Here is a 43,705-nt window from a genome sequence, read left to right as displayed (position 1 = left end):
GCACCAACTGCAGGCCGCTTAACCTTTAATGTCGATGAGCCAGAACCTCCGTTCCGAATAACCTGAAACTGTCTCAAATCATCTGACGACGGACAATCAGCGGGTCCACAGTTCGAGCCTGTGTGCGCCCACCATCAAAATCAACGAGTTAGATATCTTTATTAATTTACATTCGAGTACAGAATCGACCTCGGATAGCTGTGAGCGGCAGCATCTTTTCGCCCTTCATCTTTGGCCTTCACAACTGAATGGCTTTTCAGAATGAATCGGACGCCGTGCGGCGCCCTTAATCCATTACGCGCCTACCGACAACCTTAGAGCGCTTTCCGATCGCATGAAGTCATGCGATCAATCAGAAATCGCTCCAGAGAGTCAAAAACTTGAGCATAGTCTTCTCGATTGGATTGATTCAATCCGATCGGAATATGCTCTTAAGCGCCTCGACGTGGCGCTGATCGATTCCGCGCGCCGCAAGATCGGCATGGATCGAGCGTTCCATCCTCACGCCATCCCGCCGACGAATCCCTCTGTATGGTCATCAAAGGTCAGCGCGACGCGCACCGCTCCTTGGCAGAAACGGTTCGAACATCGTAGCGCGCCCTCCACCTCGTCGAGATAGGCTTGCTCCAGTTCCGGGCGCTGCATCAACGCTGCCTGTTGCTTGTAGCGAGAGAGCCCGCAGCGTTTACAGGTCACCTCGATCAGCGTCGCCGCGTCCAGATCAGCGAGTTTCAGGTCGGATTTCCAGCTCATGGGCTCACCAAAAATCCTCGGCGCGCGGAATGCGCGTGTAACTGATTTTTCCCCCCGGCATAACCTCCCGGCGGCGGCGTCCATGGGCCGATGCTGACCAGCGTGCGGCCATATTTGCGATTGAGCGCGTCGATAGCTTCTGTCGCGCGTTCCCAGCGGCGGCGAGTTGCGTCATCGTCGAGCAATATGTCGAGTTGGCGCTCACTGGCGCGAGTCAGATCGAACAACGTGACGCCAAGACGCATGACGCGCGCGCGAGGCGGCAGGCTGTCGCCGACTTCATCCCACAAGGATTGGAGCGCAGAAAGAATGGCCTGGTCATCGTGGACGGCAGGCAACCCGCGTGAGCGGCTGCATGACCCATCGCGCATCAGGTCGAGCCACAACGCCAGCCGTCCCGCGTTCCAGCCGTCGCGCCGCATGCGCCGCCCCGCCTTGGTCGCAAGCAATCTGGACGCGGAGCGGGCGTGCTCCGGCCTGCGGTTCTCGGGAGGCAGCACCCGGCCATGTCCGTACATGCCGCGACCAGAGGGAGGAGTCTGAATATCGTAGCCGTGCAGAGCGTACCAAAGCCGCCCGCCCGTCACGTTGCCCCAAAGCTTGCGCATATGTTTGGGTTGCGTCGCCAGCAGGTCGGCCATCGAATGAATTTTTGCGCGGAATAATTTACTTTCCATGCGCGAGCCGACGCCCGGAATGTCCTTGAGTTCAAGCCGCAAGAGCGGCGCCGGCATATCGCGGGGAAACCAGATGGCGCAGCCGTCGCCATAGCTGCGCTCATCGAGCTTCTTGCCCGCCTTGCACGCCATCTTCGCCAGTTGCCGGTTCGCCGCGAAGCCGACAGAGCAGGTGAGATAGGGGCCAATATTCTCGGCGATTCTCGCCTTGATCCGCTTGGCGAGAGTGAGCGGTTCGTCCCGATCAGCAGGCGCGACGCGACAAGTCAATTCGTCGATGGATTTAACCGCATCGACCGGGATGACGGCGGAGATTTCAGAAAGCAGCGCATTATGCGCGCGACGGTAGAGATCGGGCGTCTGTGGCACGAGGATAATATCGGGGCACCGCTCACGCGCCTCGGCGATCGGCATGACGTTTTTGACGCCGCGCAGCTTGGCCTCGCGGGAGCAGGCGATGACGCAGGTGTGTTCAGCCCCCGCGAACGGCGTTACGCCGACAGGGCACCCCCGCAAATGCGGCCTCGCCTGCTGTTCAACGCTGGCGAAAAAGCCGTCGAAATCGAGGTACAACCGTTCGATTTGTATCGGAAGGCGCATGCGGCGGCTCTGGTAAAAGGGAGCCGAAAGAGAACATATAGAGAACACATGAGTCAAAGGCCCGATATAGCCCGGATACGCTGAGGCAGCGGGGTTTCAAGTCCAGACGAGTCTAAAGGCGATCCGGCTCTTCAAATCGATCACGGCGAACCTCCAACAGGGGTTGCAGAATTCGAGGATTCAGAGCGCGAGAAGATCGCGATAATCGAAGTCGCGATCTTGACATTGGCGGCATCGCTCCTCGGCCAAGGTCAAATCGGCATTTTCTTCGGAAGCGCTTTATTCTGTGTCAGAATTTCTGATGGCGCTGGTTTTCTCAGCTGTCTTTTCAACCGGAGTAGAGGGAATGCAGACACGGTTTCCATCGAGATTGAGACTTCCGGCGATCAGCTACATATGCGCCGTCTTGTTTGGGTCGCTTTACTGCGTTGAAGCGCGCACCGCGCAGGGACTGCAATGTCCCGAAGCATACGAGAAAGAGGTGCTGGCGACGACGACCGCCGCTGATGCGGAGATCCTGAAAAGCGACGATCCTGTCGATCTGACGATGGAGATCTATGAGATCATAAACCGGCTGCGCGTGCGTCAGCCGGGCCTCTCGTATCCGCAGGTCGTCAATGCGCTTATCTCCGCCTATTGCCCGATCGTCACGAAGCTTCCGGATCTGACGGACGCCCAGAAACTCAGCCGCCTGATGCGGTTCGCCGCGCTGGTTCAAGAAAAAGCGCCCGCCAATTCCCTCGCGCAGGGCGCATTGATTCTCGCCACAACGCCGCTGGCCCCGGACGTTTATCGCCGGCTAAGCGCACAGGCGGCCTCCGTGAACCAGACGGCCACGAAATTCATGGCGAAAATCCTGACCGATGCAGCGGGCCAATAATTGAATTCGCGGTCTTCCATTCAACGCAGACTTCGACGCGTCGAACGCGGAACTACGCCCGCCCTCAAACCAAAAGAACCGTGTGCTACGCCGTGACGAAAGCCATACGCGGGGAGCCAAAAATCATTTATGGTTCCGGAGTGAATATTCCTGATCCGGCTTGATCCTTATCTGGCTTGATCTTTACGATTGGACGGTCAAAAATGCTCTCTCTCCTCATCGGCATCCTGATTATTGTCGTCATCGCCGCGCTCCTGTTCTGGGTCATCGACAGATTCTGTCCGGACGCCAAATTGTCCCAGATTCTCAAGTTGCTTGTTGTTCTGATCTGTCTGGGCTCGATCGTGAACAGGCTTTCCGGGATGCTCCTCTAATCACAACATGATTGAACGCCAGCGTAGAATCGGCTCCCGTCGGCTGTTGCGCAGATGGGTTAAAAACATCAATCTGCGCGGCGCCGACATCAATACGCGCACAAATTTTCGCAAGGGGAACAGATGCAAAAGCAATTTGACGTTTTTATCGCCGAGGCGCCCGGAAGCCTCCCGGCCCATTGGGGCTGGCTCGTCGCGCTCGGCGTCGGCATAGCGATTCTGGGAGCGCTGGCGATCTGGCGGGCCAGAACCGCGACTTTAGTCTACGTTGTCTTCCTCGGAGCCGTGCTGCTGATTGCGGGTTTCGCCGTGTTTTTCACGGCCTTCTCGCTGACCGGCTACTGGACCGCGTTTTTCATCCATGTCCTGTGGGCGATTTTCCTCGCCATTACCGGTTTCATCTTCGTCACCCGTCCAACCATCAGCGGCGAGGCGATCACGCTCATCATGGCGTTTTATTTTCTCGCCGCCGGAGTGGTCACAATTGGCTTCGCCTTGTTTTCACATATGCATAATGGAGCGTTGTCGATCCTCGACGGCGTGGTCAGCCTGGCGCTCGGCGCGCTTCTAATCTCGCGCTGGCCGTTCACCGGCTTGTGGGCGATCGGACTGTTTATCGGCGTCGATCTCATCTTGCGCGGCGCGGCGATCGCCGGTCTCGGCTTGAGCCTCAGGCATCTACCGCGCTAAACCTGTCTCAAAGCTGCGAGGCGGCCTCGCGGAACGAAGCCGCCTCGAACCTTCGACTTCAACTCTTTCAAGGATTGGTCGCGATCGGAAACTGCACGCGTCTGACCTTGGCGAAAATGGCGTTGAGGTCCGACTGCAAACCCCAGTTCCAGGCGTGCAGCGTGGAATTCAAAGCGGCGCCTTTGGGATTGACACAGAGCGTAACGCCGCCTCCGCCGCGATCGATGATAATGAAACCGAAGCGTCGCGCCGCGTTCGCAATCGCTACGCCTTCGGGCGTCGACAGACGCAACGAGGCGTTGGTGACAGATGGAGGCAGCGCGAGCCGGCTTCCCATGGGGAGCACGCCGGAGTAAGGCGGGTTCGACCTCATCGCATCGCGGTCGAAAGCGTAGGCTGGGTAAGCGATTTGCGCGGCCAGAAATTTGGGCGGCACGCTGATCGAAATGGCGTGGTTGATGCCTGTCTTGATCTCATCGTCGTAGATCCGCCCCGCGTAATGCGGCAACATCGATGCGCTCTGCCCATTCTGCCAGCCGTCGCCCCGGCTTGAAGGGTCGGTGACGGCATAGGACAGCGCGACCACCTGACCGCTGCTCAGGACGATGGTGGAGTAGGTCTCGAGAACGAGGTTGTTGGGCTGAAGGACCGCGCGGTCGCCGTCGGGTCCGGGAGCCGGAATCATGTCCGCGCTGAAACAAAACCTCGCCGGCGACGAAACAGGATTCATCGTCTTGTTGTAGGAAGGCGGCAGAACCCATGACGTCGTCGCGATCGAGGAAAATACATTCCCGGTGTAGGGGAATTCCGCGCTTGACGACGCAAGAATCGCCTGCTCGACGGCGCTGGAATTACCCCACCTGAGCCATTCTCCGGTATAAACCTTGTACCAGGCGTTCGAATTGTACAGGAGCGGCTGAAGGCAGGGAGTCGTATTCGACGCTACGTAGAAGGGATTCGTCCAGGTGTTGCCGCTGTCCCAGGTGTCGAGCCCGGCGACGACGTTTGGCGTGGCCTGAGAACTGCTCCAGGTCGCACCGGACGAGGGGATCGAAACATTCCACGCCGAAGTGGCGGAAAACAGTTTTGGCGCCGCCGCGGCCTCGCTGCACAACGCAAGCGCCGCAAAGGCTGCAACGCACTGCTGAATCGCAAAAATCCTTATAAGTGACATGGCGCTTACGCCTAATTTTTAAAAAACAAAATTTAGTTATGATAAACGATAACAATGTATCCGAAATCAGGGATGTCGCCCAGTCTTTTTTTAGGCGGCGGCGCGACGCATTCCCGAAGGTGAGAACTCCTTCTTTCTACGGCTGGGACCGTCTTTTATTTGTTTTTCCTCTGCGCTTCGAAGCCCAAGCCAACGAGACCAGCTAAAATCTTTTACCGCAAAGCAACAAAACCAAAGATAATCACACTGAAACGATTTTTTCCCTCTGGACGAAAGTCTTGTCAGTTTCGCTTTAGCTGATTAAGACCTCAATTTGCCGAAATACTTCGGCCGATTATCGCAAGAGGGTGGTATAATGAAAAAACTTAAGGGATTGCGCTCGAGGTTTTTAGCATTTTCGGCGTTAACTTTGGCGGCGATGACCAGTAACGCTCAAGCATGGGATGATCGCGGGGGCGGTTTTTCTTGTCCCGTCACCTACGACAAGCTTAAATCTGCTCTTGTCAAAGCCGACAACGACGACACGACAGGCTTCAACAATCATTTCTGGGGCGTTGTAGTCAATCGTGGAGGCGTTGTTTGCGCCGTCGCCTTTTCCGGCGCGAATACGGGCTCGCAATGGCTTTCGAGCCGGCAGATCGCCGCGGCGAAGGCGTTCACTGCGAATGGCCTCAGTCTCGACATCGGTTCGGCGGGAACGAGCGCGCTGTCCACGGCCCAGCTCTACCGGTTCGTTCAGCCCGGCAACGCCAATGTCTTCAACCCGCTGCTGGGGCTCGAGGGCGGAAACGTCCTGAATTCGGAACTTGCCTACCGCGGCGACTATTCGTCGTTCGGGACGCCCTATGATCCGATGGTCGGCCAACGGATTGGCGGCACAATCACCTTTGGCGGCGGTCTGGCGCTCTACAGCGGCAAGACGGTCGTCGGCGGCCTCGGTCTCTCCGGCGACACCGCCTGCGCCGATCATTCTGTTGCGTGGCGCGCCCGCGCGCTTCTGCTTTTGCAGCAGGCGACTCCCGGCGATCAATTGCCCTTCGCGAAGAACGCGGACAACACGGATGGTCATCCGCATTGCCCCAACGACGCGAATACGCAAGGCGCAAATTAGAGCGCTTTCCGATCGAAGGGACATATTCGTCGATCGGACATCGAAGATCGATCAGACATCGCTTCGAAGTTAAAGCCTGTTCTGATCGATCAGAGGAGCCGCCTGATCGGAATATCCTTTATCGTCATTTCATGGTTTTTAGGGGCCAGACAACGACGACAGAGGCAGGCGCGGGCTGGCGAGCCTCAATTCTCGCCAGCCTTCCAAGCGTTGAAACGCCAAAGCTTTCGACCGCGGATCGCTTCAATTACCAACACTTTCTACACTTCTTCAGCTAAAGCGTTTTTGCGATCAAGGTCTTGAGCGGAACAGTCTCGTCGGCGAGTTGATCCGGAGCAACGTGGCTTTTGTCCCCGACGAGCCGTTTCGCGGCCATGAAGTCGCCTAGGCGGTTGACCGAATCGGCCGCGATGACCTGCCCCCCCTTGAGATAAAAAGCGATGAAGGAGCGGCTTTCCGGCGAACCGCGCAAGACGAGCGTGTCGTAGCCGTCCGACAGTCCGACCATTTGCAGCTTGAGATCGTATTGATCGGACCAGAACCATGGCGCCGCCGCGGTCGGGATATCCCGGCCGGTGATCGACGCCGCCACGGCGCGGGCCTGTTCGAGAGCGTTGGGAACTGATTCGAGGCGGATCTTGCGTTCCAGAAACCCATGATGCGCGTGAGTGGAGCAATCCCCTATGGCGTAGATGTCCGGGTCATTGGTCCGGCTGTGATCGTCGACGACGACGCCCCCGTCGACGACGAGGCCGGCTCGCTCGGCGAGATCCGTATTCGGGGAAAGCCCGATGCCGATCAGGACAAAATCTGCGGCGACGGGTTCGCCGTCCGCGCATAAGACGGCGCCGACGGAGCCTTCATCCGGGCCAGCTGCAAAGCCGCTGACAGAGACCCCCGTACGAATATCGACCCCCGCCTCGCGGTGAACGCGCTCATAAAACTGGGAGAGTTCGGGCGCCGTGACGCGGGCGAGCACGCGCGGAGCGCCTTCGAGAACAGTGACGTGAACGCCCTGCTTGGCGGCGACGGCCGCAACTTCAAGCCCGACATAGCCGCCGCCGACGACGACAAGGCGGCGTCCCGGTTTCAGATGCGGGCGCAACGCGTCTACGTCCGAAATCTTTCGAAGGTAGAAAATATTGGACAATTTGGAGCCGGGGACCGGCAGCTGGCGGGCGCCGCCTCCCGTCGCAATCACCAGCTTGTCGTAGGACAGCGCCTCGCCATCGTTCAGCTTGAGGCGCTTGGCGCCGCGATCGATATCGTCGACGCGAACGCCGAGCTTCAACACCACATTGGCCCGCTCATAGGCGGGCGCTCCTTTGTAGATCAGGGCGTCGGCGTCGATTTCGCCAGCGAGAAATGCCTTGGACAAAGGCGGCCGCAGATATGGCAGGTGATCCTCGTCTCCGATCAGCACGATCTCGCCTTCGTACCGGTTTTGCCGGAGAAGCGTCGCAACTTCGCTTCCGGCCTGGCCGCCGCCGATGATTGCGACCGTGGAGGAGGCGCCAGGTAGAGTTTCGGGCGGCATTCGAATGTCCTGATTGAGAATGAACGGGATTTGGTCCGGCTATGAAGCCGCTGGAATATTCCGATTGGAGTGAATCAATCCAATCGGCAAAACTATGCTCAAGTTTTTGAATCCGAAGTGATTTCTGATCAATCGAATGATCTCATTCGGCCGGAAAGCGCGCCAGGAGAACCGTCCTGAGGGTGAGGTGTGGCAGAGCGGCCACGTCAACCCGCAATCCGGGGCGTTTTAGGCGGCAGGATCGCTCGGACAGGAAAAGATCTTATCGCAGCCGTAATTTCGCCTCCTGCCTTGAGCAAGTTCGCTGAATTAAGTCTGAGTTTGGAACCAAAACGAAACGATGCTCGTTTTGACGTCGACAGAGTCTCGAAAGCTTTTTTTGCATTAGTAAAAACGGACAAGTTGTGGCGGCTTCGACAAAAACTGGTTCCGCTCCGTAGTTCAATACGAGTTCCGTGCCCCCAATTTGAGTTCCATGCCCCAATTTGAGTTCAACGCAAGGCCAAAAGAACCCCGATGAACCAGATGCTTAAGCACAGCGGCGAGCTCGGCGTCCAGCTTTTTTCGAGCAAATTCGAGAGATCCGAATTTGGATTTCAGAGCAAGTCGCGCGGAGCTAAGACGATGTCGTCTCATCTTGGCCGTAAGCTGCGGTCTGTTTACGACGTGCCGGACGCGCAGACCGAGCCGCCACAGCTTCGCGCGCTTTTGGGCCGGCTCGAAACCGTACTCGGCTGAAAAACGCACCCGGACGAGTTGTTTCCCGGGGCATGCCGACCACCGCGATGTTCTGGTCGGCGACCTTACCGCTTCATCTCTTCTGTTAAGAGATTCATTCCCGCTTCAAGAGATTCATTCCTGGCAAAAGCGCGGGCGATTCGTGCGGGCTTCGGCGCAGGTCGCAGGCGAAAGGATCAACCCGAGGCTCATCCTTGTCGATCCCGTGATGCCGCGATCTCTTAATCCTTGGCCCGCTCGACGTAGGAGCCGTCCTCGGTCTGGACAATGATCCGCGTGCCGGGCGAAATATGCGGCGGAACCATCGCCCTAGCGCCGTTGGAGAGCTTGGCGGGCTTGTAGGACGACGACGCCGTCTGCCCTTTCATCGCGGGCTCCGTCTCGACGACTTCGAGCGTCACTCTCGCCGGGAGCTGAATCCCGACTGCGACCCCGTTAAAAATGGACAAAACGCAGGTCATGCCCTCCTGCAGATAGATCGACAGATCGCCGATCACGTCGGGCGGAACGATGACCTGATCGTAATTTTCCGCATTCATGAACGTATAGCCATCGGCATCCTTGTACAGATAGCTGAAGTTCGAGTCCTCGACATAGGCGCGTTCGACCTGTTCCGTGGTCTTATAGCGATCCGTCGTTTTCACGCCGTCCGACAGGCGGCGCATGTCGATTTGCGTCGTCGGAGTGCCCTTCCCCGGATGGAAGCTTTCCGCAGTCAGAACAACATAGAGCTGGCCATCCTCCCTCTCGATGATGTTGCCTTTACGGATGGAACTGGCGATGACTTTCACGGGCTTTCCTTTATACGGGCTTTCATACGGGGCTTTGTTCCCGGGGCGCTTCGGTGGTGAAGGGCGACCTGCGCCGGGCGCAAATGTTCCCGCGCATCGCCGCCGCTGGTCGGCGATTTGAACCGGACTCAGAGAGGAGCAGCAATTCCTTGGTGAAAAATGATTGATGTTTCCGGGGCCTGCTCTAGCCGTCTTTGGGGTCTCCTTTCAAGCGAAATAGCGCCATGAGCAAACCGTCGAGCGATTCCCTGGACAAACCTTCGCCCTGGTGGTCGCCCCAAATTCACAGCGGCAGAAGGCGTTTTCTGGAAGCCCGAACGAAGCTGACGGCGGCCGCGCGGGAGTTCTTCGCCGCGGAATCGTTTGTCGAGGTCGATTGCGCGATACTTCAGGCTTCGCCCGGCAACGAGGCCCATATCAGCGCCTTCGCGACTGAAATCGTGGACCCGTCCGGCGCGAGGCTCCCGCTTTATCTGCCCGCGTCGCCGGAGTTCGCGTGCAAGAAATTACTTTCCGCCGGAGAAAAGCGAATCTTCACCTTGGCCCATGCGTTCCGCAACCGGGAGCGCGGAAAACTGCACCATCCGGAATTCACCATGCTCGAATGGTATCGCGCCAACGAGCCGTATCAGAGGCTGGTCGAGGATTGCGCCGGTCTGCTCGCCGCGTGCGCCACGGCCGTCGGATGCGGCGATTTCAGCTTCGCGGGGTCTTTCGCCGATCCTTTCGCGGAGCCCGAGGTGCTGAGTGTCGCGGAGGCCTTTGACCGGTTCGCGGGCATAGACCTTTGCGCGGTTCTCGGCGGAACCGGGCCTGACCGGGAGAGGTTTGCGGCTTGCGCCTGCAAGATCGGCATCAGAATCGTCGAGGACGACACCTGGTCGGACGTTTTCTCCAAGATCCTCTGCGAAACAATCGAACCGCATCTGGGCCAGGGTCAGGCGACGATCCTGATCGACTATCCGGCGGGAGAAGCGGCGCTCGCCAGACTTGGACCGGACAAGCGTTTTGCGGAACGGTTCGAGCTTTTCGTCTGCGGCGTCGAACTCGCGAACGGGTTTGGCGAACTGACCGATCCCGCCGAGCAGCGGCGCCGGTTCGAGGCCGAAATGACTGAACGGCGGCGCATTTACGGTGAATCCTATCCTCTTGACGAGGATTTCCTCGAGGCCCTCGCGATCATGCCGGAAGCCAGTGGCATCGCGCTCGGCTTCGACCGGCTCGTGATGCTGGCGACCGGCGCGCAGCATATCGAGCAGGTGATCTGGACCCCGGTGGTCCGGAACGCCGACGCGACATGAGGAAGACTGCGACGCTGCGGACCGCCGGCGATCTGATCGGCGCCGGTCTCGCGCCGGAGGAAAGACGGGAAGCGCTCGATCTCGTCGCGCGGACCTACGCCATCGGGGTGACGGAAACCATCGCCGGCCTCATCGACCCCAAAGACCCGCGCGATCCGATCGCGCGCCAGTTCATTCCGGATGCGGCCGAACTCGTTTCAAGAGCCGACGAACTGGTCGATCCGATCGGCGACCACCCGTTCAGCCCCGTCGAGGGCGTCGTCCACCGCTATCCCGACCGCGCGCTGCTCAAATTGCTCCATGTCTGTCCGGTCTATTGCCGGTTCTGCTTTCGTCGCGAAACCGTCGGGCCGCGCGGCGGCGCGACCCGTTTGGGCGCGAGAGCGCTTGGCGCGGCCCTGTCCTATATCGCGGCCCATTCGGAGATCTGGGAGGTGATCCTGACCGGCGGCGATCCGCTGACGCTTTCGCCGCGCAGGCTCTCCAACGTGATGGCGCGCCTCGAGGCGATCGATCACGTGAAGATCGTCAGGCTTCATACGCGCGTTCCCGTCGCCGACCCGGAAGCCATCAAAGAGAGCCTTGTCGATTGCCTGCGGACGTCCGGCAAGACGGTTTACGTCGCGCTCCATGCGAACCATCCGCGCGAATTGACGGCGCAGGCGCGCGCGGCCTGCGCCCGCCTGATCGACGCCGGAATTCCAATGCTGAGCCAAAGCGTCCTTCTCGCGGGCGTCAACGACGACATCGAGACGCTCGCCGCCCTGATGCGCGCCTTCGTCGAGGCGCGGATCAAGCCTTATTACCTGCATCAGCTCGATTTCGCGCCGGGAACCGCGCGTTTCCGGGTGCCGATCTCGAGGGGCCGCGCGCTGATGGCCGAGTTACGCGGCAAAACGTCCGGTCTGTGTCAGCCCGCCTATATGCTCGATATTCCCGGAGGCCACGGCAAGTCACCGATTGGCCCGAATTACATCACAGAATCATCGCAGCCGGATACATACGGCGTTACGAACCACCGGGGGGAGACCCACCAATGCCGTGGATAGATTGCCTCGGTTAGACCGCTTGAAATAAGCCCGGCGCGCGGCCGGATAAGCCGCCATGGCACTCCGATCATGTCCCGGCAATAAACGGAGCTCTCGAATTTGAAACGGATCGCCCGCGCCCTGGTTTGTTTCGCAGCGCTTTGGGGCGCGCCCGCCATCGGCAAATCTCCGGACCCGGCAAAACCGCCCGCGGCGGCGGCGAATTCCGCATCCGCGCCGAAGGCAACTCCGGCCCCTGCGTCAAACGCAAGCGGGAATGCGGCCCCGAAACCCGCCGCTCCCGCCGCGCCGCCCGAAGCGCCGATTGGTCCCGATCTCGACAAGAGCAGCGCCGCGCTCAAGGATATCGGGGCGAGCCTCGAAAAGAGCGAACTCACCGACGCCGATCTCCAGGCCCTGCGCCAGCGGCTTGACCCGATCGCCGCTTCCGCCGCCGCCGCGATCGACAAGCTGACCCCGCGCCTCGCGGCCATCCAATCTGGTCTCGATCAACTCGGGCCGAAGCCGGCCGACGACGCCGCGCCGGAAAGCCCGGCCGTCACCGCGGATCGCGACGATCAGCAAAAGACCTTCAACGAGACCCAGGAGCTGTTGAAAAGAGCCCGCCTCATCGCCGTCCAGACCGAACAGACGAGCGCGATCATCACCGCGAAGCGGCGCGCCTTGTTCACCCGCTCGCTGTTCGAGCGCGCCCAAAGCATAACGAGCCCTTCCCTTTGGCAGGCGGTCTGGAACGAAGCCCCGGATTATTTTCGGGCCGCCCGGCAGGAATTTCTCAACTGGATCGGCAACATCAACAGCCAGCTCGACGGCCAGCGCAAACAGATGTTCTGGGGCAGCCTGGCGCTCATCGTCGCGTTTTACGCGCCGCTCGCGGCGCTGGCGCGGCGATTTTATACGCGCAGCAAGTCGGTCGCCGATCCGAGCCGGTTCCTCAAAATTCTCGGGGTCTGGTGGATTTTCCTCAAAATCGCCCTGCCCTCCGTGGCGGCCATCTACGTTGTCCGGCTTCTGTTCGACACCTTCGATTTGACCAACGACCGTCTCCAGCCCTTTTTTACGGCGGTCACAGGCGGCGTGCTTCGAGTGGCGTTCATGGCCGGATTGGCGAGGGGCATTTTCGCGCCGACGCGTCCCAAGTGGCGCCTGCCGAATTTCGGAAACGTGCTGAGCGACAAGATCGTCCGCCTCGCGATCGCGGTGGCGGTCATCGTTTCTCTGACTCGCATTCTGGAAGCCCTGAACGATCTCATTGGCGCGTCACTCGCATTTTCCGTCGCGCTTCGTAGCCTCGGCGTTCTGCTCGCGGCCATTACGCTCGCCATCGGCCTATGGGGGATCGGGAGCGAGGCCGAACAGGACGAGTGCCTTGGGCCCCAGGTCAACGAGCATCGCGATTGGTTTAGTCTCGCGCGCGTCCTCTGTTGGGCGGTGGCGATCACCGATTTCGCCGCCGTCCTGAGCGGCTACGCGTCGTTCGGCAGTTTTGTCGTCGATCAGCTCGTCTGGGTCGCCGGCATCGGCTGCATTCTGTTCATGTCGACCATGCTGATCGACGAACTGACGGCGACGAGCTTTCAGCCGAACACCCGTATCGGGCTTCGCCTCACGATCAGCTTCGGTTTTCATCCCAATTCCATCGAGCTGATCGGCGCGCTGATCGCGGGGGCGATGCGGCTCGCGCTGTTCACCTTCGCCGCGTTTCTGATTCTCGCCCCCTGGGGGCTGCAATCTTCGGATGTCCCCCTTGATTTCCGCGCGGCGTTCTTTGGCTTCAAGATCGGCGACGTCACGGTCTCGTTGTCGAGCGTCGCCATTGCGGCGGGCGTTTTCAGCCTGGCCTATGCGATCATTCATTCCGTGCAGCGCTGGATCGAATCGAGCCTGCTGCCGCGCACGACCCTCGACGACGGCCTCCGCAACTCGATCACGACCAGTCTCGGCTATCTCGGATTTCTCGTCGCGCTCAGCCTGTCGCTGAGCTACCTTGGCCTCAGTCTTGAGAAACTCGCGATTCTCGCCGGCGCATTGTCGGTCGGCATCGGCTTTGGCCTCCAGTCGATCGTTAATAATTTCGTTTCGGGACTCATCATCCTTTGGGAGCGGGCGGTCCGCGTCGGCGATTGGATCGTCGTCGGATCAGACCAGGGCTATGTCCGCCGCATCAACATCCGTTCGACCGAGATCGAAACCTTCGATCGCGCGCAAGTGATCATCCCGAACTCGAACCTCGTCTCCGGGATCGTCAAGAATCTGGTGCGCAACGATCGCACGGGACGGCTGGTCATCCCGTTGACGGTCTCCGGCGGCGCAGATCCCGGCAAAGTCCGCGAGGTCCTCATCGCAGTCGCCAAATCGCACGATCTCGTGCTGAAAATTCCCGCGCCGCAGATCCTGTTCACATCGATGTCCGCGAGCGCGCTGAGCTTCGATCTTGCGGTTTTTGTCGCCGACGTCGAGAATCTGACCCGGGTCAGAAGCGATCTCCATTTCGAAATCTTCAAGCGATTCCAGGAAGAAAAATTCTTCGCGTCCGCGCCCGCCGCACCGCAAAAGGTTCTGATCACGGGCGTGCAGATCGAACCCTCGCCGCAGGCGGACGAGGCGGGGCCAGGGCCGCGCAACGCCGCAAATGGTTAGCGTCGCCCGGCCCTGCTTTAGAATTCCGTGACGATGTCGCCTAGCGCGGGGCGCGGACGATCCTCGCGCGCCGCCTCAACCCGGCCGATGTGGATGAAGCCCGCGATGCGCTCGGCGTCGGCGAGGCCGATCCGGCCCAGAAACGTCCGGTCATATGCGCACCATTCGGTAAGCCACACGGAGGAGAATCCGAGCGCGTTCGCCGCGACGATGATATTCATGCAGACGGCGCCGGCCGACAGCATCTGCTCCCACTCGGGAATTTTTTCATGCGCGCTCGCCGTCGATACGACGCCGATGACGAGCGGAGCCAGGGAGAAGCGCTTGCTTTCAGCCTCGAGCCGCCGGGCGTCGGCGTCGGGATTGCCCTCGAGATAGGCGTCGGCGGCAATTTTTCCGGCGCGGTCGCGGCCCTCCCCCTGGAAGACAATAAACCGCCACGGCGCGAGCTTGCCGTGATCTGGCACCCGCGAGGCGATTTCCAGCAGGGTCTGGAGTTCGCGGGCGTCGGGGCCGGGATGGCGCAAATTCGCCGCGGGAGCCGACCGGCGGACTTTAAGAAGCTTGATTGTCTCGTTCATGACGGGTTCATGCTTTGCGCGCTACTAGTTGACAAACATAGTTGATTTTACGAAATGCGGAGGAAAGCGCCAGCACGTCACCAAAACGTCCATATAAGCAGCAATGAACGCGTCCTCTCGCGCGGCTTTGTTTAACGATCAGACGGTTCAACGATCAGACGCCAGCTGCAGAAATGATTCATCGTTCAGGTTCGCCCTGTTGGTTTTGCGCCGTCCCGAGAATCAGCGCCCATTCGCTGACGAGATCGCCCGAGATTTTACCTCCCTTCCCGATACGTTTTCCCGATTTTTTTTCAAGTAACCCTCCGGACTGAAACAATGTCGATTTCGGATACCGCCGTCCTCCCGGCCTCAAGCAGAACCGCAGGTCTCAGGGGTCAGGAAAAATATACACCTGACCCTGTCGAACGCGTGGGCGCCCCGGCCTGGTCGCCGAAAGCCACCTGGCTCGCGCTCGCCGCTCTCGTAAGTTTCTCGGCGCTGGCCCTCGCCTGCTGGCTGGTCAATGGCGCCGTGGTGCCCTGGGATTCGAAAAACCATTTCTATCCGATGTTCCGATTTCTCGCCGATGCGCTTCATCATGGCGAGATCCCTCTCTGGAATCCCTATCATTTTGGCGGTCATCCCTCGATCGCGGACCCGCAATCGCTGATCTTTACCCCCAGCATGGTGCTTTTCGCGCTGGCCGCCCCGAACGCGTCCATGCAGCTCTTCGACGTTATCATCTTCGCTCATCTCGCCTTTGGCGGGGTTTGCATCCTTGGACTACTGCGCCGCTGGCGCTGGCATCCGACCGCCGCGGTTCTTGCGGCGATCATCTTCATGCTCGGGGGCGCGGCCTCCTCGCGGCTGCAGCATACCGGGATGATCATTTCCTACTCTTTTTTTCCCGCGGCATTGTGGTTCCTCGATATCGCCCTTGAGCGACGCTCTTATCGGTTCGCCTTTCTTTTCGGACTGTTCGCGTCTCTGATGGCCCTTGGTCGGGATCAAGTCGCTTTTCTCCTCTGCGCGGTTCTGATCGGACGCCTCGCTTTCCTCGCGCTGCAATCGGAGCGGCCACTCAAATATCTTGGCGAGCGGACCGGCGTTCTGGCGCTGGGCGGCGCCGTCGGCGCGGCGATCCTCATTGTGCCGGCGCTGCTCACAATGCAATTCCTGGGCGAATCGAATCGTCCGGGAATCGCTTTCGGGGTGGCGGCTGCCGGGTCGCTTGCGCCGGTCAACCTGATCACGCTGTTTGCGCCCAATTTTTTTGGCTCGCTTGACAGCCTTTACGATTATTGGGGGCCTCCCAACGACGCGACGCCTCGCGCCGACTGGACCGACAGAGCCGTCAATTACGTATTCGTCGGCACCCTTCCGATCCTCATGATCGTGTGGCACGGCATCGGCGCCGGGCGGCTTTTCGAACGGCGCGCCCGATTCGTGATGCTTCTCCTCTCCATATCGCTCATCTACGCGCTCGGACATTACACGCCGATCTTTGCGCTGGCGTTCGACAAGATTCCGGGCGTCTCGCTCTACCGGCGCCCGGCGGATGCGACGTTCATCTTGAATATCGCGCTGGCTTTCAGCGCCGGTTTCCTTCTCCATCGCTATATAGAAGAGGGATTGCCTGGCCCAATTGCGCGGCTTCCGAAATGGGCGGCGCTCGCGCTTTCCTCGACGACGACGCTCGCGATCGCAATCCTGGTCGGCGCGGGTCTGGCGTTGTCACTGCGCGAATCCCGATTGCCGGCCTCGCTGATCCAGATCGGAATCGGCGCTGGCCTTGCGCTCGCCGGCGCTGCGATGATGATCGCGCTTCGCGCGCCGCGATGGCGCGGAACCGCGGCGTGCCTGATTGTTCTGGCGAGCGGCGGCGAAATGCTCTGGCGCAACGCAGCCTCTTCGCTCAACGCGGAACCCGCCCAAACGTACAGCGTTTTCTCCGCCATGAAGCCCTCGGAAGCCGCGGGAGTGGAGCTGTTACGGCGCGAAATCGCCGCCAAACTGCTTGAGGGCGATCGCCCACGCATCGAAATTCTCGGTCTCAAAGGACCTTGGCAAAATGCCTCGATGGTGCTGAAGCTGGAAAATACGATCGGCTACAATCCGTTGCGGATCGACGATTATCAACGCGCCGTCGGGCCGGGAGAGAACTCCGAGGCGCCAGGCATGCGCCATTATCCGGGGACGTTTCGCGGCTACAAATGCCACCTCGCGTCTTTGCTCGGACTCGAATATCTTGTGCTGGACCGCCCCTTGGCTCGTCTACCGCGCCACGTCCCACGCCCTCAGGTGAGCCCGATCTACGCCAGCGACTCGATGTACATCTACAAGCTTGGGAAAGCCGCTCCCCGCGCCTATTTCGCCTCGGGGATCAAACCTGTGGACAGCGAACAGGTCCTCGACGATCAGGCGCTGCCGGACTTTGACCTGACCAGGGAGGCTCTGATTGATCAATCGAGCCTTCGTGATCTTCGCGCCGACCTGCCCGGGAAATCGCAAGAGGCGGTTCTGTCGCTCGCCGCCCATGAGACGGCCGAGGCTTCCGCCCCGCACGTTGCGATCACCCAATATGCCGACAGCCTGGTCCGGATCGACGTCGCTTCCGACAAGGCCGGCGTCGTGGTCCTGCACGATCTCTTTTACCCGGGTTGGGAAGTTCGCGTCGACGGGCGGCCGCAACCCGTGCTTCACGCGAATCTTCTCTTTCGCGGCGTGGAAGTGACGGCGGGACGCCATCTCGTCGAATTTTCCTTCCATCCCTTGTCCATCGCCAATCTGACGGCCGCGGCGTCGGCGGTTCTCCACAAAAATGACCAGTGACCGCATCCCGCCCCGGCCCGTGGCTTCGGTCGAGACGGCGGCGAACCTGAAACCAACACGGACCTCGCCGCTTTAAATGCCGATCCGCCAGCGTCATAAGATCCGATTGATTGCGGCGGCGCTGGTCTGGTCTTGTGCCGGCCTGGCCCTTTCGCAGCCGGCGCCAGATCCCGCCGCTTCCGGGCCGCAGCTGCCGGGGCCTCTCCCGCCTGTTCAGGAGTCCGCGCCGGCCGAGCCCTCGCAAAGCGTGCTGCGCCTCTCCGCGATGCTTGCGGCGTCGGATGCGCAACCTTTGCGGGGAGGCGTCCAATGGCGCGTGTTCGACGAACGCGCCGAACCGGACGGAACCCACAAGCTGGTCGCCCAATCCTCCGACGCGACCCCTTCGCTCACCTTGCCTGAGGGAAACTACATCGTTCACGCCGGGTTTGGCCTCGCCGGCGCGACGAAATTCATCAAGGCGAGCGGCAAGTCGGTCAATGAAAGGATCGTGCTCAACGCCGGATCGCTGCGGGTCGTCGGCATGCTCGGCGAATCCCCGATCAATCCATTGAAATCCTCGATTTCGATCTATGTTCCGGAGCGCGGCAATTCGGAAGCGAAGCTGATCGTTCCCAAAGTCAAGACCGGCGTCACCATCGGACTGCCCGAAGGCAATTATCATATCGTCTCGACCCTGCTCGATTCGGTGAGCAACGGTTCAGTCAGCGCCACCAATTCCGTCGTCAGCGCAGACCTGCGCGTTCAGGCGGGAAAACTGACGGACGCGACCCTTCGCCACCGGGCCGCGCTGATGACGCTGAAGCTCGTCAGCGGACCAGGAGGCGAGGCGCTGGCCAACACCGCCTTCACGATCCTGACCCCGGGGGGAGACGTCATCCGCGAAATGATCGGCGCCTTTCCATCGCTCGTCCTCGCCGAGGGCGAATATGTCGTCATCGCCCGCCACGACAACAAAGCCTATCAGACCAATTTCAAGGTGGTCTCCACGCTCGACCGGGATGTCGAAGTCCTCGCGCAATAGAGCGCTTTCCGATCGCATGAAGTCATGCGATCGATCAGAAATCGCTCCAGAATCAAAAGCTTGAGCATATTTTTATCGATTGGATTGATTCAATCCGATCGAAATATGCTCCAGGCTACGGCGGCTTGGATCTGGACACAAACGCGGCGAACGCGGCCCGGGCTTCCCTCGATTGAAGCGCGAGCCCGAAGAGACGGCCTTCCTCGTCGATCCTCTCGAGAATCTCGCGCCGGTCGCCCCGCATCAACCGGCGGCTGGCGACCAAAGCGGCGCGCGGCTTGTGGGCGAGGCACCGGGCGCGTTCGAGCGCGAAGTCTTTCAGATCCTTCGGGGCGATCATCTCGTTGACGAGCCCGAGCCGGAGAGCCTCCTGCGCATCGAAGGGCTCGCCGAGCAACAGGAATTCCGCCGCCTTCGCCATGCCGACGCGACGCGGCAACAGGAGGGTGGCGGCGGCCTCGGGGACAAGCCCCAGATCGATAAAAGGCATCCGGAACGCCGCCGAAGGCGCGGCATAGACGAGATCGCAATGTAAAATCAGAGTCGCGCCGATCCCGATCGCCACGCCTTCGATCGCCGCGACGAGCGGGGTCTCGCAGGCGGCGAGCGCCCGGATAAAGGCGAACGCGGGAAAATCATCTGGCTCCCCTTTCGCCTCAGCTAGAAGAAAATCGCCTATGTCGTTGCCCGCAGTGAAAAATCCGCCGGCTCCGCTGAAGAGGACAGCGCCGATGTCCTCGTCCTGATCTGCCTGCGCCAAGGCGCGCGTGGCCGCCATATACATCGCACGGGTCAGCGCGTTCTTCTTTTCAGGTCGATCAAAGATAATAGATAAAACAGATCCTTCCCTCTCGATCTTCATATTTGACATAAGCTCAGCCGCTTTCCTTGGCGTCAGCCGGCCAAAGCGAAATCAGCGGAATTGACCGACGCCGCGCCTCGCGTCACGCTCAGTTCAAGACCAGCCGATCCTGGCGCGATGTGTTCGGCGAAGAACCGCGCCGTCGCAATCCGGGCGGGCAAAGCCGGATCGTTGTCGCCCGCGCCGATCAATCGATGCGCCGCCAGTGCGCCCCTCGCGAGGGCGATTCCGCCAAGCGCCAGGGCGAACAGGCGCAGATAGGGCGCCGCCCCGGCAAGAACGTCATCGGGCGATGATTTTGCGTTTTCGAGAAGGAAAGCGGTGGCGCGTTCGAGCGAGTCCACGGCGTCATCAAGCCGGGGCGCGAGATCGCCAAACGCGCCGGCGTCAGTTTCCCGGATCGCGCCAAGGACCGCCTTCATCTCGCGAATTTCCCGATAAGCCGCGTCGCCTTTGTCGTGCGCCACTTTCCGCATGACAAGGTCGATCGCCTGAATTCCGTTGGTTCCCTCATAGATCGGCGCGATCCGGGAATCCCGGAGCAATTGCGCCGCTCCGGTCTCCTCGATAAAGCCCATACCGCCGTGAATCTGAATTCCGAGCGAGGCGGCCTCAACGCCGATATCAGTCGAAAAGGCCTTTGCTATCGGCGTCAGAAGCGAGGCCCGCGTCGCGGCCCGCAGACGCCGGTCCGCATCCTCGTCCCGGCGCGAGACGTCGATCGCATGAGCCGTCATCAGGCAGATCGCGCGCGCCGCCGCGGTCAGGGCCTTCATGGTCATGAGCATCCGGCGCACATCGGGATGCTGGACGATCGGACTCATCGCCTCGCCCGGGGCGTTGAAGGCCCGTCCTTGACGGCGCTCCCTGGCGTAGGCCAGAGCCTGTTGAAACGCCCTGTCCGCGATGGCGACTCCCTGAACGCCGACATTGAGCCTCGCGTTGTTCATCATGATGAACATGCCGACGAGACCCTTGTTGGGCTCGCCGATAAGCCAGCCCAGCGCGCCGCCGTGTTCTCCGTAGGCCATCGTGCAGGTCGGAGACGCGTGAATGCCGAGTTTGTGTTCGAGCGAGACGCAATAGACGTCGTTGCGGGGCCCAAGCGATCCGTCGGCGTTGACGAGGAACTTAGGGACAAGAAAGAGCGAAATTCCTCGCGTTCCCGGCGGGGCGTCCGGCAGACGCGCAAGCACGAAATGGATGATGTTTCCGGTCAGGTCGTGATCGCCGTAGGTGATAAAGATCTTCGACCCGAACAATTTGAACGACCCGTCAGGCTGCGGCTCCGCTCTTGTGCGAATTGCGCTGAGGTCGGAACCCGCCTGCGGCTCGGTCAGATTCATGGTGCCGGTCCATTCCCCGGAGACCAGCCTTCCGAGGTAAAGATCCTTCAGCGCCGCCGTCGCATGGGTCTGAAGCGCCTCGATGGCGCCCAGCGTCAGCAGAGGACAGAGGCTGAACGCCATGTTCGCGGCGTTCCAGATTTCATTGCAGGCGGTGTTGAGCAGCGCCGGCAAGCCAAGGCCGCCGTAATGGGTCGGGCCTGTGATCGCATTCCATCCACCGTCCGCCCATTGCTTGTAGGCCTGCGGCCAGCCGGGCGTGGTCACAACGCCTTCATTCGTGAGTTTCGCGCCTTGCCTGTCGCCAATCCGGTTCAGGGGCGCCAGCACATTCTCGGCGATTTTCGCGGCCTCAAGGAGGGTCGCTTCGGCGATTCCGTCCGCCAGATCCGCATAAACCCCTCCCTCGAGTCCCTGAGCGAGGCCCAATTCGTGCGACATGGAAAAAAGAAGATCGGCGACGGGCGCGCGGTAGGTCAAATCACGATGTCCTCCAACGGCGCCGGATCATCGCGCCCCTCGTGATACTATCAAACCTTCCCCGGTTCGTCGCGCCCTCCGCCTACGCCGCCTTCAGATTGGCGATTTTGTCCACGGCCGCCCTGATCGCCTCAGCCTTGGACTCTGGTCCGTAGTTGAGGCCTTCAGCCCGAACGATCTCGACATCTGGAATTCCTAAAAAGCCGAAGACAGAGCGCAAATAAGTCTCCTGATGGTCCAGCGCCGCGGCGGGAGCCCCTTCGGAAAAGACGCCGCCGCGCGTCGAGACGACAATCACGCGTTTTCCGCCCGCAAGGCCTTCCGGCCCATTTTCCGTATAGCGGAAGGTCTTTTCCGCGACGGCAAGCCGATCAATCCAGGCCTTGAGCTGGCTCGATATCCCAAAATTGTACATCGGCGCGCCGAGCACCACGATATCGGCTCCAAGGAATTGCTCCAGAACGTCGACTCCAAGGGCAAGTTCCTCCTGAATCCGCGGACTTGCTGACGGCGCGCCCGTCTGCCGCGCGGCGACGTGATCAGCTGACAGATGGGACAAGGGCTCGGCGGCCAGATCGCGGTAGGAGACATCGAGCCCGGGCGTTAATTCACGAAGCCTGGCGACAATGTCCGAGGTGAGTTTGCGGCTTACCGAATAGGGGCCGAGAATGCTGGAATCGACGTGCAAAAGTTTCATGGACCGATGCCTCTTTACGGTATAAGTTTGTAACCAAGGCACTATGCGTTCCTAAAAAAGAAGCGCAAGGAGGCACATTTTTGGAACCGAATTACAGTCATGTGCCCGGCGAATGCTCCCGCGTCGCGCCGATCCTCTCAAGAATCGGGGACAAGTGGAGCATTCTTGTCGTCATGCTTTTGGGCGATGGCCCGGTGCGCTTTAACGAATTGCGCAGGCGCGTCGGCGGCATCTCTCAACGAATGCTGACGCTGACCGTCCGAGGGCTGGAGCGCGACGGTTATCTGACCCGGACCGTTTTTCCGACCATTCCCCCGCGGGTCGAATATGAATTGACGCCTCTTGGGCGTTCACTGCTGATACCGATGCGCGGCCTTGGCGGCTGGGTCATGGAGAATTTGTCCTTGATCGAAGACTCTCAAAAGCGGTTTGACCAAACCACCCGAAAAGTCCGCGCGGAAAGGCCCTTGACGCCTGCTGCGGGGATGACTTTCAACAAATGAGCGCAGATTGCGCCGCGCGCCCTCCCATCCTTTCGGTGCGACAGCAGGCGCCCGATCGCGCCGCGATAGCCGAGGCCGCGCGGATTCTGCGCGCCGGCGCCCTGGCGGCTTTCCCGACCGAAACCGTGTATGGCCTTGGCGCCGACGCGACGTCGGCGGCGGCGGTCGCGCGGGTCTACAAGGTCAAGGGGCGCCCTTCGTTCAATCCGCTCATCGCCCACGTCTCGGGACTCGAAGCCGCTTTCGAACAGGGCGTATTCTCTCCCGAAGCCGAAATTCTTGCGCGACGATTCTGGCCGGGCGCGCTAACCTTGGTCCTTCCCCTGGCGCGGGGCGCAACGGTCTGCGCGCTCGCCCGCGCCGGTCTCGACACGATCGCCCTGCGGGTTCCGTCCCATCCGGCGGCGCTCGACCTTCTCAAGGCGGCGGCGCTTCCGCTGGCGGCGCCTTCGGCCAATCGCTCGGGACGGGTCAGCCCGGTCACCGCCGCCCATGTCGCGGACGATCTTGGCGGCGACGTCGACATCATTCTCGATGGCGGACGCTGCCCCCTCGGCGTCGAATCAACGATCATCGCCTGCCTTGACGGGCGGCCACGGCTGCTGCGGCCGGGCGGACTTCCGCGCGAGGCCATCGAAAGCGCGCTTGGCTCCCGCCTCGCCGCGCCCGCCGAGTCTGCGGACATTCGCTCGCCCGGAAGCCTCGCTTCGCATTACGCCCCGACAGCGGCGATGCGCCTTGAAGCTCGCGAACTTGGCGAAGCGGAGGCCGGGCTCGATTTCGGCGCGACGTTTCCGCGAGGCGCCATGGTCCGGGACCTTTCGCCGACCCGCGATCTCGAGGAGGCGGCGGCGAACCTGTTTTCGTATCTGCGCGAACTCGACGCGCTCGGTCCGACCTGCATCGCCGTGGCGCCGGTTCCCGCCCAGGGCCTCGGCGAGGCCATCAATGACCGCTTGCGCCGCGCCGCTGCGCCGCGCAAGCCTGAGATGCCTCGGCCTCACATGCCCCGATAGTTCGGCCCCCCACCGCCTTCGGGGGGAACCCAATCGATATTCTGGGCGGGATCCTTGATGTCGCAGGTTTTGCAGTGCACGCAATTTTGCGCATTGATGACAAAGCGCGGATCGGTCTTGTTCGCCTCGTCGCCGTAGGCCACCTCATAGACGCCGGCCGGACAATAGAGGCGGGCCGGTTCGCCGTATTCCGGCAAGTTCCTTTCGATCGGGATCGAAGGATCCTTCAGCCGCAGATGGACCGGCTGATCCTCCTCGTGATTGGTGTTCGAAACGAAGACCGACGAAAGCCGGTCGAACGTCAGTTTGCCGTCGGGTCTTGGATAGGAGATGGGTTCGACCTCCGCGATCGGCTTGAGCGCGGCGTAGTCGGGCTTCCCATGCGGAAGCGTTCCAAACAGCGAGCGGCCGAAAATCTGCTGCATCCACATGTCGAACCCGCCGAGCGCGATCCCGGCGAGGGTTCCATATTTCGACCAGAGCGGTTTCACGTTGCGGACCTTGAAAAGATCCTGTCCGATCCCCGACTCGCGCCAGGCGTCGTCATAGGCCGAGAGTTCGTCGTTGGAGCGCCCTGCCTTGAGCGCGGCGGCGACATGCTCCGCCGCCAGCATTCCGGACGACATCGCGTTGTGCGCGCCCTTGATGCGGGGCACGTTGACGAATCCCGCGGCGCAGCCGACCAGCGCACCGCCCGGAAAGGCGAGCTTCGGCGCCGACTGCCAGCCGCCCTCCGTCAGGGCCCGCGCGCCAAAGGACAATCGCTCGCCACCAGTGAAAATCGGCGCGATGGCGGGATGGGTCTTGAAACGCTGAAACTCGTCGAACGGCGAAAGCGTCGGATTGCTGTAGTTCAGATGGACGACATATCCGACTGAGACGAGGCCGTCGCCGAAATGATACAGGAACGAGCCGCCGCCGGTCCTGTTGTCGAGCGGCCAGCCGAACGAATGCTGGATGAGGCCGGGGCGCCGGCGCTCCGGCGCGATCCGCCACAGCTCCTTGAGGCCGATCCCGTATTTTTGCGGCTCCGCATCCCTGGCGAGGGCGTAGTTTGCGATCAATTCTTTGGCGAGGGAGCCGCGGGCGCCTTCGGCGATGAGAGTGTATTTGGCGCGCAGTTCGACGCCCCGCGCAAAGCTTTCCTTGGGGCGCCCGTTTCGACCTACGCCCATATCCCCTGTCGCAACCCCGAGAACCCCGCCAGAACCGCCATAAAGCACCTCGGCTCCGGAGAAACCCGCGAAGACCTCGACGCCGAGGGCTTCCGCACGCGCGCCCATCCAGCGGACGAGATCGCCCAGCGAACCGATGAAATTGCCGTGATTGTCCATGAGCTTCGGCATCAGGACATTGGGAATCCTGAACGCTCGGTTCGCGGTCATCCAGTAAAACTCGTCGGCCGCGACGCCGGTTTTCAAAGGACAGTCCTGATCCGAGCGCCAGTCGGGGCAGAGCCGGTCAAGAGCAGCGGGGTCGATCACCGCGCCGGACAGAATATGCGCCCCGAGTTCCGAGCCTTTTTCAATGACGACAACAGATATTTCCGGATCGATCTGCTTGAGCCGGATCGCGGCCGAAAGCCCGGCGGGACCCGCGCCGACGACAAGAACGTCGAAGTCCATCGTCTCCCGCGGCGGAAACGGGGCGATGGGATCTGGAGATTGCGCTTCGGCCATTTCGCTTCCGGTCATCCTTGCGCGTAAGCTATCAATCGAACAAAGCTTGCGCCATCGCCTATATGATGCAGGACGATCGATCAATTCTCGGGGCGGCCGTGAGTTTCAGCAGATTTTCCCGTTGCGACCAGGAAATCCGGCGCCTTCTCGCCCGCGGGCGGCTTCGACCATGAACGTCATCGACCTTTTGCGCTGGTACAGGGACATGGGCGTCGACATCGCCGTCGACCACGACCCGCATGATCGGCTGGCGGAATGCCGCACGTTCATCGCCAACCCGCCGCCGCCCGCGCCCGTAGCGCCGCTACAGAGGATTTCCTCGCCTGAACGCCAAGCCGCCCCTGCCCTCGCCCGTCCGCTTGAACCGGAGGTCGGCGAACAAAGCGCGCAGCTCAGCGCGGCCGGTGCGCTGACCCTTGATGAACTGCGCGGCCGTCTTGCGGCCTTCGAAGGTTGCGGCCTCAAGGCGACGGCGACGCAGCTCGTTTTCGGCGACGGGGATCCGCACGCGGAAGTCATGTTCGTCGGCGAGGCTCCGGGCGCCGACGAGGACCGTCAGGGCTCGCCCTTCGTGGGCCGGGCGGGGAAACTGCTGGATCAGATGCTCGCCTCCATCGGACTTGAACGGAGCAAGGCGTATATCGCCAATGTCGTGCCCTGGCGCCCGCCAGGAAACCGCGCGCCGACGCCGCTCGAGACGGCGGCCTGCCTGCCTTTCATCCGGCGCCAGATCGAACTCGTCCATCCCCGAGTGCTCGTTTGCCTTGGCGCGTCGTCGGCGCAGACGCTTCTCGGCGCGAAGGAGGGCATCATGCGCTTGCGCGGCCGATGGTTCGATTATACAGCCAATGCAACGACGATCCGGGCGATCGCGATGCTGCATCCGGCCTATCTGCTGCGCCAGCCGGCGCAAAAGAAGCTGGCGTGGCAGGATATGCGCTTGCTGGCCAGGGAAATTGCGCAACATCGCTTGCAGGCGCAGGCGCCAGACTGAACGCCGAAATGGTCGGAAAGTACGATGGCGGCGGCGCTGGCGGCTACGCCATAGAACAGACAGCCGGGAGCAGCTCATGAGGTGGGAAGATTATCGCCGTTCCGACAATGTCGAGGACCGGCGCGCCGACGGCGGCGGCGGCGGATCGATGTTCGGCGGCTCCGGCAATCTCGGCTTCGGCGCTGTCGTCGTGCTGGGACTAATCGGATGGGCGCTCGGGATCGATCCAAGGATCTTGATCAGCGGCGGCGCCATGCTCGCCAATCATGCGTCGAAAGCGACCCAAAGCGAGCCTGCCCGGCAGGGGCCGACAGCCGCGCCCACGGATCAGATGGGACAATTCGTGGCCGCGGTCCTGGCCGAGAACGAAGACGTCTGGTCGGAAATTCTGCCCGAGCAAAAAGGCGTCGCCTATGTCAAGCCGAAGCTCGTTCTCTATAGCGGCGGAACCCGCTCGGCGTGCGGAGGCGCGAGCGCCGCAATGGGGCCGTTCTATTGCCCGAACGACCAGAAGGTCTATCTCGACACGGCGTTCTTCCGCGAGATGAAGCAGCGGCTCGGCGGCGGCGGCGATTTCGCCTACGCCTATGTCATCTCACATGAAATCGGTCACCATATCCAGAATCTGCTGGGGATCTTGCCGAAGGTGCAGCGCGCCCAGGCGAGGGCGTCGAGCAAGGGACAGGCGAACGCGCTTTCCGTGCGGGTCGAATTGATGGCGGATTGCCTCGCCGGAGTCTGGGCCGCCCACGCCCAGCAAAAATATCAAATCCTTCAGCCGGGGGATATCGAGAAGGCGGTCGCGACGGCGCAGGCGATCGGCGATGATCAGCTGCAAAAGGCGGCCCAGGGCTATATCGTGCCGGATTCCTTCACTCACGGCTCATCGGCGCAGCGCCAGCAATGGCTGAACGCCGGGTTGAAGTCCGGCGATGTCGATTCCTGCAACACGTTCGCGCAATAGCGTTCTGACAGAACTTGGAGCATAGTCCGATTGGATGGAAATCAATCCAATCGGACTATGCTCCAGGCCAGTGCTTATTTTTTGTCGACCTGCGTCTCCAGCGCCGACTCGAAGACCCCTATCGTATTTTGATTGGCCCCGAAATCGTAACGGTCAAAGCGCGACACCGAACGCACGTCCACCCGCGTCTGCCCGGCGAGCGGCCTGATTCTCAAAGTCACATCGATCGGAAATCCCAGCATGAAGCTGCGGGCGATGGCGTCGACATGGCCGATTCCGGAGCGGCCTCCCGGAGGCGTCTGCTCCACAATGCGCCAGCCCACGGCGGCGATCGCCTTCAAGATCGCGGCATAGGCCTCATGAACGTCAAGATCGAGCAGGATAGGCTGGATTTGCGGATAGAGATGAGCCTGGCCGGCTCGAACCGATGCGGCGATATCTCGGGGGGTGGCGTCTCCCCGCGCGGCCTGGGCCGGGCGAGATAATGAAAAAGCCGGTGGATCCACAAGATCGGTGGTGAGATCCGCGACGGCGGCCCTGCGCGGCGTCATCAGAAGATAGACCGGATAGGCCAGAAGCAGCACGGCGAGGCCAAGTCCTGCGAAAGCGGCCCCCGCGCCCTTCGCGCCGCTCCTCCAGATCACGACGAAAGCCAGACACGCGCACAGAACCGAGGCAATGGCGGCGCCGGCGGCCCCGCCCAATATCGCGAACGCGGCGGCAGGATCGAGGCCGCTGCGGGCGGCGCCAATTCCAATGATTGCGACGACCAGAGCAAACAACGCCAGGCGGCGGCTGATCACCGCCGACTTCGCATAGGGTTCTTCGATGATCAGGCGGCGCAATCGCCGCTCCTTCCGAAAGCGCCGCCCCGCCTCGTTCCGATAGGAGACAGACCGTCAGCGCCGGGGCGAGCCGGCTTTTTCGTAAATCCGGTCACGTTAATTTGTCCCAACCGCTTTTCTCCGAATTGTTCAGAATCCTTTCAGATTCCGCAGGCGTAAATAGCTCTAGTCCGAGCGCCCCGAACCGGCCAGCGCTGCGAAGATGCGGATCGTGATGAAGCGGATCTTAGCTCCGCGCAAGCGAGATCGAGATAATGGGTGATTTCACACAGCCAGGCGAGGACACATGTTTCTTAATGCGTTCACGGCTTTCAATCGGCCGGAAGGTTAGAGGGCATTAACTTCCCGGCCGCATGATGATCTGATCCGCAACACGCGTTCCATTCACACTTGTAAAAGAAGAGCACGCCGATGACCGAGCAAACGACAGCCTCAGAAACCAAAACCTCCAGGAATGGCCCCCGCGACCTTCTCTCCCGTCTTTACCGCGAGATTGGTATCTCGGCGGTGGCAGCGGCTCTGGAATCATCGGCGCGCGAGCCGAAAAAGACCGCGCCGGTCGCTCCCGCTGAATTTCCCGCGTTCTTGCGCGACGACCGCGCTGCCTAGAGCATATTCCGATCGGATTGAATCAATCCAATCGATAAGAATATGCTCAAGTCTTTGACTCCGGAGCGATTTTTGATCGATCGCATGACTTCATGCGATCGGAAAGCGCTCTAAGGCCGGCCTACCGCCGCGAACGCCGGGGCAAGACAAGAGCCAGCCAAGTTTTCGGTTGGCTCTTTTCTGCTTTTAGGTTAAACAATTCTTATGTCTATTGTCAGCCGCCGGGCTTTTATACAAGGGGCTGGCGCTTTCGCCTTGGCGACGGGCGGCTTGGGATCTTACGCGTTCGCGCTGGAGCCCGGCTTTCGCCTGATCGTAAAACCTTATGACATTGCGCCGCCGCATTGGCCGAGACGCTTCGCGCTCAAGGCTGCGGTTTTGGCCGACATCCACGCCTGCGTCCCATGGATGCCGGCGTCGCGGGTTCGCGCCATCGCGGAGCGAACCAACGCGCTCGCGCCCGACATTATTTTCCTTCTCGGCGATTTCAGCGGAGGGCATTCGCGCTTCACGGAACCGGTCATGCCGGAGGAATGGGGAGAGGCGCTTTCCATTCTGAGAGCCCCGCTCGGCGTCTATTCGATCCTCGGCAATCATGACTGGCGGCACGGGGTCTTGCCCCATGTTCCGAGCGATGACGCCCAGGGCGTGCGCCGCGCCCTGGTGAATGCGGGAATCACCGTTCTGGAAAACGACGCGGTGCGCCTGCAAAAGGAAGGGCAGCCGTTTTGGGTGGCGGGGCTCGGCGACCAATTGTCGGGACCGCGCGCCTCGGGCCTTTACCGGGGCTGCGACGATCTGCCCGGAACCTTGGCCCGCATCACGGATCGCGCCCCGGTGATTTTGCTGGCGCATGAACCGCAAATCTTCAGGCGCGTGCCAGACCGCGTCTCGCTGACGCTCGCCGGGCATATGCATGGCGGCCAGGTGGTTCTTCCCCTAATCGGCTCGCCCTTGTCGCACCCGCGTTTCGGTCTTGGCTACACTGATCTTCTTTACGGCCATATCGTGGAAAACGAACGTCACCTCATTATCTCGGGCGGGCTGGGAACGTCGCATGTGCCGATTCGATTTCTGCAGCCGCCGGAAATCGTCGAGGTGAACATCGGACCCGCGACAAGCCGGCCTCTGGCTTAGCGGCGCCGGGGTCGTTGAGATATTTATCTTTATAGTTCAGTATTATGCGCGCCTTATTTAAGGCTCTTAATCCGCGCTGGAGCGCCTATTTTACAATGACTTTCGTGCCGACCTTGACGCGATTGTATAGATCGATCGCATCGATATTGGTCATGCGGATGCATCCGGACGAAACTCCCGTACCGATCTTGCCAGGCTCGTTGGTGCCGTGAATGCGATAAAGCGTGTCGACATTGTCATGGTAAAGATACATCGCTCGGGCCCCCAACGGATTTCCCGGGCCGCCCGGCAGGCCGCCCGCCTCAGCGGTCGGGCGAAGATGCGGCCAACGTTCGAGCATCTCGGCTGGCGGCATCCAGCGCGGCCATTCGGACATGCGCCCGATCACCGCCGTCCCCGTCCAGCCGAACGCCTCCGACCCGACGGCGACCCCATAGCGAATGGCCTTTTTGTCCGGTTCGACGAAATAAAGATGCCTGGCTTTGGTGTCGACGACGATCGTTCCGGGAGGCTCGCCGGTAGGATCGTCCACTTTGTAGCGCTTGTAATCGGCGTCCAGTTCAAAGTCGGGCGCCGAAGCCAGCAATTGGGCGTCCTTGTCCGACAATGACGGGTCAGGGACCGAGGAAAAAGTGCATGCCGACACGGAAAGCGCCGCCATGACCAGGGCGGCCGCCAAAATCGGCCACCGGACCCGGACAAGCGCAGTCATCGGACAACCCGTCATGGCGCTCACTCCAAAGGAGGCACTCCCTGTCTCGATACTTGAACGAAACGATCCTGGCCACGAGAACCTCTCGAACCAAGACATAAAGTAATATATTATATAGTGTTATTAACTTATTGTAATTACATAATATTATAGCCTATGAATATACTAAGCCCGGTCGGCGTTCGCAGCAGGAACATTCTGCCTGTGGCTCAAATGGAACATGCCGCCGACGACAAGGATGTGTGCTAGATCGATAGTCGACTTCGCCGGCCCCTGTCATCGGCGGAGGAGATCAAGCAAGGAAAGCCCTCTTGACGACGCTCTTTTTCAGCCATCCTTCGAGTCTGGAGCACGATACGGGACCAGGTCATCCCGAACGCTCCGATCGCATCCGCGCGATCGAGCGCGCCATCGAAGCCGAGCGTTTCAACAAGCTGCTTCGCCGACTTTCGCCCGGACACAACCGCGAAGCCATTCTGCGGGTCCATCCCCAGCCATATGTCGAGGCGATCGAGACCGCCGCGCCGAAAGAGGGACGTATTCATCTCGATCCGGACACCGTCATGAGTCCTGGCACGATGGAGGCGATCGCGTTTGGCGTCGGCGCGGTCGTCGCCGCGGTGGATGCTGTGATTGCAGGCGAGGCGACCAATGCTTTCGTCGCGACTCGGCCGCCGGGGCACCACGCGGAGCGCAGCCAGGCGATGGGATTCTGCTTTTTCAACAATGCCGCGATAGCGGCGCGCCATGCCCAGGCCGCGCACGACCTCGAACGAATCGCCATCGTTGATTTCGACGTTCATCACGGCAACGGAACGCAGGACATTTTCTGGTCGGACGCATCGGTGCTGTACGCCTCGACCCATCAGATGCCGCTGTTTCCGGGCTCCGGCGCCGCGAGCCAGTGCGGCGACCACGACAATATCGTCAATGCGCCGTTGCGGGCGGGCGATGGCGGCGACGCTTTCCGATCGGCGATGGAGTCCGTGATCCTTCCGCGAATTGACGCGTTCGCTCCCGATCTCATCGTCATTTCGGCCGGATTCGACGCCCACCGCCACGACCCGCTGGCTCAGCTCAAATTGGTGGAGGAAGACTTCGTTTGGGTGACGGAGCGGTTGATGGACGTCGCGCAGCGCCGGGCCAGAAGCCGCGTCGTCTCCGTTCTCGAGGGCGGGTATAATCTGGACGCCCTCGCCCCTTCCGCAGCGGCGCACATCGGCGCGCTGATGGAGGCGTGAGTCGCCGCTATTCCAGGCCTTCGCTCGACGTAATCTCGATGCCGAATCCCGACAGGCCGACATAAGTCAGGGTCGTCGAGGTGCGAAGCCGGATCGACGAGATCCCGAGATCGCGCAGGATCTGAGCGCCAAGGCCGACCTCCCGCCAGGCCTTGGTTCTCTGGGCCTCGGACTCCGTGTCGGCCGCGCCGGCGACGTTGAGGGGAACGCCGGCCGTTCCGTCCCGCAAGAAGATAAAGACGCCGCGTCCATGCTCCTTGAACGCGGCGAATGTCTTGCGGATGTTTTCCGGGCCCGCGCTTGCGATCAGGTCCGCGATAATGTCGACGCGGTGCAACCGTGTCGGAATATCCCGCCCGTCGTCGATATCGCCCTGAACGAAGGCGAAATGCTGCACCTGATCGAACGGCGTCATATAGGCGTAACCCATGAGCGGCCCGCACGGCCCTTCGACCGGAAAGCTGCCGACGCGCTGGACGATTTTCTCACGGGCCTGGCGGTAGGCGATCAGTTCGGCGACCGATATTCGCTTCAAATTATGATTTTTCGCGAACGCCTCGATTTGCGCGCCGGCCATCACGCTGCCGTCGTCATTGGCGAGTTCGCAGATGACGCCGACCGGCGGAAGCCCAGCAAGGCGGCAGAGATCGACCGCGGCCTCGGTATGGCCGCTGCGCATCAGGACGCCGCCCTCTTTCGCGATCAGGGGAAAAACATGCCCAGGCCGGACAAAATCGCTCGCGCCCATGTTGCCATTGGCCAAGGCGCGAACCGTATTGCTGCGCTGTTCGGCGGAAATGCCGGTCGTCAACCCATGCCGCGCATCGACCGACACCGTGAAGGCGGTGCCGTGAGGAGCATCGTTCGTGGCCACCATCGGCTGAAGGTTCAATCGTTTGGCGTCGGCCGCGGTGATCGGCGCGCAGACAATTCCGCAGCAATTGCGGATGATGAACGCCATTTTTTCCTGGCTGCACAGGGAAGCCGCGCAAATCAGATCGCCTTCGTTCTCGCGGTCATCGTCATCGGTGACGATGACGATTTCTCCGCGTCCGATCGCGGCGATGGCTTCCGTCACCGAATGAGTCATCGGGACTCGCACTTTCGTTAGAAGAAAATCAATCGGCTGCTCGCGTCGGCGCTCGTGACGCCGCCGCGGCGCTTCCGATTTGCAGCCTTGAAGTAGGCCGCCGAACGTTGCTTGACAACCTTGCGCGGCTGTTTCGTCACGGCAGAAGCGCCAGAGCTTCGTTCCATATCCGCCCGACGAAGCTGGCGGCCGGCTCGGCGCGCGCCAAAGCTGCGCCCTGCCCCGCCCAGGCCTGCATCCGACTGAGATCGCCGGCGCGGAGCGCCTCGTCCCGCATCGCCTGGGTCAGGCCGCGCTGAACCGGGTATGGCGCCGGTCGCGCGGCGGACTTGCCAGCGGCCGCCTGAACATAGGCGTTGTCGACCGCTCGCCCGGCGCGTCCGCTGAAGGCGCGCGTCAGCACCGTCTCTTCGGGTTCGAGATCGCTCAAGGCCGCCGCCCAGGCGGGATGGATCCCTGCCTCGGGACAACGCAGAAACCCGGTTCCGATCTGGACCGCCGATGCGCCAAGGGTCAGCGCCGCCGCAACCCCGCGCCCGTCGCCGACGCCCCCCGCCGCAATCAGCGGAATTGCGAGTCTGTCCGCGAGCCGCGGCAACAACGCAAATAGTCCCGCGCCCTGACGCTCGGCTCCATCCGGATCGAAGGCGCCGCGATGCCCCCCGGCCTCGACTCCCTGAGCGACGATCGCGTCGGCTCCCGCCTCCTGCGCCAGGAGCGCCTCGCCCAGGGTGGTGGTGCAGGCGAACCAGGCGACCCCGCGCTGTTTCAACTTCGCGACAAAATCCGCCGGGAAAACGCCCATAATTGAGGAAACGACAGTCGGCCCCGCGGCAAGCAGAGCGGCGCATTGCGCGTCGAAGTCCGGCGGACGGGCGTTCCCGGCGTCGGGCGCAGGAACCGGGCCCCAATCTTCGAGGAAGCGCCGGACCTTCGTTTCAGCTTCGGCGTCGCGCACCGGGGGCGAGTCGGGAATCCAGAGGTTGAGCTGGAACGAGCCGTTGCTCCCGGCGCGAACCTCCTTCGACCATGCGGCGATGGCGGCGGGGCTGCTCAGCAAGGCCCCCATAGCTCCCATGCCTCCGGCGTTGGCGACAGCGATGGCGAGCGAGGTCGGCGAAGCGCCCGCCATGGGCGCCTGCAAGATCGGAACTTGCATCCCGTAAGCCTCGCAGAACGTTCGCGCCCGCGCCAGAGCTGGCGAGCGCGCCGCCGCAACGGCCCAAGTCGCGGCCCTGTTATCGGTCACGCTGGTTTCCTTTCAAGCGCGGCTTTCATCTGCCTGAGCCCGCGATGGCCTGCTTCACGTTTTATCCGTGAACGGCCAGCCCGGTTCGGCGCCGATCTGGCCGCGATGGCGCAAAAACTGGTCGGCCAGAACGCAAGCCACCATGGCCTCGCCGACGGGAACCGCGCGAATTCCGACGCAAGGATCGTGACGGCCCTTGGTCGCGATCTCAGTCTCGGCTCCGGCCCGATCGACCGTTCGGCGCGGCTGAAGGATCGACGACGTCGGCTTGACGGCGAAACGCGCGACAATGGGTTGCCCTGTCGAAATGCCGCCCAGAACGCCGCCCGCGTGATTGGACAGGAACAGAGGCGCGCCATCGCGGCCCAATCGCATTTCGTCGGCGTTTTCCTCGCCCGAAAGAGCCGCGGCGGCGAACCCCTCGCCGATCTCGACGCCTTTGACCGCGTTGATCGACATCAGCGCGCTCGCCAATTCTGAGTCGAGCTTGCCGTAGAGCGGCGCTCCCCATCCGGCTGGCGCGTTTTCGGCCACGATCTCTATGACGGCGCCGATCGACGATCCGGCCTTGCGCACGCCGTCGAGATAGTCCTCGAAGAACGCCGCCGCCGTGGCGTCGGGGCAGAAGAACGGGTTGCGCAGCGCCTCGTCCCAGTCCCAGTTCGCGCGGTCGATCTTGTGTGGCCCCATCTGGACGAGCGCGCCGCGAACGTGAACCGGCCTGATGATCTTGCGCGCGACGGCGCCCGCGGCGACGCGGGCCGCCGTCTCCCGCGCGGAGGAACGGCCGCCGCCGCGATGATCGCGAACGCCGTATTTTTGATCATAGGTGAAGTCGGCGTGGCCGGGCCGGTAGGCGTCCTTGATGGCGGCGTAATCCTTGGAGCGCTGATCCGTGTTTTCGATCAGCAGCGTGATCGGAGTTCCCGTCGTGACCTGGCGGCCCGAGGCGTCGTCGCGAAACACGCCGGAGAGAATCTTGACCTCGTCGGCTTCCTGCCGCTGTGTCGTGAAACGGGTGAGGCCCGGGCGGCGTTTTTCGAGAAACGCCTGGATGTCGGCGGCTTCGAGGGCGATTCGAGGCGGACATCCATCAATGACGCAGCCGATCGCCGGCCCATGGCTTTCGCCGAAGGTCGTCACGCGGAAAAGGTGGCCGATCGTATTGTGCGACATGGATTGCCGGTCAGTTTCCAGTCATCAGATCAGACTTCGACCACGAGGACATGAACCACCGGACGCTTGCCCCAAGCCGAGGAGATGGCGTGGCGTACGGCCTTTTCGAGCGCATTCGAGACGACGTCCGCGTCGCGGCGCTTTTGCCGCGGCAATTGTTCGAATGTCTGAAACAGCGCGTCGTCGACGATCGCGTCCATGGCGGCTCCGTCGCGCGTCTTGGCGGGCATCCCGGCGGTCATGACGTCGGGGACCCCCGCCAGATCGCCCTTCGCGGTCACCGCCAGGGCGATCGTCACAATGCCCGACACGGAGAGCTTCTGACGCGTGCGAAGCGCCTCGTCGCCGGTGGAGACGAAGGCGTTGCCGTCCTTGCACAGACGGCCATGAGCCGCCTCTCCGATAACGCCCGGATTGCCTGGCGCCAGCAGGACAATATCGCCGTCACGCGCCTTGACGATATGCTCGACCCCGAACCTCGCCGCGAAAGCGGCATGTTCGGAGAGGTGTATTTCCTCGCCGTGGGCGGGGATCGCGATCCTCGGCTTCGTCCAGCCGTAGAGCTGCTCGACCTCGCCGCGGCGGGGATGCCCCGAGGCGTGAACCAGCGCGTTCCTGTCGGTGATCACCTCGTATCCCGAACGGATGAGATTGTTGACGATGCGGCCGACCTCCCGTTCATTGCCCGGAATGGTCCGCGACGAAAAAATCACCTTGTCGCCTGGATTGAGCGACACCACGGGATGTTCGTTTTCCGAGATGCGCGCGATCGCGGCTCTGCCTTCGCCCTGACTTCCGGTCGCGATCAGCACGACCTTGTCGCGCGGCAGATGCGGGAAGGATTCCACGGTTCGAAATTCGGGAATGCCGTCGAGATAGCCGCAGTCGCGCGCGACGCCGACGACGCGCTCCATCGCGCGCCCGACGAGCACAACGTCGCGCCCCGCCGCCATCGCCGCTTCCGCGACGGCCCGGATGCGCGCGACATTGGAGGCGAAGGTCGTTACGACCACCCTGCCCTTCGCGTTGGCGATGATCTCGCGCAGCGTCCTGCCGACGTCGCCTTCGGACGGGCTCACGCCGTCGCGCAGGATATTTGTCGAATCCGAGATCAGCGCGAGAACGCCTTCCTCGCCGATCTCGGTCAGCCGTTTGGCGTCGGTTGGCTTGCCAAGGCCCGGCTCGTGATCGATTTTCCAGTCGCCGGAATGGAGAACGACGCCGAGGGGGGTGCGAATGGCGAGCGAACAGCTTTCGGGTATCGAATGCGCCATGGCGACAAACTCGACCTCGAAAGGACCAATTCCGATGGTCGCTCCTTGCGCGACCACTGCGATCGGAACTTCCGGCGCCCCGGGCTCAGAGAGACGCTTGGCCTGAAGCAGTTCGGCCGCGAATCGCGTCGCGTAAAGCTGGCACCCGAAGCGCGGCCAAAGATCGGCGATGGCGCCGATATGATCCTCATGCGCATGGGTGATGACGAGGCCGACGAGATCCTTCTTCATCTTTTCGATGAAGCTCGTATCCGGCACGATGAGGTCGATGCCGGCGAGATCTGGTCCCGCGAACGCGACGCCGCAATCGACCATCAGCCACTTCATGCGGCCCTTTGCTCCGTAGCCGTAGAGCGCGAGGTTCATTCCGATCTCGCCGAGGCCTCCGAGCGGCACGAAGACGAGTTCGGCCTCTTCATTCATCTGTCATCGCTCGCCTGGAGCTCCTGTTGTCGACCAGTCATCATAATCCCTACAATCCTGCGCGGGCGCCGCCCGGCTGCGCGAGAAGAAATACGTCGCCAGCCTCCACCAAGACCTCGACCGGCCCGCAATCAAGGACAAGTCGCCCCGTTTCGTCGATCGTCCGGAAAACGCCTTCGAGAGGCCCGGTGGGCCGCGCCACTTTGACCGGTTTGCCGATTCCCGCAGCAAGCGAAAGCCAGCGCTCCCGAATCGAGGCGAAATCGCCGCCCTGCCGCCAGACGCCCAGCCAATAGACCATTTGCGCCGACAGCTGCTCGAATAATGTCTCCGGCGCGGAAATTTTACCCAAGATTACGCCAAGATCCGTCGTTTTATACAGTGCGTCGTTTGGGTGGGAATTGCAATTGACGCCAACTCCGGCGACGCAGGCGAGCCGTCCGTCGGGCAGATGGGCGCTTTCAAGAAGAATGCCCGCGAGTTTCGCGCCGGCAAAGAGAATATCGTTCGGCCATTTGATGGCGAGCCGAGAATCGCCAGCGAGAATTTCGCGCAGCGCCTCCGCAAGAGCGACGCTGACGACAAATCCAAGCTCGGCGGCCTGACACGCCGGCGCCGGATCGATCAGTAAGAGGCTCGCATAAAGATTGCCAGGGGGGGAGGACCAGTTTCGTCCGTTTCGTCCCCGCCCGCCGCTCTGCGTTTCAGCGACGACCCAGAGCTGGCCCTGATCGCCGGCGCGCGCGCGGCTTAACGCCTCATCATTTGTGGAAACCAGCTGATCATGCAGCGCCAGCCGGAAGTTCTTATCATGGGCGGAGCCGGCGAGACGCAACAGTGAACCACCAGCCTGGCCGAAAATCAGAACAAGGATTTAGCCGCCGCCGTGGTAGCGGCGATAAAACCACCCGGATATGCAAACAACAACAGCACGAGAAGGCCGCTCGTCGCAAGCACGACGCGCAGAGCGGGCGGGGCTTTGTCGAACGCTTGCGCGGGTTCGTCAAAATACATCACTTTGACAATGCGCAGATAGTAATACGCCGCCACCGCGCTTGAGAGCACCCCGATGACGGCGAGCGGGTAAAGCTCCGCCTGAATCGCGGCGTTGAAGACGTACCATTTGGCGAAGAACCCTGCGAGCGGAGGGATGCCCGCCAGCGAGAACATCATGACCGCGAGAAAGAAAGCCATCACGGCGTCGGTCCGGCCGAGGCCGGACAGGTCGGCGATGTTCTCGACGCTTTTGCCGTCAATGCGCATCGCCAGAATGGCGGCGAACGCGCCAAGCGTCATGACGAGGTAGATCGCCATATAGGCGAGCACGCCGGAAACGCCCGCTTCGCTGGCCGCCGCAAGGCCTACGAGGGCGAAGCCGATATGTCCGATCGACGAATAGGCCATCAGGCGCTTGATGTTGGTCTGGCCAATCGCCGCGAAGGCGCCGAGCGCCATCGAAAGGATTGAAATGAAAACGATGATTTGCCGCCATTGGGCGGCGGCGGCCGGGAATGCAGTCATGACGATGCGCACGGTGACGGCGACGGCGGCCATTTTCGCCGCCGAGGCGAAGAAAGCCGTCACCGGAGTCGGCGCCCCTTCATAGACGTCCGGCGTCCACATGTGGAAAGGAACCGCCGACATCTTGAAGGCGAGACCGGACAAGAGGAAAACGAGGCCGAAGACGACGCCAAGGGAGGGCGCGCCGCGCAACGCCTCGGCGATGCCCGAAAACGTTAAGGTTCCGGAGAAGCCGTAAAGCAGCGAAGCGCCATAGAGCAGCATCCCCGACGACAAAGCCCCGAGGACGAAATATTTGAGGCCCGCCTCGGACGCCCTCAGGTCGCCGCGGTCAAAGCTCGCGAGGACGTAGAGGGCGAGCGACATCAGTTCGAGGCCGAGATAGAGCGACAGGAGGCTGGAGGCCGAAATCAGCATTAGCATCCCAAGCGTCGCCAGAACGACGAGGATGGGAAATTCGAACTTGTCGATCCGTTTGCGCGCGAGAAAGTCCTGCCCCATCACCAGCGTGACAAGCGCCCCGACGAGAGTCAGCACCTTCATGAAACGGCCAAAGCCGTCGTCGATGAAGGCTCCGTCAAAGACGACCGCGGTCGTGTGGGAGCCAAGCAGGATGGTGACGATCGCAAGGCCAAGCAGGCCCACCGCGATCTCTGTCGCCGGCCCATCCGAATCAGTGCCCCGGAGCGCGCCGAAAAGCACCAGGCCGAGGACGCCGAACGCCAGAATCACTTCCGGCAGGCTATGCGCGAGGGCGAAGGACAAGGGCGCCATTTCAATCAGCTTTCAGAAGTTTTGACCGTTGGGAGTTGGATGCGGATCAGGCGGACGCCGGAGCCTCGGTCATTTGAACGCGGCCTGTTCGAGGGCCAGCGCGGCGGTCTTGGTCGTCGCGATGGCGGCGTCGTAATTCCTGATCAGCGCCGTGATCGAACTTGCGGAGCTGTCGAGGACCGGGCCGGGATGAATTCCGTAATAGATCGTCAGCGCGACCAGCGGCGCGAGCAGCGCGACTTCGCGCGGAGACAGATCGAGAATTGTCTGGAGAGACGGCTTGTCGAGCACTCCAAAAATAACCCGCCGGTACAAGTAGAGCGCGTAGGCGGCCGAGAGGATGACGCCGGTCGTCGCAAAAAACGCGACCCAGCTGTTGACCCTGAATGCGCCGAGAAGGGTCAAGAACTCGCCGATGAACCCCGAGGTTCCGGGCAATCCGACATTGGCCATCGTGAACACCATGAACGCGACCGCGTACAGCGGCATCCGCGCGACGAGGCCTCCGTAGGCCGCGATGTCGCGGGTGTGCATCCGGTCGTAGACGACGCCGACGCACAGGAACAGCGCCCCCGACACGAGCCCATGGGAAACCATCTGAAAGACCGCTCCCTGCACGCCCTGTTGCGTCATGCTGAACAGTCCCATCGTCACGAAGCCCATATGCGCCACCGAGGAATAGGCGATAAGCTTCTTCATATCCTCCTGCACAAGCGCGACGAGCGAGGTGTAGATGATCGCAATGATCGACATCGCGAAGACCAGCGGCGTGAAATAGGCGGAGGCGTCCGGAAACATCGGGAGCGAAAAACGGATGAAACCGTAGCCGCCCATCTTGAGCAGGATCCCGGCGAGGATGACCGAGCCTGCGGTCGGAGCCTCGACGTGCGCGTCGGGAAGCCAAGTATGAACCGGCCACATCGGCATCTTGACGGCGAGGGAGGCGAAAAACGCCAGCCACAGCCATTTCTGCATGGACGCGGGAAAGCTGGTCTTCAACAGGACGGTGATGTCCGTCGTGCCGGCGACGCCGTACATCGCCATGATCGCCAGCAGCATGAGCAGCGATCCGGCCAGCGTGTAGAGGAAGAATTTGAAACTCGCGTAGACACGGCGTTTGCCGCCCCAGATCCCAATGATCAGGAACATCGGGATGAGCCCGCCCTCGAAGAACAGGTAGAACAGCACCAGGTCGAGTGCGGAAAAGACCCCAAGCATCAAGGTTTCAAGGACAAGAAACGCGATCATGTATTCCTTGACCCGATGGTCAATGGATTTCCAGGACGCCGCAATGCAGAACGGCATCAGGAACGCCGTGAGCACCAGGAAGGGCATCGACAGGCCATCGACTCCCAGCTTGTACACAAGGCCTGCGCCGAACCAGCCTTTTTCTTCGACGAGCTGAAACGCCGCCGAGGACGAATCGAATCGCGCGTAGGCGACGAGAGAGAGGATAAACACGATGACGGTCGTGCCGAGCGCCGCCCAGCGCGCATTTTCGAGGGTGGCTTCGTCATCGCCGCGCAGCGCGAGAATGAAGGCGGCGCCGACCAGAGGAAGGAAAACGATGCAGGAGAGAATCCCGAAACCGAACATTAGCGGAGCCCCCAAACAGCGTACCAGGTGATCACGGCCGCCACGCCAACGAGCATCGCAAAGGCGTAATTGTAGATGTAGCCGGTTTGCAGCTTGACGGCGCGGCCAGTGACGTCGATCACGCGCGCCGCGACGCCGTCAGGTCCAAGTCGGTCGATGATGGCACCGTCGCCCCCCTTCCAGAACAGCCGGCCGAGCCAGAATGCGGGACGCACGAAAATCTTGTCGTAAAGCTCGTCGAAGTACCATTTGTTGAGCAGGAACCGGTAAAGCGCGGGCATGGCGTTCGCAAGCCGCGCCGCCGTTCCCGGCGCGAGAATATAGACGTAGAGGGCGGTCAGGAACCCGACCACCATCAGGAGCGTCGGCGCCTGTTTGGCGAGTTCTGGAATATGCTCCATCTCTTCAAGGATATGGTTGCCGGGACCGAAATAGAGCGAGTTCTTCCAGAACTCCGCGACCCCTTCGCCGATGAAATAATTGTGGAAGATAAAGCCCGCGAACAAGGCGCCGAGAGCGAGGACGCCCAGCGGCGCCAGCATGGTGATCGGCGATTCGTGCGGGTCGAGATGATGGGACTCATGTCCATGGGCGTCATGCGCATGACTTGAGTCGCCATGACTCGCATCACCATGCGAATCAAACGCATGCGCATCGTGTCCATGAAGATCGTGGGCCGGCGCGGTTGCGCTATGATCATGACCGGCGACGACAGGCGAGGCGTCTTCGATGGAATGTGCGTCCCCCGCCCATTGTTTGGGGCCGAAGAAGGTCATGAAAACGAGCCGCCAAGAATAGAACGATGTCAGCCCGGCCGCCACCGTGGTCATCAGATATCCGTAGGAGGCGCCGAACCGGTCCGAGGCGTAGGAGGCTTCGATGATGGCGTCTTTGGAAAAATATCCGGAGGTCAGCGGAAACCCCGTCAAAGCCAAAGTGCCGATCGTCATCATGGCGAAGGTGAAGGGGATGTTCCGCCACAGGCCGCCCATTTTGCGCATGTCCTGCTCGTGATGCATGGCGACGATCACCGAGCCTGCTCCGAGGAACAAAAGCGCCTTGAAAAAGGCGTGCGTGAAAAGGTGGAAAATGCCGAGCGAATATCCACCGACGCCAAGGCCGACGAACATGTAGCCAAGCTGGGAGCAGGTCGAATAGGCGATGACGCGCTTGATGTCGTTCTGGACAAGGCCGACGGTCGCGGCGAAAAACGCCGTCGTCGCGCCGATGATGGTGACGAAAGACAGCGCCGCAGGTGCCTGCTCGAAGATCGGCGAGAGTCTCGCCACCATGAATACGCCGGCCGTGACCATGGTCGCGGCGTGGATCAGCGCGGACACGGGCGTCGGGCCTTCCATGGCGTCCGGCAGCCAGGTGTGCAGCAGGATTTGCGCGGACTTTCCCATCGCGCCCATGAACAAGAGCAGCGACGCAAGCGTCAGGGCGTCCATGTCGGCGCTGAAAATATGGATCGTCTTGTGGGCGAGGCCCGGAGCCGCCGCGAAAATCTGCTCGAAGGAGACAGAATTGGTCAGCGTGAAGACGAGGAAAATTCCGAGCGCGAATCCGAAATCGCCGACGCGGTTGACGACGAAGGCCTTGATCGCCGCGGCGTTGGCCGAGGGCTTCTCATACCAGAACCCGATCAGCAGATAGGAGGCGAGGCCGACGCCCTCCCAGCCGAAGAACATCTGGACCAGATTGTCGGCCGTCACCAGCATGAGCATGGCGAACGTGAAGAGCGACAGATAAGAAAAGAAGCGAGGCCGGCAGGGATCCTCATTCATGTAGCCGACCGAATAAAGATGAACGAGCGACGAGACCGTCGTGACGACGATGAGCATCACCGCGGTCAGCGTATCGACGCGCAGCGACCAGTCGACCTTCAGAGCGCCCGAGGTGAACCAGTTGCCGAGCAATGACACGCTTTCCGGCGTGTCGCCGAGAGCGACGCTGAAAAAGACCACCCAGGACAGCGCGGCCGAGATGAACAGGAGGCTGGTGGTGACAATCTCGGACGGGCGATTGCCGAGGCGCCGGCCAAACGGCCCGGCGATCAGGAACCCGAGGAGCGGAAGGAAAACGATTGCCGCGTACATATCGGCTCAGCCCTTCATCATGTTGATGTCGTCGACCGCGATCGACCCTCGATTTCGGTAATAGGACACGAGAATGGCGAGTCCGATGGCCGCCTCCGATGCGGCGACCGTCAGGATGAACAGGGCGAAGACCTGCCCGGTCAGGTCACCGAGGAAGGCCGAAAAAGCGACGAGATTAATGTTCACCGACAGCAAGATCAGTTCGACAGACATCAGGATGACGATGATGTTTTTGCGGTTCAGAATGATGCCGCAAATGCCGAGAAAGAACATGATCGCGGCGACCACCAGATATCTAGAAAGTGAAATCATCATCTTGATCTCCGCGCGCCGCGTCTGGTTTCCTGATGCATGCCCGCCTCAAACGCCTTGCCGTGACGGCACTTTGCGAATTTCAACCGCCTCGGCCGGGGTGCGCGCATTCTGCGCCGAGACGTCCTGACGTTTGACGCCGACCTTGTGTTGAAGGGTCAGGACGATAGCGCCGATCATGGCGGTCAGCAGAATGAAACCGGCGGCCAGGAAGAGGTAGACATATTGCGTGTAAAGCACGCGCCCGAGCGCCATCGTGTTGGTCATGCCCGGGGGCGCCGGCGTCGTGACGCTGGCGATCGAGGAAGGCGCGATCGTCCAGACGCTGTCGACGAGAATGAGCTCGAACAGCACGATGACGCCAATCGTCGC

39 protein-coding genes (1 of these 39 running past the window's edge) are annotated in these 43,705 nt (G+C 61.5%); 17 read left to right on the top strand and 22 right to left on the bottom strand.

What is annotated here, in order from left to right; genetic code table 11:
- Positions 1–501: 501 nt before the first annotated feature.
- The gene (locus BM177_RS04680; protein WP_091678682.1) at positions 502–753 is read right to left on the bottom strand and encodes a hypothetical protein; all 252 of its coding nucleotides are present in this window, start codon (positions 751–753) and stop codon (positions 502–504) included.
- Positions 750–2,030: a Y-family DNA polymerase gene (locus BM177_RS04675; RefSeq protein ID WP_244532114.1), complete on the bottom strand. Its 1,281-nt coding sequence runs from the start codon at positions 2,028–2,030 to the stop codon at positions 750–752. The genes BM177_RS04680 and BM177_RS04675 overlap by 4 nt, the downstream gene beginning before the upstream one ends.
- A 346-nt stretch (positions 2,031–2,376) precedes the next feature.
- On the opposite strand from BM177_RS04675, the gene BM177_RS04670 reads away from it, so the two are divergent.
- From BM177_RS04670 to BM177_RS04665, 3 genes are all read left to right on the top strand, one after another.
- Positions 2,377–2,910 (top strand): hypothetical protein, encoded by a 534-nt coding sequence (locus tag BM177_RS04670; RefSeq protein WP_139223511.1) that lies wholly within the window; start codon positions 2,377–2,379, stop codon positions 2,908–2,910.
- A gap of 203 nt (positions 2,911–3,113) precedes the next feature.
- A complete protein-coding gene (locus tag BM177_RS19935) occupies positions 3,114–3,284 on the top strand; it encodes a hypothetical protein (protein ID WP_175492493.1) in 171 nt (56 codons plus the stop codon).
- A gap of 123 nt (positions 3,285–3,407) precedes the next feature.
- The gene (locus tag BM177_RS04665) at positions 3,408–3,974 is read left to right on the top strand and encodes an HdeD family acid-resistance protein (RefSeq protein ID WP_091678677.1); all 567 of its coding nucleotides are present in this window, start codon (positions 3,408–3,410) and stop codon (positions 3,972–3,974) included.
- A gap of 67 nt (positions 3,975–4,041) precedes the next feature.
- Here the strand turns inward: BM177_RS04665 and BM177_RS04660 are convergent, their stop codons facing one another.
- Positions 4,042–5,148, bottom strand: coding sequence for a hypothetical protein (locus BM177_RS04660; RefSeq protein WP_091678674.1), 1,107 nt, complete (start codon positions 5,146–5,148; stop codon positions 4,042–4,044).
- 418 nt (positions 5,149–5,566) lie between these two features.
- Between BM177_RS04660 and BM177_RS04655 the strand changes: the two genes are divergently transcribed.
- Positions 5,567–6,259, top strand: coding sequence for a heme-binding protein (locus BM177_RS04655; protein ID WP_091678899.1), 693 nt, complete (start codon positions 5,567–5,569; stop codon positions 6,257–6,259).
- Positions 6,260–6,533: 274 nt separating this feature from the next.
- On the opposite strand, the gene BM177_RS04650 is transcribed toward BM177_RS04655, so the two are convergent.
- Positions 6,534–7,796, bottom strand: coding sequence for an NAD(P)/FAD-dependent oxidoreductase (locus BM177_RS04650; protein WP_091678669.1), 1,263 nt, complete (start codon positions 7,794–7,796; stop codon positions 6,534–6,536).
- A gap of 516 nt (positions 7,797–8,312) precedes the next feature.
- On the opposite strand from BM177_RS04650, the gene BM177_RS04645 reads away from it, so the two are divergent.
- Complete coding sequence (locus BM177_RS04645) at positions 8,313–8,534, top strand: hypothetical protein (protein WP_091678666.1); 222 nt, start codon at positions 8,313–8,315, stop codon at positions 8,532–8,534.
- 221 nt (positions 8,535–8,755) lie between these two features.
- Here the strand turns inward: BM177_RS04645 and efp are convergent, their stop codons facing one another.
- Complete coding sequence (efp, locus tag BM177_RS04640; RefSeq protein ID WP_091678661.1) at positions 8,756–9,325, bottom strand: elongation factor P; 570 nt, start codon at positions 9,323–9,325, stop codon at positions 8,756–8,758.
- Positions 9,326–9,549: 224 nt separating this feature from the next.
- Between efp and epmA the strand changes: the two genes are divergently transcribed.
- The 3 genes from epmA to BM177_RS04625 all read left to right on the top strand — a co-directional run bounded on the left by epmA (position 9,550) and on the right by BM177_RS04625 (position 14,315).
- Positions 9,550–10,626: an EF-P lysine aminoacylase EpmA gene (gene epmA / locus BM177_RS04635; RefSeq protein ID WP_091678658.1), complete on the top strand. Its 1,077-nt coding sequence runs from the start codon at positions 9,550–9,552 to the stop codon at positions 10,624–10,626.
- The gene (locus tag BM177_RS04630) at positions 10,623–11,675 is read left to right on the top strand and encodes a lysine-2,3-aminomutase-like protein (protein WP_091678655.1); all 1,053 of its coding nucleotides are present in this window, start codon (positions 10,623–10,625) and stop codon (positions 11,673–11,675) included. Before epmA ends, BM177_RS04630 begins: the two co-directional genes overlap by 4 nt.
- A 99-nt stretch (positions 11,676–11,774) precedes the next feature.
- Positions 11,775–14,315, top strand: coding sequence for a DUF3772 domain-containing protein (locus BM177_RS04625; protein ID WP_091678652.1), 2,541 nt, complete (start codon positions 11,775–11,777; stop codon positions 14,313–14,315).
- A gap of 17 nt (positions 14,316–14,332) precedes the next feature.
- Here BM177_RS04625 and BM177_RS04620 read toward each other — a convergent pair whose 3' ends face one another.
- Positions 14,333–14,896: a nitroreductase family protein gene (locus BM177_RS04620; RefSeq protein ID WP_091678649.1), complete on the bottom strand. Its 564-nt coding sequence runs from the start codon at positions 14,894–14,896 to the stop codon at positions 14,333–14,335.
- A gap of 318 nt (positions 14,897–15,214) precedes the next feature.
- Here BM177_RS04620 and BM177_RS04615 point away from each other — a divergent pair, with 318 nt between their 5' ends.
- A complete protein-coding gene (locus BM177_RS04615) occupies positions 15,215–17,710 on the top strand; it encodes a glycosyltransferase family protein (protein WP_175492492.1) in 2,496 nt (831 codons plus the stop codon).
- Positions 17,711–17,786: 76 nt separating this feature from the next.
- Positions 17,787–18,734 (top strand): hypothetical protein, encoded by a 948-nt coding sequence (locus BM177_RS04610; RefSeq protein ID WP_091678646.1) that lies wholly within the window; start codon positions 17,787–17,789, stop codon positions 18,732–18,734.
- A gap of 115 nt (positions 18,735–18,849) precedes the next feature.
- Here the strand turns inward: BM177_RS04610 and BM177_RS04605 are convergent, their stop codons facing one another.
- From BM177_RS04605 to BM177_RS04595, 3 genes are all read right to left on the bottom strand, one after another.
- The gene (locus BM177_RS04605; RefSeq protein WP_091678643.1) at positions 18,850–19,605 is read right to left on the bottom strand and encodes an enoyl-CoA hydratase-related protein; all 756 of its coding nucleotides are present in this window, start codon (positions 19,603–19,605) and stop codon (positions 18,850–18,852) included.
- 23 nt (positions 19,606–19,628) lie between these two features.
- The gene (locus BM177_RS04600; protein ID WP_091678641.1) at positions 19,629–21,422 is read right to left on the bottom strand and encodes an acyl-CoA dehydrogenase family protein; all 1,794 of its coding nucleotides are present in this window, start codon (positions 21,420–21,422) and stop codon (positions 19,629–19,631) included.
- An 82-nt stretch (positions 21,423–21,504) separates the two neighbouring features.
- Positions 21,505–22,119, bottom strand: coding sequence for an FMN-dependent NADH-azoreductase (locus tag BM177_RS04595; RefSeq protein ID WP_091678639.1), 615 nt, complete (start codon positions 22,117–22,119; stop codon positions 21,505–21,507).
- 80 nt (positions 22,120–22,199) lie between these two features.
- On the opposite strand from BM177_RS04595, the gene BM177_RS04590 reads away from it, so the two are divergent.
- Both BM177_RS04590 and BM177_RS04585 read left to right on the top strand, forming a co-directional pair.
- The gene (locus BM177_RS04590) at positions 22,200–22,622 is read left to right on the top strand and encodes a winged helix-turn-helix transcriptional regulator (RefSeq protein ID WP_091678636.1); all 423 of its coding nucleotides are present in this window, start codon (positions 22,200–22,202) and stop codon (positions 22,620–22,622) included.
- Positions 22,619–23,638, top strand: coding sequence for an L-threonylcarbamoyladenylate synthase (locus BM177_RS04585; protein ID WP_091678633.1), 1,020 nt, complete (start codon positions 22,619–22,621; stop codon positions 23,636–23,638). Before BM177_RS04590 ends, BM177_RS04585 begins: the two co-directional genes overlap by 4 nt.
- Here BM177_RS04585 and BM177_RS04580 read toward each other — a convergent pair.
- A complete protein-coding gene (locus BM177_RS04580) occupies positions 23,623–25,317 on the bottom strand; it encodes an electron transfer flavoprotein-ubiquinone oxidoreductase (RefSeq protein ID WP_244532112.1) in 1,695 nt (564 codons plus the stop codon). The two genes, BM177_RS04585 and BM177_RS04580, sit on opposite strands and share 16 nt — an antisense overlap.
- 169 nt (positions 25,318–25,486) lie before the next feature.
- Between BM177_RS04580 and BM177_RS04575 the strand changes: the two genes are divergently transcribed.
- The gene (locus BM177_RS04575; protein ID WP_091678630.1) at positions 25,487–26,311 is read left to right on the top strand and encodes a uracil-DNA glycosylase; all 825 of its coding nucleotides are present in this window, start codon (positions 25,487–25,489) and stop codon (positions 26,309–26,311) included.
- Positions 26,312–26,387: 76 nt separating this feature from the next.
- Positions 26,388–27,275 carry a KPN_02809 family neutral zinc metallopeptidase gene (gene ypfJ / locus BM177_RS04570; RefSeq protein WP_091678627.1) on the top strand — a complete coding sequence of 296 codons (888 nt, stop codon included), beginning with the start codon at positions 26,388–26,390 and terminating at the stop codon, positions 27,273–27,275.
- Between the two features lie 74 nt (positions 27,276–27,349).
- Here the strand turns inward: ypfJ and BM177_RS04565 are convergent, their stop codons facing one another.
- Entirely contained in the window at positions 27,350–28,120 is a 771-nt protein-coding gene (locus BM177_RS04565) for a DUF1499 domain-containing protein (protein WP_091678625.1), read from the bottom strand.
- Positions 28,121–28,531: 411 nt separating this feature from the next.
- On the opposite strand from BM177_RS04565, the gene BM177_RS04560 reads away from it, so the two are divergent.
- On the top strand, positions 28,532–28,729 hold the full coding sequence (locus BM177_RS04560; RefSeq protein WP_091678622.1) for a hypothetical protein: 198 nt from the start codon (positions 28,532–28,534) through the stop codon (positions 28,727–28,729).
- 255 nt (positions 28,730–28,984) lie between these two features.
- Positions 28,985–29,866 (top strand): metallophosphoesterase, encoded by an 882-nt coding sequence (locus BM177_RS04555; RefSeq protein WP_342028889.1) that lies wholly within the window; start codon positions 28,985–28,987, stop codon positions 29,864–29,866.
- An 85-nt stretch (positions 29,867–29,951) separates the two neighbouring features.
- Here the strand turns inward: BM177_RS04555 and BM177_RS04550 are convergent, their stop codons facing one another.
- Positions 29,952–30,593: a L,D-transpeptidase gene (locus BM177_RS04550; protein WP_244532110.1), complete on the bottom strand. Its 642-nt coding sequence runs from the start codon at positions 30,591–30,593 to the stop codon at positions 29,952–29,954.
- A 296-nt stretch (positions 30,594–30,889) separates the two neighbouring features.
- Here BM177_RS04550 and BM177_RS04545 point away from each other — a divergent pair, with 296 nt between their 5' ends.
- Positions 30,890–31,819, top strand: coding sequence for a histone deacetylase family protein (locus tag BM177_RS04545; RefSeq protein WP_091678614.1), 930 nt, complete (start codon positions 30,890–30,892; stop codon positions 31,817–31,819).
- Between the two features lie 7 nt (positions 31,820–31,826).
- Here BM177_RS04545 and ribB read toward each other — a convergent pair whose 3' ends face one another.
- The 10 genes from ribB to BM177_RS04495 all read right to left on the bottom strand — a co-directional run.
- On the bottom strand, positions 31,827–32,909 hold the full coding sequence (ribB, locus tag BM177_RS04540) for a 3,4-dihydroxy-2-butanone-4-phosphate synthase (protein ID WP_091678610.1): 1,083 nt from the start codon (positions 32,907–32,909) through the stop codon (positions 31,827–31,829).
- A gap of 136 nt (positions 32,910–33,045) precedes the next feature.
- Positions 33,046–34,158, bottom strand: a complete 1,113-nt coding sequence (locus tag BM177_RS04535) for an NAD(P)H-dependent flavin oxidoreductase (RefSeq protein ID WP_244532109.1) — start codon at positions 34,156–34,158, stop codon at positions 33,046–33,048.
- Positions 34,159–34,212: 54 nt separating this feature from the next.
- Positions 34,213–35,334, bottom strand: coding sequence for a chorismate synthase (gene aroC / locus BM177_RS04530; RefSeq protein ID WP_091678606.1), 1,122 nt, complete (start codon positions 35,332–35,334; stop codon positions 34,213–34,215).
- Positions 35,335–35,363: 29 nt separating this feature from the next.
- On the bottom strand, positions 35,364–37,031 hold the full coding sequence (locus BM177_RS04525; protein WP_091678603.1) for a ribonuclease J: 1,668 nt from the start codon (positions 37,029–37,031) through the stop codon (positions 35,364–35,366).
- Between the two features lie 49 nt (positions 37,032–37,080).
- Positions 37,081–37,866: a biotin--[acetyl-CoA-carboxylase] ligase gene (locus BM177_RS04520; RefSeq protein ID WP_091678598.1), complete on the bottom strand. Its 786-nt coding sequence runs from the start codon at positions 37,864–37,866 to the stop codon at positions 37,081–37,083.
- A 26-nt stretch (positions 37,867–37,892) separates the two neighbouring features.
- Positions 37,893–39,326, bottom strand: coding sequence for an NADH-quinone oxidoreductase subunit NuoN (nuoN, locus tag BM177_RS04515; protein ID WP_091678595.1), 1,434 nt, complete (start codon positions 39,324–39,326; stop codon positions 37,893–37,895).
- Positions 39,327–39,395: 69 nt separating this feature from the next.
- Entirely contained in the window at positions 39,396–40,922 is a 1,527-nt protein-coding gene (locus BM177_RS04510) for an NADH-quinone oxidoreductase subunit M (RefSeq protein WP_091678593.1), read from the bottom strand.
- Entirely contained in the window at positions 40,922–43,021 is a 2,100-nt protein-coding gene (gene nuoL, locus BM177_RS04505; protein ID WP_091678592.1) for an NADH-quinone oxidoreductase subunit L, read from the bottom strand. Before nuoL ends, BM177_RS04510 begins: the two co-directional genes overlap by 1 nt.
- Positions 43,022–43,027: 6 nt before the next feature.
- A complete protein-coding gene (nuoK, locus tag BM177_RS04500) occupies positions 43,028–43,336 on the bottom strand; it encodes an NADH-quinone oxidoreductase subunit NuoK (protein WP_091678591.1) in 309 nt (102 codons plus the stop codon).
- A 45-nt stretch (positions 43,337–43,381) separates the two neighbouring features.
- Positions 43,382–43,705: the 3' portion of an NADH-quinone oxidoreductase subunit J gene (locus tag BM177_RS04495; RefSeq protein ID WP_091678590.1), read on the bottom strand. The gene runs 285 nt beyond the window's last position; the window shows 324 of its 609 coding nt (coding positions 286–609); its start codon lies beyond the right edge, outside the window — the gene reads right to left on this strand; it ends in the stop codon at positions 43,382–43,384.

This window comes from Methylocapsa palsarum, assembly GCF_900114285.1.
Lineage (GTDB): Bacteria > Pseudomonadota > Alphaproteobacteria > Rhizobiales > Beijerinckiaceae > Methylocapsa > Methylocapsa palsarum.
The sequence above is the reverse complement of the archived record's forward strand: the minus strand, read 5'-3'. Positions and strand labels throughout refer to the sequence as shown.

Coding starts and splice junctions, on each gene's coding strand:
- BM177_RS04615 (WP_175492492.1), top strand. CDS start 15,215: ATGTCGATTTCGGATACCGCCGTCCTCCCGGCCTCAAGCAGAACCGCA.
- BM177_RS04550 (WP_244532110.1), bottom strand. CDS start 30,593: ATGACGGGTTGTCCGATGACTGCGCTTGTCCGGGTCCGGTGGCCGATT.
- BM177_RS04650 (WP_091678669.1), bottom strand. CDS start 7,796: ATGCCGCCCGAAACTCTACCTGGCGCCTCCTCCACGGTCGCAATCATC.
- BM177_RS04630 (WP_091678655.1), top strand. CDS start 10,623: ATGAGGAAGACTGCGACGCTGCGGACCGCCGGCGATCTGATCGGCGCC.
- BM177_RS04525 (WP_091678603.1), bottom strand. CDS start 37,031: ATGAATGAAGAGGCCGAACTCGTCTTCGTGCCGCTCGGAGGCCTCGGC.
- nuoL (WP_091678592.1), bottom strand. CDS start 43,021: ATGTACGCGGCAATCGTTTTCCTTCCGCTCCTCGGGTTCCTGATCGCC.
- BM177_RS04610 (WP_091678646.1), top strand. CDS start 17,787: ATGCCGATCCGCCAGCGTCATAAGATCCGATTGATTGCGGCGGCGCTG.
- BM177_RS19935 (WP_175492493.1), top strand. CDS start 3,114: ATGCTCTCTCTCCTCATCGGCATCCTGATTATTGTCGTCATCGCCGCG.
- BM177_RS04585 (WP_091678633.1), top strand. CDS start 22,619: ATGAGCGCAGATTGCGCCGCGCGCCCTCCCATCCTTTCGGTGCGACAG.
- ypfJ (WP_091678627.1), top strand. CDS start 26,388: ATGAGGTGGGAAGATTATCGCCGTTCCGACAATGTCGAGGACCGGCGC.
- ribB (WP_091678610.1), bottom strand. CDS start 32,909: ATGACTCATTCGGTGACGGAAGCCATCGCCGCGATCGGACGCGGAGAA.
- BM177_RS04645 (WP_091678666.1), top strand. CDS start 8,313: ATGAACCAGATGCTTAAGCACAGCGGCGAGCTCGGCGTCCAGCTTTTT.
- BM177_RS04620 (WP_091678649.1), bottom strand. CDS start 14,896: ATGAACGAGACAATCAAGCTTCTTAAAGTCCGCCGGTCGGCTCCCGCG.
- BM177_RS04605 (WP_091678643.1), bottom strand. CDS start 19,605: ATGTCAAATATGAAGATCGAGAGGGAAGGATCTGTTTTATCTATTATC.
- BM177_RS04680 (WP_091678682.1), bottom strand. CDS start 753: ATGAGCTGGAAATCCGACCTGAAACTCGCTGATCTGGACGCGGCGACG.
- BM177_RS04580 (WP_244532112.1), bottom strand. CDS start 25,317: ATGGCCGAAGCGCAATCTCCAGATCCCATCGCCCCGTTTCCGCCGCGG.
- BM177_RS04510 (WP_091678593.1), bottom strand. CDS start 40,922: ATGTTCGGTTTCGGGATTCTCTCCTGCATCGTTTTCCTTCCTCTGGTC.
- BM177_RS04670 (WP_139223511.1), top strand. CDS start 2,377: ATGCAGACACGGTTTCCATCGAGATTGAGACTTCCGGCGATCAGCTAC.
- BM177_RS04560 (WP_091678622.1), top strand. CDS start 28,532: ATGACCGAGCAAACGACAGCCTCAGAAACCAAAACCTCCAGGAATGGC.
- BM177_RS04660 (WP_091678674.1), bottom strand. CDS start 5,148: ATGTCACTTATAAGGATTTTTGCGATTCAGCAGTGCGTTGCAGCCTTT.
- BM177_RS04595 (WP_091678639.1), bottom strand. CDS start 22,119: ATGAAACTTTTGCACGTCGATTCCAGCATTCTCGGCCCCTATTCGGTA.
- BM177_RS04575 (WP_091678630.1), top strand. CDS start 25,487: ATGAACGTCATCGACCTTTTGCGCTGGTACAGGGACATGGGCGTCGAC.
- BM177_RS04655 (WP_091678899.1), top strand. CDS start 5,567: ATGACCAGTAACGCTCAAGCATGGGATGATCGCGGGGGCGGTTTTTCT.
- nuoN (WP_091678595.1), bottom strand. CDS start 39,326: ATGGCGCCCTTGTCCTTCGCCCTCGCGCATAGCCTGCCGGAAGTGATT.
- nuoK (WP_091678591.1), bottom strand. CDS start 43,336: ATGATGATTTCACTTTCTAGATATCTGGTGGTCGCCGCGATCATGTTC.
- aroC (WP_091678606.1), bottom strand. CDS start 35,334: ATGTCGCACAATACGATCGGCCACCTTTTCCGCGTGACGACCTTCGGC.
- epmA (WP_091678658.1), top strand. CDS start 9,550: ATGAGCAAACCGTCGAGCGATTCCCTGGACAAACCTTCGCCCTGGTGG.
- BM177_RS04675 (WP_244532114.1), bottom strand. CDS start 2,030: ATGCGCCTTCCGATACAAATCGAACGGTTGTACCTCGATTTCGACGGC.
- BM177_RS04665 (WP_091678677.1), top strand. CDS start 3,408: ATGCAAAAGCAATTTGACGTTTTTATCGCCGAGGCGCCCGGAAGCCTC.